Source organism: Pantoea rwandensis, from assembly GCF_002095475.1.
GTDB lineage: Bacteria > Pseudomonadota > Gammaproteobacteria > Enterobacterales > Enterobacteriaceae > Pantoea > Pantoea rwandensis.
Genome location: NZ_MLFR01000012.1, coordinates 1 through 57,671, shown reverse-complemented (window position 1 = coordinate 57,671; position 57,671 = coordinate 1). Strand labels below are relative to the sequence as shown.

Sequence of the window (57,671 nt, the reverse complement as noted above, 5' to 3'; positions counted from 1 at the left end):
CAGACGGCGCTGAGTACTGTATCGTTTGAACAAAGTGCCGTGATTGGCGATTTGCAGAGCATGGTGACCGTCATGCGCGCGCTGACGGAAGAAATCAATCTCGATCGACTTATTCACATCCTGATGATGATGCTGGTGGAAAGGGCCGGCGCGCAACACTGCATGCTGATAAGGCTGATTGACGGCAACATTCCAGAAATTCAGGCGAGGGCGTCAACCACGGCAGAGGGCGTAAAGGTCAAAATTGTCCAGGAACTGCCGGCCGCCACCGATCTTCCACTCTCCGTTCTGTCTGCGGTTATCCGCACCGGCCAGGAAATACGGACCGGTAAACCAGAAGTGTTCAGCCCGTTCAGCCAGGATAACTATCTGGTCGCGTCGGGCGCAGCGGTGATGTGCGTGCCGATGTTCCGGCAGGCACAAATGGTTGGCGTGCTCTACCTGGAAAACAGACTGATGCCGGATGTGTTTACGGCCGATCATTCCAGGATCGTTTCGATGCTGGGAGCCCAGGCTGCCGTGTCGCTGGAAACGGCACGTCTGTATGCTGAATTGCTAGAGGAAAACATCCAGCGTCGAAAAATTGAAAAACAGCTTCGCGCCAGTCAGACATCTTTGATGCTCGGTGAAAAAATCAGCAACACCGGTACGTGGCACTGGCAAATCGGACCCGATATTCAGTACATCTCTGATGAATATAAGCGCATCATGGGGCTGCCCGATCATCAAATGACGACTTCAATGGTCGAGTTTCAGAGCCGGGTGCATCCGGACGATCTTCCTTGCCTGAGTGCGCAAATTGAGTCCTGGGCTCGTAAAGGCGAAGTTATGCAGGCCGAATTTCGTATCGTGCGTGATGACGGAGAGTGCAGATATATCAAAGGAATTGGGGAACCGAATGAAAACTGGCCAGAAGTGGCTGAATATTTTGGCACTCTCACCGATATCACCTCACTGCGACAAACTGAAGATGCCGTCAGGATCGCGCAGGCCGATCTTGCCCGCGTTGCTCGTGCGACTACCGTAGGGCAGCTTACCGCTTCAATCGCGCATGAAATTAACCAGCCGCTAATGTCTATTGTGGCCAATGCGGGCGCAAGCCAGCGCTGGCTGAAGCGGGGCACCGCACATCTGGAGAACGCCTGTAAAAGTCTGGATGAGATCATCCGTGAGGGACAGCGTGCGGGGAATATTATACGCGGCCTACAGTCACTAACACGTAACCAGATTACTGAGTTCGCTCCGGCTAAATTGCACCAAATTGTACGGGATATTATCGTATTGTCCCGCCTGGAACTGGAGCGGCAATATGTGTCTCTTGAACTGAATTTAGCGGCGGTTAACGACGAGATTTTCTGTGAAAACGTCCAGATTCAACAGGTATTACTTAATCTGGTTATCAATGCCATTGATGCAATGTGCGAAAATCCAGGCGTCAGAAACCTGAGAATTGCATCATCGCATCCACACGAAAATATCATCCGTTTAGACGTGACTGACAACGGCACGGGTTTGTCAGATCAGGTGATTGATAAAATCTTCGACTCGTTTTACACCACGAAAGCGGAAGGTATGGGCATGGGATTGACCATCAGTCATGAGATCATTAAGCGTCATGGTGGCGAACTGCACGCTGAAAACCGCCCGGAAGGGGGCAGCCGATTCTGGTTCACCTTGCCTCTGGAACGGTAATGTGAAGCTCTGTCTGAAATAACAAAGCATCTGTAATTTCACTCAACTGGTGGGCTTAGAGTACAGGTGTTTCGCTTTTTTTCATGACCAGCATAAACAGGCCAATGACAATCAGCACAATGCAGGTTTTCAGTGTATTCACGGCTATCTCCTCTCTTAGTAGCCGCAGACATTAAGGTGTCTGCGGCCTGCAAAATCATTTCACCAGCTCTGCTGACATGTAGGCACCGTTAGTAAAACGCGCGCTGGTGATTTTGTATGAAGCTCCCACCTGTTTAGCTTTCAAAGCAATCTGTGCCTCTGCCGCATCCAGTGTGGTGCCGCTGGCCGTCACACTCTGAGAGAATCCTGAGAACGAAAACAGGGTTAGAGCGGCAACAGCAACGATATTTTTGATGGCTTTCATGGTCATTTCCTGAGTTGAGATTTTTGTTTTGAGGCGTGTTACCTCGATGTGATGCATGTTATGCGGGTAGCATGACTAAGAAAATACTTGCTTTATGGTGAATTAAATCAAAAAAACTGAATGTCTTTTATTGGGCTGGTAACAGGCTTGGATTCGAAAGAGGGAGTTCGGTGAAATTTGAGGGGAGTTGCGAATATTTTTATTAATTCAACAGATGATCGTGTATGCCAGCGATCAGCACAAAACTCATGGATATGAAGATTTAGTGGTTTTTTATAAAGAAAAATCGCTTCTGACGTGATGGTTATCATGATCAGCACTTTAGCAATTATCTCTTTGTATAACTATCTGTTGGTATAGCTATCCCTTTGTATAACTTATACTTTTGGAACGTTTAGAGGATAATCTTCCCATAAATGACATTCAGGCACGCCCACTTAACTGATGCGCGCGCGTATCTTGATGAACTGGCTTTAATGGGAAAAGAGATGGCAACCGTTAACCCTGATCAGAAGATTGAAACGGCACGCAGTAAGATAATGGGAGCCGTTATCCAGGATATTCTTCCATGGATTGAAGCAAACCTGTCTGACGAATCGATAAGGGTCAGAAACGTAACTGAACGCAGTGGTTATGGGCACTGGCACTTTCAGCGGGTGTTCCGTAAGCAGACCGGGATTAATCTGGCGACCTATATCCGTATCAGACGCATTGTCAGAGCGGCTTTTTCAGTGGCTTTTACTGAAAAGGAAATCATCGACATTGCTATCGAAAATGGTTTTTCCAGTCAGCAAAACTTTAGCAGAACCTTTAAAGGCTACTTTAAAGTCGCGCCGACAATTTTTCGTAAAACCTGTTCAGGGCGGGAAGGGATGTTCAGTGCGCTGACAAAAGATATTCGAAATGAATATGCCTGGATTTTCTTTGAAAGAGTAAATCATCTGAATTAAAAAATGGCTATCTGGCTATAAAACCACTTCCGCCGAAGAGATCTTGATAAGTATTGGGATCAATTCCAGCGATTCATTTTTATTATTAACAGTAAAGCCTCTCTTTTTTGACAGCTTCTGCTTCTTTCAAAATGAAGGTAAAAGTATTAACTGTATTATATGAATAATTAATAAAAATTTTAAATGCCGCTGGGGTGTTTTTTTCCGGTTTTCCGGTTGATGTTTAAACTATCCTGATGAGGAATAAATGAAAGCGAACTATTTGGCGCTGGTGGCGTCTTGTGTTTTTTTAACCGGGCCAGTATCTGCTGCCGAAATTTATAATAAAGACGGGAACAAGCTGGATCTTTATGGCCTGGTATCAGGGCTGCATTACTTCAGTAAAGATAACAGCCAGGACGGCGATCAGTCTTATATGCGTATCGGTTTCAAAGGGCAGACGCAGATTTCCGATCTCCTGACCGGCTACGGACAGTGGCAGAGTCAGTTCAATGCCAACCAGCCGGAAAGTGACAGCAACTCGATGTTTACCCGTCTGGGCTTCGCCGGGATCAAAGTCGGCGATTACGGTTCGTTTGATTATGGCCGCAACGTGGGCGTGCTGTATGACGCGCTGAGCCAGACAGATATGCAGCCTGAATTCGATGCGCAGACCTATAACACCGATCAGTTTATGTTCCGCCGTGGCAACAGCCTGGCAACCTACCGTAATACCGACTTCTTCGGCCTGGTGAATGGTCTGGATTTCGCGCTGCAGTATCAGGGTAAAAACGATGGAGGAGGGGAACCGGGTGCCCGCGATGTCCTCCGTCAGAACGGCGATGGCTACGGCATGTCGGTGGCCTATGCCTTTGGCGATGGTTTTAAAGCGGTTGGCGCCTTTACCCGCTCCGATCGTACCAACGAACAAAACAACAGCAGCGGCATCATGGGCCGTGGTGACCGTGCGGAAGCGTATTCAGCCTCGCTTAAATATGACGCGAACAACGTCTATCTGGGGGTGATGTATACCCAGGCGTACAACGCATCCCGGTTCGGCAGCAGTTCCGGAGCCGGTGTGTACGGCTACGCCAACCAGTCCGATATTTTTGAAGTGTTTGCACAGTACACGTTTGACTCACGATGGGTGCCCTTTATTGCCTATAACCAGGCCCGTGCTAAAGACCTGGGACAGGCAGGTAACGGCAAGACCTATGGTAATCAGGATCTGGTGAAATTCGTCGATTTCGGCGGATCGTACCTGTTCAACCGGAACATGCTGGCGTACGTGGATTACAAGCTCAACCTGATTGATAAAAGCGACTTTTCGCAAGCGGCTGGCGTCTCAACGGATGACATCATGGCCGTTGGCCTTGTGTATCAGTTCTGATTGCGCAGCTGTTTAACGTACATATCTGAGGATCACCATGAACCAGACTCTAAAATTCGTCACGCTTACCTGCAGCCTGCGTGTGGGCTCATTTAATGCGGCTATTGCCAACGCGCTGCCTGAGCTGGCGCCTGAAGGCGTTATCTTTGAACATCTGGGATCGCCGGGACTTTTCCCACATTACAGCACGGACACTGAAGCCGAGGGTTTTCCAGCTGAAGTACTGGCAATGGCCGACAGCATTCTCAAGGCTGATGGCCTCATCATTATCACACCGGAATACAATCACTCCATTCCGGGCGTACTGAAGAATGCCCTGGACTGGCTCTCACGCGTTTCACCGCAGCCCATCGCTGGGAAGCCGGTACTGATTCAGTCCGCATCGCCGGGCAAGCTGGGCGGCGTTCGCGCGCAAATCCATCTGCGTCAGATCCTCGGTTACTTTGATGCGCGTCTGCTGAACAAACCTGAAGCCATCATTGGGGAGGTGAGTGAGAAGGTGACAGACGGCATCCTGACCGATGAATCAACCCGCCAGTTTCTGTCGCGCCAGCTCGTAGCATTCAGGGACTTTGCTAGCCACTAATCGGTAATTGCAACGCGGGGTGGTTAATGCCCCGCATTTTTATACGCACATTAGGCTGAATTCATTCGCAGAGTTGGGTTTGCGGTTGTGCTGTGTGCGTCATTATCAGGCAGGTAAAATTATGTCACAGACTGAAGCTGTTCCATCAACAGTGAAATCTATGGTCTATCTTCAACGTTTTCTCGCACCAAAACCCGTGGTCAATGTCAGCCTGATTAATAATAAAATCACGCTGAATGTATTGATACCTGCGCTGCGGCCTGACGGAAAAGATATTCTTATTAGCGGTGGTCCCTCTGCCCACCCAGGTCTGCGAGATGGAGTGGTATTTTCGGTTATCCAGCAGATGATCCAATGGATTGAAGAAAATCTCGATCAAAACCTGTCGGTAGAACGCATATCCGAGAAGAGTGGCTATTCCGTCTGGCATTTTCAGCGAAAATTTCTGCAATTAACCGGTCTAAATGTTTATGAATACGTCCGTATTCGGCGCGTCATTAATACGACTTTTTTGCTGATAAGCAGTAATAAACGCATTCTTGAAGTGGCTGTTGAAAATGGATTTAACTGCCAGGCCTCATTTACACGCACCGTTAAAGGCATTACCGGATATACGCCTGCAGTGATTAGAAAAAAATTCAGCAGCGATGAACGGAAATGGGTTGAGATGATTGAAATGCTGATTAACCCGCAGATCAACAATTAGCGTCATCTCAATTGAAAATGAATGAGGTATCACATCATTAACAGACAAGAGCCACGATGGAGTACTGCATTATTTACGGCCAGGATTGAAATAAAACTGATGACCGTAAATGGGGCATTATTTACTCTTAAACAAACAGGGATATTCATGAATTTGAAAATGAAGGCCATTGCAGTGCTTCTGGCCACTCAAGTCGGTGCCGCTTTTGCCGCTGTGCCAGACAATACGCCTGAACCTACAGCGGGCGTCAGTGCCTTCCTGAAGGCACTCAACAGTGGAGGCGGAAAACCTATTGAGCAACTTTCACCATCCGCAGCTCGTGCGGTGCTGATTGGTGCACAAAAAGGTGTGAAACTGCCTCCTGCTAACGTCTCGGAAAAAGTGATCACTGTGCTCGGCAAACCACTGAAGCTGACCGTGGTAAAACCGGAAAATGCTTCAGGAACGCTGCCGGTATTTATGTTCTTTCATGGCGGTGGCTGGGTGCTGGGCGACTACCAGACTCACGAGCGTCTGGTTCGCGACCTGGTCAATGAATCCGGCGCTGCGGCGGTCTTTGTCAACTATACGCCGTCTCCTGAAGCACATTTCCCGGTCGCTGTAACACAGGCTTATGAGGCAACAAAATGGGTTGCCGAACACGGTGATGAGATTGGTGTGGACGGAACGCGCGTGGCGCTGGTTGGGAACAGTGTAGGGGGCAACATGGTAGCTTCAGTGGCATTGCAGGCTTTGCGTAACCATACGCCAGCGATCCGTTATAACGTGATGCTGTGGCCGGTAACCGATGCTGATTTCAGCGACGCATCCTATCAGCAATTTGCTGAAGGGCATTTCCTGACGAAGAACATGATGAAATGGTTCTGGGATAACTACACCACGTCTGAAACTGACCGCAATAACATTCTGGCATCACCACTTCGCGCCACCAACGCAGAGTTGAAAGGGTTATCGCCGACGCTGATTCAGACCGCCGAGTTGGACGTGCTGCGAGATGAAGGCGAAGCCTTTGGACGTAAACTCGATGCGGCGGGCGTGCCGGTAACGGTAACTCGCTATAACGGTATGATCCACGATTACGGCCTGCTTAATGCCATTAGTCAGGAACCCACCGTTCGAACGGCACTGCAACAAGCCTCTTCAGAAATTAAATTGCATCTGAAATAAGGTTATTTTGACTCTGGTTTGAGTCGAAATATACATATAAAGACCCGTTTAGCGGGTCTTTTTTACCATTCAGCTTCTGCTGATTCTCAAACATTTCCTTCGTTCTTACCAACCAAAAAAGGCCGCCTCTCGGCAGCCCCTTCTGGCAAATCCTTTTGCGACCATGATTATTTGGTCAGACGCGCGGTCATGTGTACTTGGTTACCCGCGTAGGCTTCGGTAATGCTATATCCTGAGCCAGCCAGTTTTGCTTTAGCGGCGATTTGCGCTTCTGCACCGTCCAGCGTTGATGCCGTAGCCGTCACGGTCTGCGCAAAGCTTGAAGAAGAGATAAGTGCCAGAGCTGCAACTACAACGAAAGTTTTGATGTTTTTCATGGTCATTTCCTGGAAGTTTAGTTTTCATTGAGAGGCGTTCTGCCTCGATGGGATGAATACTAAACCCATAGACGCATGCTGAAAATCGGTAATAATTGTTATAATAAGTCAAAAAAATTGAATGACAATCAACAAGGCGGTTGATATTTATTGCTGACTGATATTGCTGTATTTAACGGCTTCGACAAAAGCTGAAAAAGCAGGAGATATATTACGTCGGTTTGGATAATACAGGTGAAACCCTTCAAACACTGGACTCCAGTCAGCGAGTACTTCTGTCAACGCACCACTATCAATATGCTGTCGTGCCATCGTTTCAGGCACATAAGCCAGGCCAATGCCATCTAAAGCGCCATTCATCACATGAACAATGCTATTAGATATTAATGGACCGTTGACCCGAACATTGATCTTTTTCTCTTCCTTTTCAAACTCCCAAGCGTAGACGCTGCCTACAGGAGAGTGCCGGATATTAATGCAGCGATGAAGTGCTAAATCCTGAGGAATAACGGGGAGGGGGTGAGATTGAAAGTATTCAGGTGTACCCACGACGGAGAGTCGCCAGTCCGGGCCCATGCGGACTGCAATCATATCTTTGCTGATGGATTCTCCCAATCGTATACCCGCATCAAAGCGTTCTGTCACAATATTGGTAAAACCATAATCGATGCATATTTCAACGCTGATGTCGGGAAACTTTGCCAGAAAAGCCGGTAACATCGGGCGTAACAACCCTTCAGCCGCATCATCCGAACAGGTAATACGAATATTACCGGCCGGTTTATCGCGTAACTCGCTAATCTGATTTACTTCACTGTTAATTTGGTCAAACAAAGGCGCAATTGTTTGCAACAGGCGCTCGCCTGCTTCGGTAGGTGCCACATTGCGCGTGGTGCGTGCCAGCAACCTGACGCCGATACGCGCTTCCAGATTGCGAATAGTATGACTCAAGGCTGAAGGGCTGACACCAAGGGTAATGGCGGCCTTGGTAAAGCTCTGTACACGCGCAACCGCAATAAAAGCCTGTAAGTCGTTCATGACTACACCTCATTACTGATTAAATCTCACAAGTCATGGGAAATTAACCTGCCTGAGGGGGTATTCCAATTCCTTCAAACAATATGTCGGCAAAAAAGCACAGAAGGTTACAGACTCTCAATTACCGCAAACTGCGCTAAGAGGAGTGTTAAAAGCGCCGGATAAGATTATTGAATTTTTCTCATAACCACATTTTGCCAGAGACTATTCATTAATCTTCTATTCTTTGTAAGGATTAAGAAATTTCCTCTCACCTGCCATTTCTGCGTGTAGCGCAAGACGACTAATCGCCAAATAAGGCTCTCAAGTGGTGGGGTGTTTTTCAGAGCAATGCATGACCTGTGGGAGCGCACAACGATGGAACTGAACATCAATAACCAGACCTACCAAATCGATGCGGATGCTGACACCCCATTGTTGTGGGTGATTCGTGATGATCTCGAAATGACGGGCACCAAGTACGGCTGCGGCTTAGCACAATGTGGTGCCTGTTCTGTGATGATTGACGGGCAGATTGTGCGCTCCTGCGTCACGCCAGTCGAAAAAGCCAGCGGCAAGCAGATCACCACCATTGAAGCGATTGAAAGCAATGATCTGGGTAAACGTATGGTGGCAGCGTGGGTGAAACATCAGGTGCCCCAATGTGGTTATTGTCAGTCAGGACAAATCATGGCGGCAATGGCGTTGTTACAGCAATCTGCCCATCCTTCTGATGAACAGATTGCGGCGGCTATGGTCAACCTCTGTCGCTGTGGAACCTACAACGCCATCCGGTCAGCTATCCATGAAGTGGCGGGTGCGGGGGATCAGGCATGATGCACCGTGCACCGGAGGAAATGGAAACGCTGAGTGAACAACCGGCTAATCTTTCACGCCGCCGTTTTCTGGTGGCAACCAGCAGCCTGGCGGGTGCCTTTGTGCTGGGTGTGGGTTTACCGATTGGACAGAGTCGTGCGCAAACAGCGGTAAATGCACTGCCTGCCGGAACGCGTGTGCCCGCTTTTCTGGAGATTCGGCCAGACAGCTCAGTGCGTTTTTTATCCCCGTTTATTGAAGGGGGGCAAGGAATTTTTACGGCAATGGCGCAGATTGTTGGTGAGGAATTAGATGCCGACCCGGCGACCTTTGTGGTCGAGAATGCGCCAGCAGGATCCGATTATAAAGTGATGGACAGTGGGATGCGCATCACTGGAGGAAGCCAGTCTGTCCGGTCTAGCTATACCACCATGCGGCGTCTTGGCGCGCTGGCTCGACAAATGTTACTTCAGGCCGCTTCGGCGGAACTCTCCGTTCCCGTGGATCAACTTCATACCGAGCCGGGTCGCGTGATCCATGCGTCGTCCGGGCGTTCAGTCTCTTATGGCGACCTGGCTGCCCGTGCGCGGGATGTGCCCGTTCCGCCTGTAGACACCATCAAACTTAAGGACCCTGCGCAGTTCCGCTGGATTGGTAAACCGGTACAGCGTCTTGATATGCATGAGAAATCAACCGGGCAGGCCATCTACACCATTGACTGTCGAGTGGAGGGCATGCTGCATGCAGCCGTGCAACATGCGCCGCGCCTTGGACTGAGCGCCGGTGAGATCCGCAACGAAGCGCAGGTCAAGGCGATGAAAGGCGTGCACTCTGTGCATGTGCTGCCTGGCGCTGTCGCCGTGGTGGCTGAACGCTGGTGGCAGGCAAAACGCGCCGCTGAAACCTTGCAGGTAATGTGGAACGAACCGGAAAAGCCAGACGGGAATTACATGCCGGCTGATTTTTCCTCTGACGCCTTCATTTCAGCTTTGGCACAGCAGCCCGGCCAGGGGGAAGATGCGGAAGTGAAAGGGGATATCGCGCAGGGGATGTCTGCGGCGAAAACCACACTGAGCGCCACCTACCACAGCCAGTATCTCAATCATGCGCAACTTGAACCCCCTTCGGCACTGGCGCGCTTTAATGCAGATGGCTCGCTGGATCTCTGGCTCCCGAATCAGGCTCCGGAGATGTTTCAGGCTGATGCTGCCAAACGTACCGGGCTTGATCCCGAGAAAATCAGGATCCATTCGCCCTTGCTGGGCGGTTTTTTTGGCCGCCATTTTGTCTATGACACGGCGATGGTGTATCCCCAGGCGATTGCGCTCGCCAAAGCCGTGGGCCGGCCTGTCAAACTTATCTGGAGCCGTGAAGAAGAGTTTCTGCGCGATACCCACCGACCTGCGGCTTCGGTGCGATTCAAGGCAGGGCTCGACGCCGAAGGCTATCCGATTGCACTGGAGGCGATCAGCATTTGTGAAGGGCCGACGGAAGGCATCAAGGGTAAGCAGGGTGAGAAACTCGATCCCACTGCGGTTGAGGGGCTGGCAGGAAAATCCTATGCCATTCCCAACGTGCGTATTGCGCAAATTTATAAAAAGGGGCCGGTTAAATTGGGCTACTGGCGCTCGGTGGGTAACTCGATGAATGATTTTCTCTACGAGTGTTTCCTCGATGAAATCGCAGAGAAGAGCAAGCTCGATCCCTTTGCGCTTCGTCTGCGCCTGCTGGAGGGCAATCAACGGTTGACCACCTTGCTGCATGCGGTGGCAGAGTTATCCGGCGGCTGGCAGGCAGGTCCTTACACCGCATCTGACGGCAGTCGTCGTGCAAGAGGTGTTGCCATGGCGTCTCCTTTTGGTACGGAAGCCGCGGCGATCGCGGAAGTGTCCATCGAAAACGGCCAGGTGGTTGTGCATCAGGTGTGGGAGGCTATCGATCCCGGCAGCATTGTGAACCCAGCGATTGTTGAAGCGCAGGTCAACAGTGCGGTGGCGCTTGGACTGTCTCAGGTACTGCTTGAAGAGACCGTCTATGAAAAAGGGCAGCCGGTGGCGCGTAACTACGACATGTATCCGATTTTACCTCCCTCACGTATGCCAAAGGTGCAGGTGCGGATCGTGGAGAGCGGCGCAAAAATGGGCGGCATTGGCGAACCGCCACTGCCCGCTGTGCCACCTGCTGTGGCCAATGCGGTTTCGCGACTCACTGGCGAACGCGTTCGCTCTATGCCTCTTTCACGTCTGAAATTTAGCTAAGCCTGCTACGGCTAAAGGGAATGAACCATGAAAATGAAACGGCTTAGCCTGGTGCTGGCAGGTCTGGTGTGCGTGGCGGCAGTGGTCACTATATGGCTAACGCGCCCACCCGCTTCAACGTTTGATCATGACACTGCGGCAACGACACTGCCCTCCGCCGACCTGATTAAGCAGGGGGAGTATGTCGCCCGCTTGGGTGACTGTGTTGCCTGTCACAGTACGCCGGATAGTGCCCCTTTCAGTGGTGGCCTGGCGATGGCAACACCGGTAGGAAAAATCTTCACCACCAATATTACGCCGGATAAAGAGACCGGTATTGGCCGTTATACGCTGGCCGACTTTGATCGCGCCGTCCGCCACGGCGTCGCGCGGGATGGGCATCGCCTCTATCCCGCCATGCCTTTCCCGTCTTATCAGAAGCTTTCGGATGACGATATTGCCGCGCTGTATGCCTTCATGATGCAGGGTGTCAAACCGGTATCACATCAAAACAGGGCGACTGAAATTCCCTGGCCGCTGAATATGCGTTGGCCGCTGGCATTGTGGAGTGCGGCGTTCTCGCGAGGTGGCCCTTATCAGCCGCAAGACAACCAGGATGCACTCTGGAATCGCGGTGCTTACCTGGTTGAAGGCCCTGGCCATTGTGGTAGCTGCCATACGCCACGCGGTCTGGCTTTTAATGAAAAAGCGCTGGATGCCAGCAGTCATGATTACCTGGCCGGTGCATTACTGGACGGCTGGTACGCCCCAAGCTTGCGTAATGATGCCAATACTGGCATCAGCCGCTGGAGTGAACAGGATGTCGTCACATTCCTCAAACAAGGTCGTAACCAGCATGCGGTGGTGTTCGGCTCTATGGCGGATGCGTTTAATAACTCAACCCAATTTATGAGTGATGACGATTTAACGGCAATCGCCCACTACCTGAAAGCACTGCCACCCGGAAGCAACAATGCCGGCAATCAGTGGCAATACGCCGAGGCAGCGATATCCGCGGTGAGTGACCACCCCGGCAGCCAGGTTTATATGGCTCGCTGCAGCAGTTGCCATGGTGCTGATGGCCGTGGGCAGGCACCGTGGATCCCGCCACTGGCGGGCGCAACGTCAATGCAGGTGGATCCAGCATCCTCAATCAACGTGGTGCTAAACGGCTCTGCGAGAATTGTGGCAAATGGCCTACCGGACGCCTATCGCATGCCGCCTTACCGTAAGCAGCTTACCGACCAGCAGGCCGCTGATGTGCTGAATTTCATCCGCTCGTCTTGGGGCAATCAGGGAACGAAAGTGGAAACCAAAGCGGTGACGGATATGCGAGAGAAGACCGATCCGGCGAGCAGTAGCGTCATTATTTTACAAATGCGTTGAAAGAAGCTCTGACTGATTACTGAAATTAACTCACAAGTACATCGGCTTTACCCCACTTAATTGACTTAAAAGGCTGAGATAAGATCGTAACGTGATTAACTTCAGTGAAAAAATAATGACTTCAACAAAAGCTTTAATCGGGAATCCGCCAAGCTCACACCCGGCATGGGGTGCCATATTCTCGATGACATTGGGCGTAGTGGTCCTCATTGCCTCTGAGTTTCTGCCCGTCAGTCTACTCACACCTATCGCAGGTGGGCTGTCGATCAGTCAGGGGCAAGCGGGACAGGCGGTTTCAGTCAGCGGATTTTTTGCTGTACTGACTAGCTTACTCAACGCGCCACTGACCGGTCATATCGACCGCAAAAAAGTGCTGATTGGTTTTACGCTACTTCTTACCGTTTCAGGACTGATGGTGACCTTTGCCATGAATGGCGTGATGTTCATGTCTGGCCGGGCGCTACTGGGAATTGCCATCGGTGGGTTCTGGTCAATGTCTACAGCGACGGTGATGCGTTTGGTACCGCGCCATGCAGTGGCAAAAGGGCTGGCACTTATTAACGGTGGCAATGCATTAGCCGCTACCGTCGCAGCACCGCTTGGCAGCTTTTTAGGGCAATACATTGGCTGGCGTGGGGCGTTCTTTATGGTTGTTCCGCTGGCCGTCATGGCATTTATCTGGCAATGGAGAAGTATCCCAGCCATACCTGCGCAAAAAAGTAGCAGGTCTCTCAATCCGCTTCGACTGCTTAAATTATCGTCTGTCAGACTGGGAATGACGGGGATTATGTTTTTGTTTATGGGTCAGTTCAGCATATTCACCTATCTGCGTCCCTTCTTAGAGAGCGTGACGGGAGCCAGTGTTGATGTGCTCTCATTCATCTTACTGCTGCTGGGTGCTGCTGGCCTGGTAGGCACATGGCTGATAGGTAAACTGCTGGCTCATCGTCTGTATACTTGGCTGATTATGATACCCCTGATGATGTCTCTTATTGGTATCCTACTGATTTTGGAAGGCTATTCAGTATGGGGCACGGGCGCGCTACTGACACTGTGGGGCTTCGTGGCAACACCCGCTCCGGTTGCATGGGGGGTGTGGCTGAGCCGTTCTTTGCCTGAAGATAGTGAGTCAGGAGGAGGGCTGATGGTCGCGGTTATCCAGTTGGCAATCACATTGGGTGCCAGCGTAGGGGGTATCTTGTTTGATCAGGTAGGTTGGTGGAGTCCGTTTATTTTCGGTGCCGTTCTGTTGCTGCTGTCGGCTATTTTTGCTGCACTCAGCGCAAGGTGGCACGTTAACGCCCTAACCGGAGAAATGCATGCACCATCTTGATGTGCAGGTTTTAAACGCAACGCTCGCATGGGTTGAAGAGCAGCCGGTGTGGCTATGTACGGTACTCAGTACTTTTGGATCGTCACCGAGACCGCCTGGCGCGATGATGGTGATCAGAGGTGATGGCCGCTATTGCGGATCATTGTCTGGCGGTTGTGTGGAAGAGAGCTTTATTGCCCGAATTGGTGAGGATCTTTTTTCCTCGTCCAGTCAGATTGTGCGTTATGGCGACGGTGGTTTTGAGCCGGATAGAGCGCTACCCTGCGGAGGCGTGCTGGATATCCTGGTTGAAAAGCTGGTGCCGGGAAAAGAGACGTGCGACTACCTGCGGCAGATGATGTCTGCGCTGACGGGGCCGCATTCCGTTGTAAAGACGCTCAGGTTGCCCGGACCGTGCCGCTCACTTCAATCCGGGGCGTATCTGAGCCGGACGTTTACTCAGGTTCAGGGGGCGGATGTTGTGCTGACGCTGTGCGCCCCTCCCAGAGTGGTTATCGCGGGACTCTCCAGCGTGGCACTCTACTGCGCTAACTTTGCACAGGCGCTCGGTTTTGAAACGCTGGTGTGTGAGCATCGTGAGGATGTATTGCTGAATCTGGCCGATGAACTCGACGCTTCTGTGACGTTAATCAGACAGTTTCCCGCCAACTACCTTGAGCGAGAAGGGTGCCACTCAGGCACCGCGATTCTTTCCCTTACCCATGACCCGCGCATCGACGATCTCACGATGATGGAGGCAGTAAATCTGCCCGCTTTCTACATTGGAGCCATGGGATCGCAGAACAACAGTCGACGACGCAAAGAACGGTTAGTGCGGATTGGTGAACTTCATCCTGAACAAATTAAGCGGATACATGCTCCGATAGGCATGGATATTGGCAGCAAAACACCCGCTGAAATCGCACTATCCATTATGGCTGATATCGTACGTCATAAAAATGGCCTGGTGGACGCTCAGCAGCAGAGGGAGGGCGTAGCGTGAATATTGTCATTCTGGTCATGGCTGCAGGCTACAGCAGTCGCTTCAGGCAGTCCGGCCAAGGGAATAAACTCGCTGCGATAATGCAGGGTAAGCCGGTGCTGCAACATACGCTGGATAACGTGCGGGCCACTGGTTTTGACTTCTATGTGGTGGCTCGACCTGAGGATCTTGAACTGCAAGGTTTCATGGCACAGGAACGCATCGTGACTTGCTCAAGTGAGGGTTTGGGGGAATCTATTGCGGCGGGCGTTTCCGCTACGGCAGGTTATGACGGATGGCTGATTACCCTCGCAGATATGCCTTTTATCACGCCATCCAGCTATCAGGAAGTTGCGCGCGCACTGCGCACCTCGTCCCTGGTTCGGGCCCGAATAAAGGGTATACAAGGCCATCCCGTCGGTTTTCAGCAATCCTTCTACTCGCAGCTTTGTGCATTAAAGGGCGACAGAGGGGCGAGGGAGTTGCTGAACGCTGATGCTCTCACGCAAGTTGACGTAGAAGATCGCGGCTGTATTACGGATATTGATACCGCTGAAGATCTGACGCGGTGTAATCAGGATTTCAGGTTCCTCAGCAGGTAGTTCCAACGGCCAGTAAATTACCGGCAGCATCTGGGGATCAGAACATAACAGTCCAGGAAAACATCCGCATCTCCCAGACGGACATCTGAATTTAGCCATTACAATCAAATGGCGCATAATGTATATTATGTTAAATAAGGTATTCAGATGCGCACCAGAAAGCTGTACATCATTCTCACCTGCTCTCCACTGTCTTGTCTGGTCCCATCGACATCATCTAAACCCCTCGGTGATATCTACCAGCCACACCCCAAAGCGTTTTAGCTTCCTGATGCTCTTCTCCAGAAAAATGGCGTAAGCTGGACGCGCTACCGGTTCAGCGCACTGCACGCCTTTCTCACTCAATACCTTCCAGGCTGCGAGCCTCACCTTATAAACACCATCATGCTTTAGCAGATATTGCAGCGCCTCAATACTTTGGCCATCTGTCCGTTCTTTCAAGGCTGCTATCAACTTGAGTCGCTTATGAAAGTCCGTTTTATCCTTCATCAGAATGTCGATTTCTTCAGACTGCACTCTAACCCCTTAAATTGGATAATAAACCGGCATCGCTACGTGAAAAATCATGGGTAATCCCTCGCGTCATTACGCAGAATTCACGTAGCAGCGCCTGGTTCTTTAAGCACAGCATCACTTTATGCCGAGTTTTTTTGCCAGCCGATGCAGATTGCCGGGATCGATCTCTAGTATGCGCGCGCACAGAGCCCATTTTCTATCGCTGGCATTATAGGCGCGCAATATGTAGTCACGTTGAAACTGCAACTGTGCGTCTTTCAAACTTTGCATGGGAGTGTCATGATTCACCGCCATGATGTGTGCGGGTGCCTCGGATCCGCTCAGTGAGAAATGTTGGGGCTGCAATGAGACGTCATCATTTACCGCTTCGGCCTGCGCCATCATCGCTGCTCGATAAATCGCGTGTTCCAGTTCGCGCGCATTGCCAGGCCAATCATAAGCCAGCAACAGATCGCGTGCCGCTTTACTAACGGACAAATGCTTGATGCCAAACTTCGCTCGGCATCTTTCACAAAAGAAGCCGGCCAACAACACGATATCCGCTCCGCGCTCCTGCAACGTGGGGACATGCAGCGGGAAAACGCTCAAGCGATGATACAAATCGCTACGAAAGGAACCGTTAATAACTGACTGTTTTAAATCAACATTAGTGGCAGCGATGATGCGGACATCGACTTTAAGCTGACGGTCTTCACCCACGCGCTGTAAATCACCATATTGCAATACACGCAGCAACTTAGCCTGCAACGTCAGGGGCAACTCGCCTATTTCATCCAGAAAAAGTGTGCCGCCATCTGCGAGTTCAAACTTCCCTGCCCGGTCCTTTACTGCCCCCGTAAAGGCCCCTTTTACATGGCCGAACAGCTCACTTTCAGCCACACTTTCCGGCAACGCTGCACAGTTTAAATAAATCATCGGCTTGCTGGCACGTTGCGATTGCTGATGCAGCGACTGAGCGACAAGTTCCTTGCCGGTTCCGGTATTGCCGGTAATGAGTACATTGAGATCAGAGGGCGCCACCACTGCGATCTCTTTTCTCAAGATTTGCATCACAGATGATTCCCCAATCATCTCTTCTGCAATATTACTGTCGTGACTTCGCGGCGATGGAATATAGGGTGTCGCTGATTTCTCTAACTGCTCCAGCAATAGCGCATTATTGAGTGCCGTTGCAGCAAGGCTGGCCACAAAACGTAATTCATCATCGCTGTACCCGGAAAATTGATCGGCTGCGATCGCATCCAGCGTCAATGCACCCATCAACGTTTGTCCGTAGAACAACGGTAACCCGATACACGCATGAACGTGCAGCGCGGGGCTCTCTGGTATCAGACCGTCATAGGGATCTGGCAAATCACTCTCGGCGGGAAACCGCACGACATCACCCGCTCGTGCAATCGCTTCAAACCGCGGATGAGCGTCGATTCTGAAGCGGCGACCCATAACATCCGGTGCTAAGCCCGCAATCGCTAATGGGCGGAAACTTTGGAGCTCATAACGCAGCAATGCGGTCGCATCACACAGGAATAACCGATGAATAATGCCAATCATACGATTGAAACGGTCATGGCTCGCCAGACCATGCTGCATCTCAAGCGCCAGCGCAGCGATATTCTCAAAAGAAAGTGGCATATGTCATTCCGAAGAGGGATTGTAAAAATCACACTACTCTCCACGTGTCTTAATGACAAATCAAAAAAGGTTAATGCATGATGGTGTAATAACTCTATAGAGTTAATTTTAAAAGTGAGATCAAATAAGCGTGAAATTTATTATTCATTGGCACGATTATTATTCATCTGCAGTTGTTCTTATTCAATTTTAATCCCGCGCTCAGGTTGCCATTCATGCCATATTGCCCAAAAAGCATCTGCAACTTCCTCACTCAATAAATGATAGTCAAACTGTTTGTCGACCCTGATTTGCCCTAACTCTGCCGTCAAACTGGCAAGCATAGTGCCAGGTAGGATGTTTAAACTAAATACATCACACACTTCTATGAGCCAAATAATCCTGCGGCAGGTGCATCCTGGTGGATTATGGACCACGATTTCATTTTCATCAAAATCTGTCTGCATTAGCGCTTTCCTTAGGGTTGTCAAACAAGTAATTAGTTATAAATGCATAGGCAAGGTTTGCGCCAAAAGTTAATGCATTGATTTATAGGTTATTTTCTCGATCGGCAAGGTGGGTTTTGTTTAATGTAATTGTCATTATGACAATGTTAATTGTCTTATTTTCCTTCTAAATGCCGTTATATATTAATTTATACATCCAAAAAGTGAGTGCATGCTTTTTCAACGTCAGAGAGTCAGTGGCTTTCCTTTATTATCAACGGATAGGAATCGCTTGAAACTAATCATTACAATTTGCATGGTTTTTAATCATTGAAAATACCCTTTTCACCTTCTATTAAATTATATGCCATCTGTTTTGATATATATCATGCTCGCCACATACCTATAATGATAAAAGATCTGTTCATATTCTAAAGGCAAAAACACCAGTTGCTTATTTAGAATGCCAAGTCTTATTCAATGTCATACAAAAACCTTATCAGACTAACCAATAAGGGGGGGTTGTGAGCCATTCTTTTCAATCTGAAAAGTCATTATTGCGCCAGTGGTCACCGGAAGATCCACAATTTTGGCAGCAGACTGGGCAGAAAATAGCCCGCAGAAATTTATGGATCTCGGTGAGTGCACTGCTCTTAGCATTCTGCGTGTGGATGCTATTTAGCGCTGTCGCGGTGAATCTCAATCGGGTTGGATTTAATTTTACCGTTGACCAACTGTTCTTGTTGACCGCGTTGCCCTCGCTATCGGGCGCTTTGTTCCGCGTACCCTACTCCTTCATTGTCCCTGTGCTGGGCGGAAGATTGTGGACGGTGATCAGCACAGCCATATTGGTCGTTCCCTGTTTGTGGCTTGGCTTTGCCGTACAGGATCCCTCCACGCCTTACTCCGTTTTCATCATCATCGCGCTGTTATGTGGCTTAGCCGGCGCAAACTTCGCCTCTAGCATGGGTAACATCAGCCTGTTCTTCCCTAAAAACCGTCAAGGTTCGGCGCTGGGCATTAACGGCGGATTGGGCAATCTGGGCGTAAGCGTCATGCAACTGTTTGCGCCTTTGGTGATCGTCGTGCCCTTTATCGGCGGCGGAGTCACCCTCGCCGATGGCAGCAGTTTATGGCTGGCGAATGCCGCCTGGATTTGGGTGCCGTTCCTGATTATCGCTTCTGTGGCCGCTTGGTTTGGCATGAATGATATTGCGGGATTCCGCGCATCACTGCGTGAGCAGTTACCGGTATTGAAAAGCGCGCATTTGTGGATTCTGGGAATGCTCTATCTGGCCACCTTTGGCTCCTTTATCGGCTTTTCTGCTGGCTTCGCCATGTTAGCGAAAACCCAATATCCGCAGGTAGACATTATCCATCTCGCCTTTTTCGGCCCGCTATTAGGGGCGTTAGCGCGTTCTGCGGGCGGCATGATGTCGGACAAATTTGGCGGCGTGCGCGTTACCACCATTAACTTTATGTTGATGACGCTTTTTTCCGCCCTGCTGTTTCTCACCTTACCCGGCTCGCGTGGTGCTTCGTTCTTTAGTTTCTATGTCGTCTTTATGGGGCTGTTTCTCACGGCCGGTCTTGGCAGCGGCTCAACCTATCAGATGATTGCGGTGATCTTCCGCCAACGTACCCAACAACGCATGCTCGCCTTAGGCCACAGTGCGCAAGAAGCACAGCATGTTGCCATTACCGATACCGCTGCCGCACTTGGCTTTATCTCAGCGCTGGGCGCCATTGGTGGATTCTTCATTCCGAAAGCCTTCGGAACCTCACTCGCCATGACCGGATCTCCGATCGGCGCGATGAAAATTTTCCTTATTTTTTATTTGATTTGCCTTGTCGTGACTTGGCTGCTTTACGGTCGCCGCAAAGCGACAAACTCATAATTACGCGCCTGTAAAGGCATAGAGCAATGTAACAATCGGAGAAGCGTCATGAGCAAACTGCTTGATCGCTTTCGCTATTTCAAACAGAAAGGTGAAAGTTTTGCTGACGGTCATGGTCAGGTGTACCACACCAATCGTGACTGGGAAGACAGCTATCGCCAGCGCTGGCAATACGACAAAATTGTGCGTTCAACACATGGAGTGAACTGCACCGGCTCCTGTAGCTGGAAGATCTACGTCAAGAATGGCTTAGTGACGTGGGAAACACAGCAAACGGATTACCCGCGCACTCGCCCTGACTTGCCCAACCATGAACCGCGTGGCTGCCCGCGAGGTGCCAGCTATTCCTGGTATCTTTACAGCGCCAACCGCCTGAAATATCCGCTGATTCGTAAAGCGCTGCTGGAGCTATGGCGCGATGCCCAGGCACAGCACAGCGATCCGGTTGAGGCCTGGCATTCCATCATGGCCGATGGCGAAAAAAGTCAGCAGTTTAAAACCCAGCGCGGTCGGGGTGGATTTGTGCGCGCCAGCTGGCAGGAACTGAACCCGCTGATTGCCGCAGCAAACATTTGGACGATCAAAAACTACGGCCCCGACCGTGTCGCCGGTTTCTCACCGATCCCGGCGATGTCGATGGTCTCCTACGCTGCAGGTACGCGCTATCTGTCGTTGATTGGTGGCACCTGTCTCAGTTTCTATGACTGGTATTGCGATTTGCCGCCCGCCTCACCGATGACGTGGGGTGAGCAAACCGACGTGCCAGAATCTGCTGACTGGTACAACTCCAGCTATATCATTGCCTGGGGTTCCAATGTGCCGCAAACCCGTACCCCGGATGCACACTTCTTCACCGAGGTGCGTTACAAAGGCACCAAAACAGTGGCCGTCACGCCAGATTATTCAGAAGTGGCTAAGCTCAGCGATCAATGGCTGGCGCCAAAACAAGGCACTGACAGCGCGTTAGCCATGGCAATGGGCCATGTATTGCTCACTGAGTTCCACCTGAAAAATCCTAGCGACTACTTCCTCAATTATGTTCGCCACTACACGGACATGCCGATGTTGGTGGTGCTGGAACCGCGTGAAGATGGCAGCTATGTACCCGGACGACAGTTACGAGCGGCCGACCTGCTGGACAATCTTGGCGAAACCAATAATCCCGATTGGAAAACGGTGGCGTACACCAGTACGGGTGAGTTGGTTGTGCCAAATGGCTCGGTCGGTTTCCGCTGGGGTGAGAAAGGTAAATGGAACCTGGAACCAAAAGCGGCGGGTCAAGCGATTCAGTTGCAGCTCAGTCTGCTTGAACAACATGATGCCGTTCTCGACGTCGCTTTCCCTTACTTTGGTGGGCTGGAAAACCCTCACTTCCGCCATGTGAAACAGGACGAGATTCTGTTGCACAAACTGCCCGTCAGAGCGATCACGCTCGCTGACGGTGCGAAGATTAATGTGGCCTCCGTTTACGACCTCACGCTGGCGAATTATGGCGTGGACCGTGGGCTGGATGACAGCAACTGTGCACGGGATTACAACGACATCCGTGCTTATTCACCCGCTTGGGCAGAACAGATTTGCGGTGTGCCGCGCAGCCAGATAGAAAAAATTGCCCGTGAGTTTGGCGAAACAGCGCATAAAACCCACGGTCGTTCGATGATCATCCTCGGTGCCGGGATCAACCACTGGTATCACATGGACATGAGCTACCGTGCGCTGATCAACATGCTGGTGTTCTGTGGTTGTGTAGGGCAAACCGGCGGCGGCTGGGCGCACTATGTTGGACAGGAGAAACTGCGTCCGCAGACTGGCTGGACACCGCTGGCCTTTGCGCTGGACTGGAACCGTCCACCACGCCACATGAACAGCACCTCTTACTTCTACAACCACGCCAGTCAGTGGCGTTACGAGAAGCTACAGGCGCAGGAGTTATTGTCGCCATTGGCCGACGCCAGCCAATACCGAGGTCATTTACTCGACTTCAACGTGCGTGCCGAACGCATGGGTTGGTTACCCTCCTCTCCACAGCTCAACGTTAACCCACTTGATATTGCCGCCAAGGCTGAACAGGCCGGTCAATCTCCCGCGGACTGGACCGCAGCCGCCTTGCAATCCGGCGCTATCCGCATGGCGTGCGAACAGCCGGATAACGGCAGCAATCACCCGCGCAATATGTTTATCTGGCGCTCGAACCTGTTGGGTTCATCCGGTAAAGGCCATGAATACATGCTGCGTTACCTGCTCGGCACCGAAAGCGGCGTGCAGGGTCAACCGATTGATGATGAACAGGTGATGCCCGAAGAAGTCGAATGGCGCACCGCCGCACTGGAGGGTAAGCTCGATTTGCTGGTGACGCTCGATTTTCGTATGTCGAGTACCTGTCTGTTTTCCGACATCGTCTTGCCGACTGCCACCTGGTATGAAAAAGACGATATGAATACCTCGGATATGCATCCGTTTATTCATCCACTTTCGGCCGCCGTGGACCCCGCATGGGAATCGAAAAGCGACTGGGATATTTACAAAGGTCTCGCCAAAACCTTCTCCGAACTTTGCGTCGGCCACCTGGGTGAAGAAACCGATGTGGTACTGCAACCCATTCAACACGACTCTCCTGCCGAACTGGCGCAAGGCGGTGAGATTCGCGACTGGAAAAAAGGCGAGTGCGACCTGATCCCTGGTAAAACCGCTCCACACATCATCAGCGTTCAGCGCGATTACCCAGCCACCTATGAGCGCTTTACCTCTGTTGGGCCGCTATTGGAAAAACTTGGCAACGGCGGCAAAGGCATCAGCTGGAATACCGATAAAGAAGTCGATCTGTTGCGTCGCCTCAATTACACCAAAAAGGACGGTCCCGCCAAAGGGCAACCACAAATCAACAGCGCTATTGATGCTGCGGAGGTGATCCTCACACTGGCGCCGGAAACCAATGGCCAGGTGGCGGTGAAAGCCTGGAATGCGCTTAGCGAGTTTACTGGACGTGAGCATGCGCATCTGGCGCTGCCCAAAGAAGAGGAAAAAATTCGCTTCCGTGATATCCAGGCGCAACCGCGCAAAATCATCTCCAGCCCAACCTGGTCAGGCCTGGAAGACGAGCACGTCTCCTACAACGCTGGCTATACCAACGTCCATGAACTGATCCCATGGCGCACGCTGAGCGGTCGTCAACAGTTGTATCAGGATCACCCGTGGATGCGTGCGTTTGGCGAAAGCCTTGTCGCCTATCGGCCGCCGGTGGATACCCGCAGTGTCGCTGACCTGCAACATATCCCCTCTAACGGCTTCCCGGAGAAAGCGTTGAACTTCCTGACGCCGCACCAGAAATGGGGCATTCACTCAACCTACAGTGAAAACCTGCTGATGCTGACGTTGTCACGCGGTGGTCCGATTGTGTGGATGAGCGAAGCCGATGCGCAGGAGCTGGGGATCAAAGACAACGACTGGATTGAAGTGTTTAACGCCAATGGTGCGTTGACCGCACGTGCGGTGGTCAGCCAGCGCGTCCCCGCCGGTATGACCATGATGTATCACGCTCAGGAGCGCCTGATGAATATTCCAGGATCAGAAGTGACCGGGATGCGCGGCGGGATTCATAACTCAGTGACACGTGTCTGCCCGAAACCCACGCATATGATTGGTGGCTACGCGCAGTTGGCTTACGGCTTCAACTACTACGGCACCGTGGGTTCCAACCGCGATGAGTTCATCATGGTACGCAAAATGCGACAGGTTAACTGGCTCGACGATGAGGGCCGCGATCAGGTTCAGGAGGCTGGGAAATGAAAATACGTTCACAAGTCGGCATGGTTCTGAACCTCGATAAATGCATTGGCTGCCACACCTGCTCCGTGACCTGTAAAAATGTCTGGAGCAGTCGCGAAGGCATGGAGTACGCCTGGTTCAATAACGTGGAAACCAAGCCCGGCGTCGGCTATCCCCATGCCTGGGAAGATCAGGATAAGTGGCACGGCGGCTGGATCCGCACCATCAAAGGTCGCCTGGTGCCGCGTTTGGGTAATCGCTCCTCAGTGCTGTCGAAAATCTTCGCTAACCCCCTGGTGCCGGGCATTGACGATTATTACGAACCCTTCACCTACGACTACCAGCATCTGCATACGGCAAAAGCGGGTAAGAGCCAGCCAACTGCCCGTCCGCGTTCGCTGATCAGCGGCGAGCGCATGGATAAAATCGTCGGCGGCCCTAACTGGGAGGAACTGTTAGGGGGTGAGTTCAGTAAGCGTTCAGCAGACAAAAACTTCGATGCCATGCAGAAGGAGATGTACGGCGCGTTCGAAAATACTTTCATGATGTATCTGCCACGCTTGTGCGAACACTGCCTCAATCCGAGCTGTGTCGCCACCTGTCCGAGTGGTGCCATCTATAAGCGTGAGGAAGATGGCATTGTGCTGATCGATCAGGATAAATGCCGTGGCTGGCGTCTGTGCATCAGCGGCTGCCCCTACAAAAAAATCTACTTCAACTGGAAAAGCGGCAAGTCAGAAAAATGCATCTTCTGCTATCCACGCATTGAGTCTGGCATGCCAACCGTCTGCTCAGAAACTTGTGTCGGCCGTATTCGCTATCTCGGCGTGCTGCTGTATGACGCCGATAAAATTGCCGAAGCGGCCAGCACCGAAGATGAACAACAGTTGTATGAGCGCCAGTGTGACGTTTTTCTTGACCCCAACGATCCACAGGTGATCGAAGAAGCGTTGAAACAAGGCATCACACAAAACGTCATCGATGCTGCGCAGGCCTCTCCGGTATGGAAGTTGGCAATGGACTGGAAACTGGCATTGCCGCTGCACCCGGAATACCGCACCTTGCCGATGGTGTGGTACGTGCCGCCGTTGTCGCCCATTCAGTCGGTGGCCGATAACGGCGGATTGCAGCTGCATGACAGCGTATTACCCGACGTTGAAAGCCTGCGCATTCCGGTACAGTACCTGGCCAATATGCTGACGGCCGGTGATACCGCGCCAGTGCTGCGGGCGCTGAAACGCATGATGGCCATGCGTCACTACAAACGTTCACAAACGGTGGAAGGCGTCACTGATACCCGCGCACTGGAAGAAACCGGCCTCAGTGAAGCGCAGGTGGAAGAGATGTATCGCTATCTCGCGATTGCCAACTACGAAGATCGCTTTGTGATCCCAACCAGTCACCGTGAATTGGCACGCGAGGCCTTCCCGGAACGCAACGGTTGCGGTTTCAGCTTTGGTGATGGCTGCCACGGCAGTGACACCAAATTCAACCTGTTCAACAGCCGCCGTATCGATGCGATTAACGTCGGCGATAAAGCAGGAGGTGAATAATGGAGATCCTGAAACTGATCGGCATGCTGATCGAATATCCCGATGACGCGCTTTGGCAGCATCAGGATGAGATCCGCTCGCTGGCGGAACAACAGCAGCCTGCGCTGCTGCCGTTTATCAACCATTACCTGGCAACGCCACCCCTCGATATGCAAGCTGACTGGTGCGCGTTGTTCGAGCGCGGACGGGCAACCTCCCTGCTGCTGTTTGAACACGTGCATGCCGAATCACGCGATCGCGGCCAGGCCATGGTGGATCTGCTCGCGAAATATGAACAAGCGGGTTTGCAACTGAACTGTCGTGAGTTGCCGGATTACTTGCCGCTTTACCTTGAGTATCTGAGCCTGCGGGAACCCAGCGAGGCACGTCAGGGGTTGCTGGATATCGCGCCGATTCTGGCGCTACTCGGCGGACGCCTAAAAGAACGCGAGAGTGCGTTTAGCGAACTTTTCGACGCGCTGCTGACTATCGCCAATAGCCCATTACGCAGCCAAAGCGTGGCGCAGCAGGTCGCGACTGAAGCGCGCGATGATACACGTGAAGCCCTGGATGCCGTGTGGGAAGAGGAACAGGTGAAGTTTATCGACGATAAAGCCTGTGATAACAGCGCACAGCAGCAACATCAGCGACGGTTTCGTGATGAAGCGGCGCCGCAATATCTCGACCTCTCAGCAGGAGGATCACGCTAATGCACTATCTCGATTTGTTGTTTTTCGACATTTATCCCTACCTGTGTGGCACGGTGTTTTTGGTCGGCAGTTGGTTACGGTACGACTATGGTCAATACACCTGGCGTGCCTCATCGAGTCAGATGCTGGATAAAAAAGGCATGCGCCTTGCGTCGAATCTGTTCCACATCGGTATCCTCGGTATCTTCTTTGGCCATCTGTTTGGTTTGCTGACGCCGCACTGGATGTATGAACCCTTCCTGTCAATTGCCGCCAAGCAGAAGCTGGCGATGGCTGCGGGTGGCGTGTTCGGCATTATGACGCTGGTAGGCGGTTTGTTGCTGCTGAAGCGACGCCTCTATAACCCGCGCATCCGCGCCACGTCAACGCATGCGGATATGCTGATCCTTGGCATTCTCGTGGTGCAGTGCATGCTAGGGCTGACCACCATTTTCTTCTCAGCGCAGCACATGGACGGCACTGAAATGATGAAACTGGTGGGTTGGGCGCAGGCGGTCGTTACCTTCCATGCGGGCGCTTCTGAGCATTTAGACGGGGTAGCGTGGATTTATCGTGTTCATTTGGTGCTGGGCATGACCCTCTTCCTGTTGTTCCCCTTCACACGTTTGGTACACGTCTGGAGTGCGCCGGTGGAGTATTTCACCCGCCGTTATCAGGTGGTGAGATCACGCCGTTAGCCCACTCATCTCAGGCGGTCTGGTGGCGGCCTGATCCCTTTTTCCCGGCCATCGTCTACAGTTAACGTATTCAATCGCTGGGAAAATTCCGCCTATCATGCCCTTTTCTTTTACTTCCCATCTTTTCGCTCGACTGCGTTTGCTGATCTCGATTGCGGCAGGCATCCTGTGCTATCTCTTACTGCCCGCGAAGTTAGGCGAAATGCAGCGATTATTGATAGGCTGGAATGTGCTGGCTTGGCTCTATTTGTGGTTTGTTTGGTTCCGCATGCTGCGGACGGATGTGGGGGAAATAAAACGAATTGCGCAAATGCAGGACCAAAGCGCGACGCTGGTATTGGTTATGGTGATCGTGGCCTGTATGGTCAGCATTGTGGCGATTATGAGCGAACTGCCAGCGCTAAAACATCTCAATGGCACACCACGAGCACTGCATCTGCTGCTCACGGCAATGACGCTGATAGTGTCTTGGGCATTGCTGCCCAGTTCGTTTGCGATGCATTACGCCCATCAACACTACTTGCAAAGAAGTGACAGCGTCACTCCGATGATCTTCCCAGAAAAGCCTGAAAACCCTGAGTATTGGGACTTTCTCTACTTCTCGTTCACTATTGCCGTTGCTTCCCAGACTGCCGATGTTGCCACCGGCACCACAGAAATGCGCAAGCTGGCGCTGTTGCAATCCGTTATCTCGTTTATCTTTAATCTGGCGATTTTAGGACTGTCAGTGAATGTGGGAGCAGGATTGCTCAGTTAGCGCCGCCCTTTGATCACTGACGCCGACCAGTTGAAGTCGTTAACTTCACTGGCAGATTGTGCCTCAGGCTTTTTACGGCGTACCGGCGTTTTCTTCGCCTTGTCTGCTTTCGCTTTCTCTTTCGCCAGCTTCAAGGTCATGACCTGTTGGCGCGCTTCTGCCGTGAATTCCTTCTCTTTCTTGGCATCTGGCTCTTTACCGCTACGCTGACGATGTTTCTGCATCAACCCCTTAAATATCTCATCGACCTCGACACGTTCCGCTTCGTTGAACTGATCGATGGAAATCATTTTCTTATCGCTCATTACGTCTCATCCTGTGGTAAATGGCCCGACTAGAGTTTACATCATTGCTGCTGGCTCGGCTTTCTTGTAACCTTGCCCGCCAATCTTACACCTGCACGCAAGGATTTATCATGACTACTCACTCTTCTAGCGATCCGATGCACGGTGTCACACTGGAAATGATAGTGAATGCGCTGGTGGCCCGTTATGGCTGGGTTGAACTGAGCAAACTGATTAATATCAACTGCTTTAAAAACGATCCCAGTGTTAAATCGAGCCTCAAATTCTTACGACGCACACCTTGGGCGCGTGCAGAAGTCGAAGCGCTTTATCTTGATTCACTGGATGAACCTACCGCTGATGATAAAGAAGATTCAGGATTTAACCCTTGGACGCAGGGCCACTAACCCTCTTTTGCGCTGACATTTTCCAACTCATCCCAACCTTGCCAGCGTCATCACATTTTCCAATGACAGCCTGCCTTGTAACTTCCTATCGCGCGTGACAGTATCGATACATGTATATACATGTATCACCAATTGCATTCACAACAGACCAACAATAAAAATTCACGCACCGCGTTTACTGTTCCAGCGAGGAAACTATGTCAGCCGAATCACCTGCAGCAGATTATTCAGGCGCAGAGAAACAGCGCCTGTCAGAAACCCGTTCCATTGATTACATTCCATTGCGCGAGCGTCATGGACACCCTTTCAGCCAGTTCACCCTGTGGTTTGGCGGCAATCTGCAAATCACCGCGATTGTCACGGGCGCCTTAGCCGTGGTGCTGGGCGGCGATGTGGTGTGGTCGCTGATTGGGTTGTTAGTGGGGCAAATCGTCGGCGCGGGGATTATGTCTCTGCATGCGATTCAGGGACCGCGTCTGGGATTACCGCAAATGATCACCAGCCGCATGCAGTTCGGGGTGTTTGGTGCGGTAATCCCCTTGGTGCTGGTGTGCATTATGTATATCGGTTTCTCCGCCAGTGGCACGGTGTTGGCGGGACAGGCCCTGGCCAAGCTGATTAACGTCAGTAACGCTGCGGGAATGATTCTGTTTAGCGCCATCATCGTGGTGATAGCGGTGCTGGGCTATCGCGTGATTCACAAATTGGGCAAAGTGGCGAGTGTGATTGGCGTATTGGCTTTCGCCTACCTGTTTATTACCCTGCTCTCCACCCATGACTTGTCAGCCGTGTGGGGGAATCAACACTTTACCATCGCCAACTTCTTGCTGGCGGTGTCACTCTCTTCCTCGTGGCAGATCGCATTTTGTCCTTATGTTTCTGACTATTCCCGTTATCTCCCGGCAAATGTCTCCGCGAAAAAGCTATTTTGTTCAGTGTTTTTTGGCACCGTGTTAGGCACTCAGGCATCGATGACCTTGGGCGTGATTGTTGCCGCAATTGCCGGCAAAGCGTTCTCAGGTAACGAGGTGGGTTACATTGTCGGTTTAGGCAGCACCGCCACCATGGCGATGGTCATCTACTTTGCTATCTGCTTTGGGAAAATCACCTTCACCACGCTGAATGCTTACGGCAGTTTCATGTCATTGACCACCATCGTCTCTGGCTTCCGTCAGCAAACCTCACTCAGCCGCGGCGGCCGTATCCTGTTTGTGGTGCTGATGGTCACGGTGGCATGCATCATTGCACTGATCAGTGAACCCGCGTTCCTGAAATCCTTCACCCACTTCCTGCTGTTCCTGCTGGCCTTCTTTGTGCCTTGGAGCGCTATCAGCTTGACCGATTTCTACCTGATCACCAAAGGCAAAGTCGATGTGCCTGCGTTGTCTCAACCCAATGGGCGTTACGGACGCTGGAACCTGGCGGGCATCGTGGTTTACTTCCTGGGGGTGTTGGTACAACTGCCCTTTATCGACAACCCGCTGCATCACGGTTCATTAACCTGGATTTTTGCCGGTAATGACGTGTCATGGATTATTGGTTGGTTTGTTACGGCACTGCTGTGGTTGGCAGCCAGCCGCTGGGATGGTCGTGGCAAACTGGAACGCTCTGTCTACCCGATTGAGTGACGTTGTCACTAAACCTTTGTGTGTACCCTTCAGCAAAATAGCAGGTCGTCGCTCAGGACGGCCTGCTCGTCACATCACTTATCGTTGGTAAAGCGCCCAACCACCGTTGCGCCACCCAATGCGTGCCCTTTGAGTTTCGCGATGAGCTCATCATGTGTGAGCCCGGCCGGTAACTGATTCACCGGCAAATCAGTGGCGACCAGCACGAAGTTGTAATGGTGGATGCCACTTCCAACAGGTGGACAAGGCCCATAGTAACTCGTGGTGCCAGGAGAGTTTTTGCCCCCGGTATACCCTACGCCCTTACTGAGCTCACCTTGTGCAAATTGGGTGCGGTCGGCGGCGATGTTGTAGGCCACCATATGGGTGACGCCTAGCCCTTTACCCCCCACCGGATCGGTCAACATCAAGGCAAAACTGCGTGTTCCTGTTGGCACATTTGACCAACTCAACGCCGGAGACACATTTTCCCCCGTACATGATGGATTGCTTTTGTTATTACCGGCAAATGTTTTATCCAGCATCGCACTGTCTTTAAAGTCTGGCGATTGCAGGGTAAAAACCGGAGCCGCCATCACACTTCCCGGAAGCAGCGCCAAGAGTAGCACGTGTTTCAACTTAACCATCTTCAACTCCTGTTGATGAAAAAATCAGCGAAACAACAAGTATATATGCTGTTGATGTGGTTAACGAAGTTTATGCCGGGCGAGTTAGTAGGCGCGTTGGCGATAATCCTGCAATTGCATCATCTCCATCTGACGCGGCGTGGCCACCGGCCATGGTTGCTGCGGAAACAGGTAAAGTCGGATGCTATGTAAATGGAATAAAGGCGTCAGCAAGCTGTCATCGTTTTTTGCCTGTCGCTCCAGCAACAGCATCAGCAGATCGAGTTCATCGAGCAGATCCTGATGCGGCGGCGCTTGCAGTGATTTCAAACGTCGTTTGAGAAACAGCGAAAGCTCATGAAACATTTGGCCACTGTCCAGTTGGTATTTAGCCAGCAACGCTTTGTGTCGGGCATAGTAGTCAAAGCTGTTCACCCCTATCCATACTTCAGCTAATAACATGCCGGCCATATCGGGCTGCGGATCGAGTCTCAGTCGCGGTAGGACCACATTGACTTTATCTAACATCAAACTGATAAATCGCTGCCGTCCCAGTAACGAAGAACCATTACGTTCAAGCTCTTTAATAAAGCGCAATAGCTCGCGCAATCCCTGACGTACCGCGCGGCGTGCAGTCCATGAGGGGCGTTTGTTACGCATCAGCACCGTAGCGACCACCGCAAATAGCACGCCGGTTAACGACGCGATCGCATTATTGATCAGCAACACCAGGTCTGGTTTAAGGTGATGGCCCAAACCAATAAACCCCGGAATCTGAATCGCCACGCTGATACCAATCATGTTGGTGGATGGGCGCGCAATCATCAGCCCCAACAGCATCAAACCCGGTGCGAGACAAATCATCAGCGCTTCAAATGAGGTCGCCTGCGGAATCAACAACGCCACATAGATGACGCTGATAACAATCGCGACAATTACACCGCGCACAAACAGCTTCATTGAGGTGAGCGGCGTATCCATACTGACAAATAGCGAACTGAGAATCGCGGCCATCACTGGTGCCGAGGCACCATCGTGCCAACCTGTGCCGATCCACAGCAGGCATGAACCGAACACAGCGCAGAAGGCCGTCAGAGCGGAAAGGCGAATCATCCCCTTGTCGTAAAAGCGGTGTGTGCGTTTGCCACGCGCGGGTGTGGTATCCCCTGACAGATCGCTGACCAACCCTCCGACGCTTTGATAGGCGCCCGCGATGCGCACAAAATCTGCCATGCGCTCCAGCAAACCGGTAAACAATAAGCAGTGTTCAATCGGCAACTCACCGTTGCGCCAGGCAGCGTTGATATCACTCTGGCAGCGGCTGAGTTCAAGTTGAATGCCACTGGTTTCGCCAACGGCTTCTCCATCGTTCAGCCAGTGCAAAAACAGCCGAAACACAACGGCAACATTGTCGGGAAAAGGAATTTGCTGAGCCGATAACCGCTGCAGGCGCATTTCTATGGCTGTCAGCGTAGGGATGAGATACGAAAGATGTTGATACTGCACGCTGACGAGGCGGATGAGTCTGCGTGCGGCATCCCCCTCATAAACACAGTGGGTGATGAGGATTTCCACCTGCTGTGGATTGGTCGCCATACGCGTCAGGATCTCATCGCGCTCTGGGGATTTATCGCTGGGTATGCCTGACAGCAAGTCATGGCAAAGCTTACGCGCGTTGAGATACCACTGGCTGATACTCTGTTCCAGTAAGCTGCGCATCGATACCGGAAACAGCAAAGCATGCACCAGGCTGCTGCACAGGGTGCCAACAGCAATCTCTTCAATACGAGATAACACGGTATTGGTGATCGACATCGGCGTCATCACTTCGGGAAATCCCATGATCGCGGCGCTGTAGCCTGCCAGCATAAAGACATAGCTTTTGGGGGTGCGGTCGTGCAGGGAAAGATAGAGACAAACGCTCACCCACAGTGAAATACACAGGCTAAACAGCAGCGGGTGCTCCACAGTGAGCGGGAAAACAAAGAAGATAAACACCCCACCCAACAAAGTACCGAGCATGCGGAACAAGGATTTAGAGATGGTGGAAGCCGAGTAGAGCTGGGAGGCAATAAAGACCGTCGTCACCGCCCAAGCGGGTTTATCCAGATTGAGTTCCAGAGAAATGTACAGTGCCAGGAATGCAGCCAGACAGGTTTTTACAGCAAAATAAACGGCGTTTTTTGAAAACCACTGCATGACAATTTTGAGACCAAGCCAGTCCAAGTGCGGCGTATCCTGACAGAATAATGAATCTGCTCACTGCGATAAATACGTCAAATTGTTACAGCATCAAAAATGATGTTTTAACCCAGCAATCAATAACAGGATAATTATTAAGGCTTACTAATGGTATTAATATTAAAAAACGCAGCCATTTCATCACCACATTGATTTAAAAGCAGATTCTCAAGGGGCGGTTATCAGTGGGGTAATGTGTTCTGGATCACACTTTAAAAAATAACCTGAACAATAACAACGCCTCCATAAAAACATTTCGCGCAATCTGGCGCGATTTACTGCGCCAGATCAGCGAAAACTTAGTCACTCACGATGCTCACCCAGTTTGCATCTCCCCCTGCCGGCGCTTCACTGACTTTTTTCAACGCCCCGCTTTGGCTATCAATCGCATAGCTGCCTGTGACCTTGCTTTTTTCACCACTGGCGATAAGCCAACGGCCATCACCGGTTATCGCAAAACTGCGGGGCTGCTGCTCGACCGGCCAACTGCCAATCAGCGTCAGCTTGCCACTGTTTTTATCCACGTGGTAACCCGTCAAGGTACTGCTGGTGCGCTCGCTGACGTAGAGAAAACGTCCATCGGGGGTGATGTGAATATCTGCTGCCCAAATGCGCGGCGTGGTGTCACTGTAGCCCGGCGGGCGCTCAAGACCGTGTTGCAGCTTATACTCCGCCGCCACCGCATTCGGTGTCTCGGCAATTTTCGACAGCTCGCCCTGAGCATTACGACTGTACTGCGTGATGATGCCGCCCATTTCCCCCACGTTGTAGAGATAGCGTTGGTCTGGAGACAGCACAGAGTGGCGCGGCCCATTTTCCGCTGCGGTCTTCACGTAGCCATTTGCCAGTGCGCTAAGTTCCCCCGTTTTGCTGAGTTCTAATTGCAGCACACGATCGGTGCCGAGGTTGCCAACATAGGCGGTTTGCCCGGCATCATCCACAATCACCGAGTGTGCTGCATGGCCGGTTTTGTAGCTGCCAACGGGAGGTGCGATCACACCGCCCTCTTGAGCCAGACGATACACGTGGACAACATCGCCGTCGTAAGAAGCGCCAAGCAGGAATCGTCCCTGTTTATCGGTGCTGATATAGGGATAACTGGCTGCGGCAGAGACTTCGCCGGTTTTACTCAGATCGCCCGTGGCACGGTCTATCTTCCAACTCTGTAGCCGCAGAGGTTTACTGCGGATAGCCGCATACAGATGCTGGTGGTCAGCGCTTAGCGCCAGCGGCATCACTTTACCTCCCGCGGGCGTGCGCCCAAGCAACTGCAAAGCACCGGTTTGCTCATTCAATGCATAACGCGCGATGGTGCCATCATCCGCTTCGGAAACATAAACAAAGGTTTTCGCCAACAGCGGCGTACTTAATGCCATGGCTGCCAGTAAAGTGGCGACCTGAAAAGTCTTCTTCATTTCCTTTCTCCCCGAACCAGCGCAGGCCGTTTCGCATCATAACGCCAGTTATCTATCAAGAATTGCATCCCTAATGCATCGTTGCGGTTCTTATCAGGGAGCGCGTTATACAACGCATGCGCCTGTTCAACGCGTTGCATATCCATTTCAATGCCCAACCCTGGTCCTGACGGGAGTTCCAGATACCCGTCACGGATCTGTGGAGGTTGATGGCTTAATTGCTGGCCATCCTGCCAAATCCAGTGTGTATCGAAGGCCGTTTGGCGGTCGCCAGGGGCAGCAGCCCCCAGATGGGCCACCATGGCGAGAGAGACATCAAAGTGATTGTTGGAGTGGCAACCCGTGGTGAGCCCCCATTCGTTGCACAGTTGAGCCACCACGTTAGCGTTACGCAGGGTCCAAAAATGCGGATCGGCAAGGGGAATATCGATGGCATTGAGCTGCAATGCATGATGCAACTGCCGCCAGTCATTGGCGATCATGTTAGTCGCGACGGACACACCGGTGGCTCGTCGAAATTCGGCCAGGGTTTCACGCCCAGAATACCCCTGCTCAGCACCACAGGGGTCCTCCAGGTAAGGCACTTTGCCCGCCAGTTGCTTGCCAAAACGGATCGCGTCTTCCAATGACCAACTGGCATTGGGATCGACCGTGACACGAGCCTGCGGGAAACGCGACAACAACGCCTCAACGGTTTCAACTTCCACTTCACCGTGCTGAACACCGCCTTTGAGCTTAAAATCGCGGAAGCCGTATTTATCGACCGCGGCTTCAGCCAGTTCGACAACGGCTGCACTGTCCATCGCAGGTTGATGGCGCCTGCGCAACCAACCTTCAGGCTCATCCTCACCGGTTCGGTAATGCATATTGGTGCGCTTACGATCTGCGATGTAGAACAGATAGCCCAGCACGGGAATGCGATCCCGCTGCTTCCCGCTGGCAAGAAGATCGGCAACAGGCAGGTTGAGAAATTTACCTTGCAGGTCTAACAGTGCCGCTTCAATGGCCGCCGCAGCGTTATAAAACTTCTCCGGGTTCATTTGCGGGATATGAATGTCGTTGGTATGAGAGGTCTGTTGGCTGCGTGCGTCGCTGGCAAAAAGCTGGCTCAAGGTCGCATTCGCTCGCATCAGTGAACTCCCCACAATCAGCGGGCGGAACCCTTCCAGCAACTGTAAGGTGGATGCGTGGCAAGGTGTCTCACCGACACCAACGTTCCCTGACGAGTCCGTCAGGAACACCAGAATACGTGTGAAATAGCAGTTATGCGCGCCGCCAATATTCAGCAACATACTGTCGTACCCCGCGACAGGTACAACGCGCATGGTGTTAATGACTGGTGTGTCGGACATGGTTTCTCTCCTTGTGACCGAATGCTGGTGGAACAGGTTTACGACGCAACAGCAGCCCTACACCAGTGATGACCGAAACACTGGTCAAGGCGTAGAGTCCGCCGGTGGTGCTGCCCGTATGAAGTTCGAGGTAGCCAAACACCGTGGGCGCAAAGAAGCCGCCGAGGTTGCCAATCGAGTTAATCAATGCGATGCCGGGCGCGGCAATGGATGCGGGTAATTCGCTTTGCGGCATCGGCCAGAAAAAGGCGGCGCTCACTTTGGAGCCGATACAAGCAACGATCATCGCGAAAAAACCAAACCAAGGGGAACCCAGGGTCGCCATAAACGTGCCGCAAGCGGCAATCAGCATGGCGATACCCAGCCCTTTATCCAGCTTGTCGCGATAGCGGTCAGTGGTTTTGCCCAACAGAAACAGGGCAACTATCGCGCATAGCCAGGGAATTGCCGTCAGCAGCCCAATTTCAAAACTGTTATAGCCCTGAATACGCTGGATAATTTGCGGAAGCCAGAACACTAGGGTGTATCCGGTCATGGTCATAGTGAAGAAGATGAGACAGTAGAACAGTAGGCTACGATCGCGCAGCAGGCCCCAGCGGCCATACTCTTTGGCATTCACATCACGCGCCGCGTCTTCCAGTGCCAGTTGCTGTTTTAATGCCTGCTGCTCTGCGGCATTGAGCCACTTAGCATCCTGGGGTTTGGAGACCAACACCAAGGCGGCCAAGAGTCCGATGACGATGGAACCGCCTCCTTCCAGGAACATGACCCACTTCCAACCGGCCAGGCCGTTCACGTCATGCAGCATCAGAATGGCGCCCGTAAGAGGACCTGAAAACAGAAAGGCGCTGGCCGTGGCACTTAATACCATGGCTGTTGCCCGCCCGCGCCAGGCATTGGGGACCCATTGACGAAAGTAGAACAGCACGCCGGGAAAGAATCCCGCTTCGGCCACGCCGAGCAAGAAGCGTAGAACATAAAAATGCAGCGGCGTACTCACAAACCCGGTCATCACCACCACGATACCCCAAGTGATCATGATGCGAGTGAGCCAGATCCGCGCCCCGAGTTTCTTCAGCATCAAGTTGCTGGGCACTTCAAACAGCGCATAACCAATAAAAAATAGCCCCGCGCCAAAACCAAAAGCGGCGGCACTGATTCCGGCATCGGCTTGTAGCTCCGCTTTAACGAAGCCGATATTGGCGCGATCAATCTGGTTAACGATGAGCATCACCGCCAGCATCGGAATGATACGGCGGAAAAACTTCGCGATGGCTGAAGCAATGTGTGCGTTGTGATCTGCTGCTAAATCAGAAGATTGTTGAAGCGTCATGCGTCACCTATTGGGTTATTAGCACCGCTATAGGTATACGCAGCTGATTTGAGAGCCGTTATGTGAAAGTGCCCGAGACCGTCTGTGCAGTTGCACATCACGTCAGTTTATTCAGTAGGTTAGCTTATTTCGCAGCAAAAACTTTTGCGTGGGATTGTGCGCTGGCTCACTGCGAAGTTAAAGCCTGTCTGCCTTTCACAGCAGGGAATCCGTCTTACGTTTTTTAGGGCGTTTTACATCGGTTGTCAGGAACAGATTATTGGTTGCCATACTGCGAGTCAGTGAACGGCCTATGGACTCCTTTAACTCTGGAAAATCTGCAAATAGTGTCCCCTTGACTAACTGCTCGTTAATCACATCCGCAAACTGTTCCATCACAGATGCAGGTTTAATGATTTTTAGCTCACGTGCAAACTTCAATAAATCATCTCTGTTGGGAAATTTTTTGCTTTTGTTTAACTTGAGCGCTAATTCTTTATCTGTGGTGGGATAAATGTCGGTATTAACGACATCATAGAGAGGAGATAGCTTAGGTGAGGTATTATCCTGAGCCGAATACAGCAATGAATAATTCTTTAGATGCGCATCGCCATTACCTACCATGCAGCTGAAGATTACATAGCGCCAATACTGTTCAACCTGCGACTGGTCGCGAGTAAATAAGCTCACAATCTTGCCACCGGTTTCATAGGATCCACTGTACTTATGGTCCGAAGTTTTTCCCGATAGCACGCAAAAATCTTCCATGGCCAGACGCTTATCTTGTTGAATATCAAAGCGCTCCATAATGAAGAGTTCTTTATTGTCTGATAACCAGAAATCTGCCACTTTAAGCCCGCAGAGCTTGGCAAGTGACATGCATATGAACTCATTTTCAGCGAGTCGCGGATACTCTTCATCCCCTGTTTTGGCGATCAAGTTGGGATACAGCACCGTACCGCGACTCTCAGTACTGATCATCACTTTGGGTTGCACACCAGAGATTGACGTTTGCAGTAAATATTTATTTAGCAAATATTGAAACGCACTCTCTTTATGATCCCAATGCAACAAGTCATCAAGCTTTTCAGGTGAAGGGCGAGGGAAGTTTATGTCACTCTTGTAAGATAATGCACCAATACCTGTATCCTGCTGTAAGGCCAGAAAGAGCATGTCGTTGACATTACCCACATATCGGCGAAGCCGCTCTGCAATATGATAGCGTACATATCCTTCAGGAATATTCATTTCAAAGATGTTGAATAAGCGACTGCCGTTGTAACCAAGACGATTATCAGCAAGCATTGTTAGTGAAACAGCCCTGGCGCTTTCGGAATCATAGCTAAAATTATAGCTTCCCTTCTCATGCAATAATCTTCCGCTGTATTCACCACCGCTATAAACTTCAATATGCCGTATGGGTTTGGCAAGCTGCGTTAAATCAGTCATCGTTAAACAACGCCTCCAATTCATCTAACTGTGGCATACCGGCTGACTGCACCGAAAGCTTCATCTCCAGCGCGTTCAGATAGAGGGTCAATGCTTTAAGGGAGCCGGAATAAAGGCCATTTTCTATTTGTGAAATGACCGTTCGGTGGATTCCCGCATGCGTGGCCGCGGTGCTTTGTGTCCACCCTTTCGCCTTTCGTTTCTCTTGGCACTTTTGACCAATATCAAGCATACCCGGCAGCATAGACCCTCAAATGTTGTTATATAGCAACAAAACACCAATAATGAACCAAATGTTATTATATAGCAACATTCTGGCGAGGTTTAACTATCAGCTACACTTGCTAGATCGATCACAACAATGAGGTTTCCATGGCACAACATTCAAACGTCAATCATGCTTGGCTGCTCGCCTCTCGCCCCAATGGCGAACCCACCAAAGACAACTTTCGTTTGGTTGAACAACCGATTCCCGCATTGAATAACGGTGAAATGTTGTTGCGCACCGTTTACCTGTCACTTGATCCCTACATGCGCGGTCGTATGGATGACAGCAAATCTTATGCGGCCCCGGCTCAGCTCGATCAACCCATGGTGGGTGGGACGGTCTCTCAAGTCGCCGAGTCACTGCATCCTGATTTTAAAGCCGGTGACTGGGTGCTGGCAGGCAGTGGCTGGCAGAGCTATGCCGTTTCGGATGGCAGCGGCGTCAGTAAAATCGGCAAACTGCCCCATCCTTCCTGGGCGTTGGGTATTCTCGGCATGCCAGGGTTCACCGCCTATATGGGGCTGCTGGATATTGGACAGCCAAAGGCTGGTGAGACGTTGGTGGTCGCCGCCGCAACCGGCCCAGTGGGCGCAACCGTTGGGCAGCTTGGTAAGCTAAAAGGTTGCCATGTTGTGGGCGTCGCCGGTGGCGAAGAGAAATGTCGCTATGCCGTTGAGAAACTGGGTTTCTCAGCCTGTCTGGACCATCACAGTGAAGATTTCGCTCAGCAGCTGGCAAACGCCTGCCCTGATGGCATTGATATCTATTTTGAAAACGTCGGTGGCAAAGTGTTTGATGCGGTATTCCCGCTGCTGAACACGGCTGCGCGCGTGCCGGTTTGTGGTTTAGTCTCCAGCTACAGTAGTGGCAATCGCCTCCCGCAAGGCCCGGATCGTACCCCGCAGATCCTCAGCGGCATTCTGAAACGCCGCATTCGACTGCAGGGTTTCATTATTTTTCAGGATTATGGTGATCGTTATCCTGAATTTTTACAGGCGATGGCACCCTTGGTTGAGCAGGAAAAAATTCACTACCGCGAGCATATGATCGAGGGTTTGGAGAATGCGCCACAGGCATTTTTCGATATGCTAAAAGGCAAGAACTTCGGTAAGACCGTGGTGAAAGTGGCTGAGGAGCAATGATTAAGGCCGGTTATGCAACTTAAAAATAACCGGCATCATGATCCTTCACACTCGTTTGGTTTGCGGTAAAAGCAGCTCTGTCAAAATCTGGGTACGCTGCTGCGTGGTGAGCCAAAAAATGCGTGGAATCCATGCTGGCCGAGGCTGCGTTGCATAGAGGTGCTGCATCTCATCTAACCATTTTGCATTGTTCATCGTATCCTCCTGTGTTGAAGAAAAGTATGGATAAATAAATCCGGAACAAATAGTGAGATGATTAATAAAATTGTTCCGGTTTTTTCGGGCTCTTGTATTTAAATGCTTATTACTTATCAAAAATAATCAGTTAGCCACGGCAATAACGGTTAAGTTTATTCCTGTCACCTTCTGATAGGCTCCTGCCATCTAACCAGGAGGCACCATGAGTTCTTTGATCGATATCTTTACTAGCCATAAAAGTGACCGTAGCTTTACCGACCAACCCGTTGACGATGCAGTATTAGATCGCATCATTTCTGCTGCGTATCGCGCACCGACTTCGGTGAACTCACAGCAGGTGTCATTAGTCGTGTCTCGCGATGCTGCTAAACGCGCGCAAATCTCGCAGATTGCCGGTGGTCAGCCTTGGATTGCGAAAGCCCCGGTATTTATTACCTTGGTGCTGGACATGCACAAGTCTCAGGTAGCCATGGCCGCTATCGATCGCCAGCAACTGGCACATCAAAGTATCGAGAGTATTGTGTCGGGTTCGACGGACGTCGGTATTGCTCTGGGTACACTCATGGCGGCCGCGCGTGCTGAAGGGCTCGGTATCGTGCCAATCGGCGGTATTCGTCGTGTGCCGCAGGAGCTGATTGCCTTACTGAACCTGCCAGAGCACACCTTCCCGGTTGCGGGCGTAGTGATGGGGCATGTTGATCAACCTGCGGCGCAGAAGCCACGTCTGCCACTGGCGACCTTCCGCCATGATGAACGTTATCAACGTGCAGGTTTGGAGCAGCATATTGCCGACTATAACAAAGAAATTTTGCAGCACTGGAAGGACACCGGGCGTCATGACGGTGAAAGCTGGAGTGAAAGCGTGAGCGGTTATTACAGCAAAGTATACTTCCCGGATGTGTTGCCCGCGCTGAAGAAGCAGGGATTCGGCAACGACAAGTAAGTCTTTTCGGTCGCCTGGAATGGCGACCGAACAACGGAATTATGCAGCGTTTGTCTGGTGCGTACTCGCGTGCAACAGGTTTACCGCCCTTTCTTTTTACGCCCAGGCTGTGTAAAACGCTGGCGGCCAGCCGGTTTTCCCGCTGTTTTCTCGCTCTGTTTCGGCCCATTCATGACGGGCTTCTTCGCCGGAGTGGCAGGTTTCTTTTTCGCCTGCGTTTGCTGAGTTTTTTGATCTTCAGAGGAAGAGTCTTCGATCAAGTTAAACAACTCGATCAGTTCGTCGTCGGTGAAATCGCGCCACTCGCCCAATGGGATACCCTTAAGGCTCACATTCATAATGCGTGTACGCTCAAGTTTGGTTACTTCAAAACCAAAATGCTTGGTCATACGACGAATCTGGCGATTCAGACCCTGAACTAAAATAATACGGAATACAAAGGTCGACTCTTTCTTCACTTTGCATTTTTTGGTTACGGTCCCCAGCATCGGCACGCCGCCTGCCATTCCGGCGATAAACTCGTCGGTAATGGGTTTGTCTACCGTGACCACGTACTCTTTTTCGTGATTATTGCCAGCACGTAAAATCTTATTCACCAGGTCGCCGTGGTTAGTCAGGAAAATAAGCCCTTGCGAATCCTTATCCAGACGACCAATTGGGAACACGCGCTTACTGTGGTTAACAAAGTCCCCGATATTGTCGCGCTCACCCTCTTCCATGGTAGTAATGATGCCCACGGGTTTATTCAGTGCGATCAGCACCAGATCTTCTTCATTGCGCGGTTCAATCAACTGCCCATTAACTTTAACTTCATCACCGGCAAACACCTGAGCACCCACGGTGGCGCGCTTTCCATTAATAAAAACGTTGCCTTGTTCGATGTAGCGGTCGGCATCACGGCGCGAGCAGATTCCGCTCTCGCTGATGTATTTGTTCAGGCGGGTGGATGAGTTGGGCAGCATGGTTCCTCCAAAAAAAAACGGACTATACATCAACCTTAGACGTAGTGTAAGCCGCTGTTAATCATCACCGCATTGATGCGTATTTTAATCACCTGAGCGCAACAGCACACTAACATTGTGGTTGTTCTCAACAAATCGATCGGCGACAATCTGCATCCATCGTTTTTTCTTATGACAGAGCCCTTCCGCCATGACCGAATCTCGCCGCATCAACAGGCTGGCATCATTGCGTATTTTTCTCGCGCGCTTTTGGCCGCATCCACTACCTGGAGCTAAAAAGCAGATGGCGATGGCCAGTCTGGGTGCGGGTATTGGATTGATGATCACCAGCCTGACCAGCCATTGGCTGCTGGGTGAGGTGAACCTGTGGTTTGTGGCACCGATGGGGGCATCGGCGGTATTGCTTTTCGGTTTACCCAGTAGTCCATTAGCACAGCCGTGGTCAATTATCGGCGGCAATCTGGTCGCAGGTTTAATTGGTGTCACCACTGCAATGTATGTCTCCAACCCGGCGTTGGCCTGCGGTATTGCGGCTGGTCTGGCGATTTTGCTGATGTTCCAGTTACGCTGTTTGCACCCACCTAGCGGTGCGGTGGCGTTAACGGCAGTACTCGGCGGCAATGGCGTGCAGCAATTGGGTTATCACTTTGTTCTGACGCCGGTACTGCTTAATTCGCTGTGCTTAGCCCTGCTGGCCTTGATTTTCAATAATTTGGCCGGGCGTCGCTACCCTCATGCGCTGGCGTCGAATGAGCCTAAACCGCAGCCGGTCGCACTGGAAGTTCCCATCACGCGTGACGACCTTCATAAAGCGTTGGAAAATGGACAACTGTTGGATATCGATGAGGATGACCTACAACAGCTGCTACAACGCGCAGAAGAGATTGCGATTCGCCGACAACAGCAGAATGTGCAACCGTTAAAACGCGCCAGTTAAACCACAGAGTAGCCGCTCGAATTTCAGGTGCGGCTCACCTCTCCACCGAACCCATTTACTTTTACGCTATCTTCGGTAACCTCAACCACTGCAAATGGGGCATCGGCTGGCCCATCCAGCATGCCTTTCATGGTATAAAAGCCGGCCTGACCGATGCGTGCAAAGTTGCCGCGATGGTCATGACCAGAAAAGCAAAACCGTATGTTGTAACTAGTTAGAAGGTCCACCAGCACATGGGCGTTCATGAGAATATGTGTGGTAGGCGGTGCCAGCGGATAATGACCAAACACGCCCACATTCTCACCCTGCTGACGCGCTTCAATCAACTGTTGCTCAATCCACGCTAACTGTTGCTGCCCCACCGCCCCATTCCACGGCTGCGCCTGCGGTTGCTGCTGGGCACGCAAATCAGCCAGCAATGTCTCCGCTTGATAATAATCATCACCGTTCAAAGCATTGCAGTAGTGGCTGACGTCATTGCCGTCGTACACAATAAAGCGCCAACCTGCTAAGCGAAAGGCGTAATAACTTTTGGGCAGCGCCGCGCGGTTATTCAGATGCTGTGCAATCGTCTGTACATCGTGATTCCCCAATACCACCGCATGCGGATGTTCGAGGCGGTCGTACAACGGTAAAACTGTCGCATAGCTTTCCCAGTGGCGATCCACTAAATCACCTAAGGTCACGACAAAGTCGAGCGGCTGTTGATTCAACGCTGATATCGCCTGCGGAAGTTTATGCAGCGCGTGACGGTAGTAAAGATTGTTAGCGATGTCAGGTGCCACATCGGCGTATTGTGGATCAGCAATCAGGCCAAAGCGCAGCGTACGATCTAAGGCGGTAGGACGTAAATCAGGCAACGCATAAAGTTCAGCCACATCGCCTAATAACTCGCGCTGTGATGAGGTCAATGGATGCGGATGGGTCACGGGAAGCACTCCTTAGCGGATACCGGCACGCATGAATGACTGAATAAACTGACGCTGAAAAATCAGGAACAACACCAATAACGGCAAGGTGGTCATCAACGTGGCGGCGCCAATCAATGCCCACTGCACGCCCTGCTCCGGTGCAGAAAACAGCTGTAAACCTACGGTCAGCGGTCGTACGTTGACCGAGTCGGTAATGACCAGTGGCCACAAGAAATCGTTCCAATGGAAGCTGATCGACACCAGCGCAAAAGCAATATAAATCGGCTTTGCCAGAGGAATATAGATTTTGCGCAGAATGTAAAAGCGGCTGGCACCTTCGACGACCGCCGCCTCTTCCAGCACCAAGGGAATACTTTTAAACGTCTGGCGCAGAAGGAAAATAGCAAACGCGGAAGCAAAATAAGGCAACGCAATACCGGTCAACGTATCGCGCAGGCCAAGTGCACCAATGGTTTTATAGTTATTCAGAATCAGCACATCGGGGCTGATCATCAATTGCAGTAATATCAGCGCAAAGATACCCCCGGAGAATTTCATTTTGAAGCGCACCAGCGCGTAAGCCGCCATCGTTGCCAGAATCAGCTGTACCACCACAATCATCAGCACCAGCAATGTAGTGTTAAGGAAGTAGCGCGCAAACGGAGCGGCATGCCAGGCTTTGATAAAGTTATCAAAAGTCAGCGGTGAGAATAAGACAAAGCTGGCTTGATCGGATGCCGGGTGGATAGCAACCCACAGCGCGACCAGAATCGGCAGAAACCATAATAAAGCGCCCAGCCACAGGGTGAAATTGAGACACACCTTGCCCAACGAGAGAGATGTCTTCATTGATAATGGGCTCGCTTGTCCAGCAGGTTGAATTTAATCAGTGCAATCGCCGCCAGAATCACCAACAGCACCACCGTCATAGCGGCCGCCGCGGGCATGTCCCAGAAGCTAAAAGCAGTGCGATAGATATAGAACAGCAACAGGCTACTACTGTTATTCGGCCCGCCATTGGTCATGGCAATCACCTGATCCACAATACGGAACGCATTCATCGACGCATTGATTAACACAAACAACGTAGTGGGCATTAAGAGTGGCCACTGGACGCGACGGAAGAAATATCCGCGCGACGCCCCCTCAATCTGCGCGGCTTCACTCAGTCGTGGGTCGATCTGCTGCAATGCCGCGAGATAAAAGATCATAAAGAAGCCCGCTTCTCGCCACACCGAGACCGCCATTAAACAGTAGAGTGACGTACTCGGTTCCCCTAGCCAGTTAACCGCCGGCAGTGAGAACAGTGCCAGAAGCTTATTCAGCAATCCCAACTGCGGCGTGTAGAAAAACAGCCATAAATTGGCGATCGCGATCATCGGCAGCAGCGAAGGGATAAAGAAAGCGGCACGTACCATAGCGTTACCCGCCATGCGCCGATTCACCGCCAGCGCCATCAGCAAAGCGAGGATCACCGCCAGCGGAATGGTGATCAGTGCATACAACAAGTTATTCCACAGCGACTGAATGAAGATGTCGTCATCCAGCAACGCCATGTAATTATCCAGCCCAACAAAATGGGCCGGATGATTGTTACGTGAAGCGCTAAACAGACTCTCCCAGATGGTCGCCACCGCCGGATAGTGCGTGAACAGCAACAAAAAACACAGCGCGGGTAATACCAACAAATATCCATAAAGCTGCATCTTCCACAATGCTGGACGACGTAGCGGCATACTCGAGAGAATCGTGCTCATAGCGCTTCCGTTACTGGTATGACTTTAACAGGCGATCGGCTTGCTTTTGCGCACCTTCCAGGGCTTCTGCAGGCGTTTTGGCTTGCGTTACCGCTGCTTCAACCGCGTGGTTCAGCGCATCCTGAATCTGCACGCTGTTATAGGTCGAGAGTTCTGGCTGCGCATACTTCAACTGCTCACGTGCGACCAGCGCCTGAGGCACCTCTTTGACGTAATCCTTCATCACTGTGGTATCCCATGCCGCTGGCGAGGTTGCCACATAACCGGTAGCAATACTCCAGCGCGCCGCTTGTTCCGGCGATGTCACCCAACGAATAAATTCCATGGCGGCTTTTTGCTGTTCAGGCGTGGCATTCTTGAACACATACAGGTTACCGCCGCCGGTTGGGCTACCGCGTTGGGTTTTCTCTGGCAACATCGCGACACCAAACGGGAATTTGGCATTGTCTCGCACGTTGGTCAGGTTACCCGTCGTGGTGACCATCATGGCCGTTTTGCCGCTGATGAAATCCTGTGGCGTGGTGCCCCAGGCAATCGCCCCTTTCGGTGACACTTCTTCTTTCTGGCCGAGATCGGTCAACCACTGTAGCGTTTCGATGTTGCCCGGCGTATTAAAGTTAACGGCTGTGCCTTTGCCGTTATCCAGACGACCGCCGTTGGTGGCAGAAAGCCCCTGGAAGTTCCAATAACCGTTTGGCGTTGACGGGATCTCAATACCCCACTGGCTGACACCGTTGGCATCTTTGATGGTCAGTTTCTTGCTAAACTCGACCACTTGCTGCCAGTTAGCCGGCGGCGTATCGCCATTCAGCCCTGCTTTTTCGAAGGCTTGTTTGTTCCAGTACATCACCACGGTAGAACGCTGGAACGGCACACCCCACACTTTGCCGTCGATGTGGCGCAGGAAGGCGGGATAGAAACCGTCGATCCACTTTTTACCTTCATCACCGGTGGCCAGATCGCTGGCGGCAACGATCGCGCCCGCGTCGATCAAGGAATAGGCTTCAATATCGCCGATTACGGCCAATTGCGGGGCATTACCGCCGCGAAATGCCGTCAGGGCCTTGGTGACCGTAGTCGCGTAATCACCGGTATAAACCGGCTGAATGCTCACTTCTGGATGCTCTTTTTCAAAATCAGCCACCAGCGAGTCAACGGTATGGCTGACTTTGCCACCGACCGCGATCGGATAGTACATCTGCAGTTTGACAGGGTCCGCCGCAAAGGCGGATGCAGTTGCACAGAGTAATACAGCAGAGGCCAGACGTGAGTAACGAATCGCAGACATGATTATCCCTTGGGCGAAAAACAACGGTTAAACAGCGTATTTTTTCTGTGAGAAAAACATTTGTTGTTCGGCAGACGCACAGCGTTTGCCACTGGTGCTTGAAAACAGGTATTGACGGGCGGCGGACCATTGCAAGCCAACCAGACTGCCCTCGTCATAGCGCTGCATACCCGGCACTTTGACGGTCACAAGTTCGGACAATCCTGCAAGCTGACAGGCCAGTAAGGTGTCAGACCCCATATATTCGTAACTGATAACACGCGCGGTGAGCGCCGCATTATCGGCGGAGATAAGCTGTATATCCTCGGCACGAAGCCCCAGGCTGAGTGCGACCTCATCGCAACGCTCCACCACGGGAGTCTGCAGATGACTGAGATAGTGCTGCTCACCTTTCGCATGCAGCGGCAAGATGTTCATCGGTGGCGCACCAATAAACTGTGCAGCGAAAATAGTGGCAGGATTGTTGTAAAGGTCGTTGGGCGTACCGTGCTGCTCAATATGGCCGTCATTGAGCAGGATAATGCTATCCGCCATGCTCATTGCTTCTGTCTGGTCATGCGTGACATACAGCATGGTCAGTGCCAGTTTCTTTTGTAACGCGCGAATTTCACGACGCATGCTTTGACGTAGTTTGGCATCGAGGTTGGACAGCGGTTCATCCATCAAACACAGATTGTTATTAGCAATCACCGCCCTACCCAGCGCTACGCGTTGCTGCTGCCCACCCGAGAGTTGCGAAGGTAGCCGATCGAGCAGTTTATCCAGCTCCATGAGTTTACTGACGTCATCCAGGCGTGTGGTAAACGTCTGCTTGTCTTCTCCACGCGCTTTCAGGCCAAACAGCAGGTTCTCACGCACATTGAGATGCGGAAACAGCGCATAGGATTGAAACACCATGGAGAGTTTACGCTGCGACGGCGGTAAATGTGTGATATCGCTGTGTTTGAAATGGATCTCGCCGCTGTCGGCGGTTTCAAGCCCGGCAATAGTGCGTAGCAGCGTGGATTTACCACAGCCTGAAGGGCCGAGCAGCGCGACGAAGCTGCCTTCAGCGGCGTCAAAACTGATGTCGTTCAGGGCGATTTTTTCGCCCCAGGCTTTAGTGATGTGATGAAGCGAAAGGTGGCTCATGCATCCGCAGTCCTGAAAACAGAATGGCGGTAAGCTAGCCTAGTGAAATGAAGGATTTATGGTGATGAGATGACGGTTGGGTGACTACAGAAAAATGCTCATTTGAATTTACAGTGGGAGTTTATAAAAATCGATATTAACGGCGATCACCGCCGTTAAATTAATGTCTTATAAACTCTCTTAGGCAGTCTTAGACATTTTCCACTACTGCGACATACTCAAAATCGTACGAATATTTTGTGCCGTGGTAGCGACAATATCGATTGCACCCGTTCGTAATGCACCAAGAATGGCCATGGCTTTGGTATTCTCTGAGGCAATCGCAATCACGCAGGGGATCTTGCGCAATTCTTCGATGCTGAGGCCAATGACACGGTCATTCATCACCGTATCGACATGCTGCCCTTGGGAATTGAAGAAGTCGTAACCCGCCACGTCACCGGTCACGCCCTGATTTACATGCGCATCAATAATTTCATGCGGGGTAAACCAGCCGAGTTTCACCATATAGCTGTTTTCATTCATATCACCGATTCCCACCAACGCGACATCGGCTTTACGCGCGCGATCCAACGTTTCTTTGATGGTGCCGTTCTGCATAAAAGCATCACGCAGTTCACGATGCTCCACATACGCTGGGGCATAGAGGGTTTCACTGATACCGCCAAACTTCTTTGCCAGACGACGGCTAATGTGGTCGGCGTTGATGGCGTCACCGGGGCGATGCGTCCCGCCAATGCCACTGATAAACAGACAATTGCGCGTCGGTACTTGGCCGGGATAATCAGCCACTGCAGCGACATTACGGCCCTGCCCGACAGCAACAATGGCATTGTCTTTTAGTGACTGTGCGAGATGTGATGACACCAATGCGGCTACCTGACGGCGTTGATCTTCATCGTCCGGTGAATCCAGTGCGATAAGCGCACGTTGCAGTTGGGGAAAACGGTTTTGCAGCTGTTGTTCAAGGCGTGTACTGAACACCGGATGGTAGCGCACATTAATCTCGACGATACCCTCTTCACGCGCGCGCTTGAGCAGTCGGCCAACTTTAATGCGGGAAATCCCAAACTTACGCGCAATCTCCTCCTGGGTGATTTCGTCCTGATAATAGGCTACAGCAATTTCTGTCAGCAGCTCGGAGTCCTGAGAAAGCGTGTTTTTTTCCATCCGTTACCTGTCTTGTATCGTGACACTTGATTTGAGGAAGGAGTTATATCATTGATACGACTCGCTTCGCCAGACAGCGGCGTCGCGAGTCGTAAGACGCATCACGCTTAGCGTTTGATTGCGTCGATTTTCAACATACGGGCGATCACGATATCCAGCTCTTTCTGATCGAAGATCTGTTTCCAGTCTGGCTTAACAATTTTCTCGCGGCCGTACTCCATCGCAATCATACAGGCATCTGAGAACGGGTTGGTGGCGCGGAAAGCCACGGCCAGCGCGATCTGAATATGACCATACAGCATCGCTTTCGCGGCTTCTTCTGGCACGCCGCTGTGCTTTACGGTTTCATCCAGCGCTTCTTTCATAAATGCGCCGACCATGCAGGCCACAGTTTCCACCAGCGTTGGCTCAAGATATGCCAGCTGCGTCACGGTAACCCAATGCACGGCTTCTACCGGCCCGTACATCACGCTGATCACTTTGCTCAGCGCTTCTTTCTGCGCATCTGAGCCGGTTTCATAAGATGCCGCAACGTGCTGAACAGCGGCGATACCACCGAAGGCATCCGCATGCTCTTCTTTGGTATAACGCTCCAGGAACACCGACGGGTGGCAAGGATGGGCTACCGCGTATTCAATGCCATCACGATGCGCGATCAGGTTAGCGTAGGCTGCAGCGGGGTCCAGCGTCAGCAAAATGGCCCCCGCTTTCATCTGCGGCACCACGCCTTCTGACACTTTGCCCAACACGATATCCGGCACAGCCAGGATCACCACATCACTGACCGGCACCACGGAAGCCGCATCAGACAACTCACGGCCTTGTGCAGTGACTTGTTCCTGCGCCTTCGGGGAGTTTTCAACGTAAAACACCTGATATTCGCTTTTCTGGAAGTTGGCAGAAATACGCATACCCATTTTGCCGCCGGCGCCAATCACGGTGATGGTTTTTAATGTATTGCTCATCGGTATTACTCCTGATCTTGTTTACTACGTAAGAATTCAACGGTGCGGCGAGTCCACTCGGCTTCTCGCTCGCAGGTCAGCGCGGCATCGTCTTGCCACGGCAACCAGTGTTCGACTATTTGGTTAATCTCTCTTTCTACCGGGCGCACGCTGGCGATCATCCGGTCATAATCCAGCAGGCCTTCGCCCATCAGGCAACCCGCATAGGTAAAGCCGACCCAGCCATCACGACGCGTAAAGGCGAAATCTTTGATGTGCAGATTGCCGACCCGCGCAGCAGTATTGGCGATGACCTGCTCAGGCAATTCTAGCCCTGCCACGCAGTTAGCCGGATCCAGACAGACACACAGCCACGGCGACAAGAACTTATTAATCACAGACATCATTGCGCCGCTGTTGACCTGCTCGTAGGTCTCCAGACACAAACGCACCTGCTGACGCGCAAAATCTGGCAATACAGCGGCAATCAGTTCAGCCGCTTCGTCCAGTGACGGGCGGTGATCGGCGGTGTAAAACATCGAGCGCACCACACGCGCATCGAGAATGTTTGCCATATGCAGATAGCGACGCAGATGGGCGGTGCCCAAGCCGCGTGTACCCAGTTCCAGCGTGATGCCAAGCTTGTCGGCCAGTTGGCGAAGGTCCTGTAACTGCTCGTCTGACCAACTTTCAATCACCGGGTAATCACAAATCTGAAACACCGACACATCCATCTCAGCGGTCTGTTGCAGCATCTGCTCCAGTGTCAGCGGATTCGGCACTTTGCTGGACATGCGCCAGAAAAAGGCATAGGTACTGAGTCCGATACGGCTCATTAACGGATCTCCTTGGCCAGCACGCTGGCTTCTTCAATGATTTGCGCCAGCGCGTTAGGATCGTGGGCAAAGCGGCCGAGGAACAGGCCATTGACGTCTGCACCAAGACGCTGAATCAGTCCCGGACCCGCGCTGCCGCCATAAATAATTTTCAATGTGATACCGTTTGGCGTTTTCAATTGCTGCAGGCCTGCACAGACCGCACGGATGTAGCTGTCGGGTGCAGGCTGCGGTGCACCAATCGCCCATTGCGGTTCATAGGCGAAGAACACTTCACCACTCAGCCCTTGTTGTGCGGCATCCGCTAAGGCTTCAGCGAGCTGCTGCTCACACAAGGCAATCGCCTGCGCCGGCTCAGCCTGTTGCTCTTCGCCGATACATAACACCGGCGTTAAACCATGGCGCAACGACATGGCGACTTTGGCCGCAATTTGCACTTTATCTTCATGGAAATGACGACGACGTTCTGCATGACCAATTTCGGCCAGTGAACAACCCAGCTCCTGCAACATGCTGGCGCTCACTTCACCGGTCCAGGCACCGTTCTCGGCCTGACATACATCCTGCCCACCAAAGCGAACCGGCGTTTTAGCAAAGATGTCGGCAACGGCTGGGATGGCAGGATAGGCAGGCAGTACGAACAGCCCCACTTCTCCGTTTTTCACCGCCGGAAGCTGCGCCAGTCCGGCTACTTTGCGGCACCAGTCCAATGTTTGCTGATAACCGAAATACATTTTCAGGCTGACGCCGAGCCAGATCTTGGGCTGAGACATAGTGATGTTCCTTACTGAGAGACTTTCTGTTCTTTTAGCCAGTCGCCAACCGTGTTGACGATCATCGCCAGTGAAATCGCACCGGCATCCGGCGTGCCAACACTTTTCTCTGCTAACGGGCGAGCACGCCCCATTTTTGGAACAAGATGTGCCGTATCTTGCGCGGCCTTATCGGCCACTTTTGCCGCCGCCAGCCAGGCATCGGTCAGCGAAGCGCCCTCTGCGACTGCTGCGTTAAGACTGTCGCTAAACGGCACCAACACATCAACCATGGTTTTGTCGCCAACTTTGGCTTTACCAAAGTGCATGATGCCGTCTTTAGCGTCTTTTACCCCAGCTGCAACACGTTGCGCATCCGGCGATTGATTATCGCCAATTGAGGTTCCCAGCGCGGTTAAGGCGACACCCCACAATGCCCCGGAAGTGCCCCCGGCTTTGTCTGCCCAGGCATCCGCTGCACGGCACAGCAAGCTCCCCGCTCCCGCACCACGCGCAGCCACTTCACGCGCTTTTTCAACCGCGCCAAGCACGCCGCGTTCCATACCAATGCCGTGGTCACCGTCACCGGCCACCGCATCAATATCACCCAGTTTTTTAACGTTACGCTGTAACAAGTCAGCGACAGATTCCAGAATGGTTAAGACCCGTTGTGCACTTTGCTGAGATTCGGCAGAAGCCTGTGGCAGCGCTTCTTCAGCGCTCTCTTCGCACTCGGCTACGCTTAAGGGCTCAGCGATCAAGACGCTTCCTTTACGATAAGCCGGCGCATTGGCGGGGGCGCGCCACAGTGTTTCCAGTTCCTCATCCAGCCACATTAACGTCAGTGAAACACCGGCCATATTGAAACTGGTGACAAACTCGCCCACGTCTGGCTCAACCACGTCTAATCCTGCTGCATCAAGCAACTGGGCTACGCGGCGATACACCACAAACAGTTCTTCATACTTCACGGAACCTAAGCCATTCAGGATCACCGCTACACGCTGGCCTGCAATCTGTTTGATATCAACAGGCAGTTCACTCAGCAGACGCTCAACAAAAATTTCTGCCAGCTCATCGGCACGGGGTACGTCGGTTTCGCTGATACCTGGCTCTCCGTGAATCCCCAATCCGAGCGCCATACGGCCTTTTTCCACTTCAAACAGTGGATGCGTCGCGCCAGGTAAGGTGCAACCCGCGAAGGCCACGCCAAAAGTACGGGTGCGATCGTTCGCGTGATGCGATTTCTTCAGCACGGTAGCCAGATCGTCGCCCGCCTCTGCTGCAGCACAGGCCGCTTTAAAGACACACAAGTCACCCGCCACACCGCGACGTTTCGTCAGCTCATCTTTGCTGGCGCTGGAGATGTCATCGGTTACCGCCAGAATTTCGCAGGCGATGCCTTCAGCACGCAGGCGTTCGCAAGCCTGGCCAAAGTGCAGTACGTCACCCGCGTAGTTGCCGAACATCAGCAACACGCCAGCACCATTATGGGCTGCTCGTGCCACATTGTAGATTTGCTGGGCAGACGGCGAAGCAAACAGGTTACCCATTGCCGCACCGTGTGCCAGACCTTGTCCAACCAACCCGGCGAAGGCCGGATAATGACCGGAACCGCCGCCCACAATCACTGCAACCGTATTGGGCTGGCTGCGCGTACTGCGCACCACACCCCCGGCAACCTGACGAACTTTATCGGCGTTGGCGGCGACAAAGCCTTCAATGAGTTCAGCAGCAAAGGCTGAAGGTTGATTAAACAGGTATGTCATTTTAGTGCTCCTGTGCGATAGAGGTCGGCTGAGACTGCGGACGTTGGCGATTAAGTAACAGCATGAGAACGGCAGACAGCAGCATGAATCCGCCGACCACAAACATCGGTAAGACGTAGCTGTTGGTGGCGTCGTGCAGTGCGCCAGTGATATAGCCCGCGGAGAAGCCCGCCACGTTTCCTAAGGTATTAATCAGTGCAATGGCAGCCGCAGCTGATGCACCTGTCAGGAACTGCGTTGGCAGTGTCCAGAAGTTCGGCAACGCAGCGAAGATAGAGCTGGCGGTAATCGCAATCACCATGATGGTGGTAAACGGTGAATCCATATACAGCGCCAAGGGAACGCTGATACCGCCCGCCAGTGCTGGAATCGCAATATGCCAGGTTTTGCAGCCGCGACGTGTGGCATCTTTTGACCAGAAGTACATCACCACAGCGGCAATCAGGTATGGCACACCGGTAATTAAGCCTTTCTGCATCACGTTAAAGGTGGTGCCGAACTGCTGCTGGAAGCCGCCGATAATGGTCGGCAGGAAGAAGGCCAGCGCATACAGGCCATAGATAAAGCCGAAGTAGATCAGGCACAGCGTCCATACACGACCGTTGCCCATCACTGAACGTAGGCTGTGCTTCTGATGGCCCTGCTTCTGCTGATGCTCAGCTTCCAGCTCATTGGTCAGCCAGGTTTTCTCTTCAGCCGTCAGCCATTTCGCCTGACGCGGTGAATCCACCAACCAGAACAGCGCCACGAAGCCGATGAGGATCGCTGGGATAGAGACACCCAGGAACATCACGCGCCAGCCGTCCAGCCCAAACAGGCCATGCTGCTGAATCAGACCCGCAGCCAACGGTGCACCGAACACCACGGTCAGTGGTTGAGCCAGATAGAACAGCGACAAAATCTTGCTACGATGACGGCCCGGGACCCACATGCTCAGATACAGAATCGCGCCAGGGAAAAAGCCGGCTTCAGCGATACCCAACAGCAGGCGTAACGTATACAGCCCTTCGACACTGCTCACCCACGTGAACAGCAATGACACGATACCCCAGCTGATCATGATGCGTGCCAGCCAGCGACGCGCGCCGAATTTATGCAGCGCCAGGTTGCTTGGTACTTCCAGCAGGATATAACCGATAAAGAAGATGCCCGATGCCAGACCAAACTGTACGCCGGTCAGACCGAGGTCTTGCGTCATACCGTTAGGCCCAGCAAATGAGATGGCTGTGCGATCAAGGAAGTTAATAAAGAACATCAGCGCCACGAAAGGCACCAGACGCCAGGAGATTTTACTGATAGCGGACTTCTCGACCGCTGTCATGGTTTGCTGACTCATAACGCACCTCCGTGACGTGCGTGGTTAAAGCTTTTGATTGGTGTTGACCAGACGCCAAAGGAGCGCTGGTTGCAGGTGTACTGAGAGGTACGGTGTAAATGACACATGTTCGAGTCCTCGATGGGTCTTCTTGTACATTGGTATCGCTATGCGAACAAATGAACACTACACGTATAATTGTGCACCTCTCAACTGCAAAGCGTGAAAATGTGACCCTGCTCATGAGATTTAAATTTGGCAATAATTCGGAGAATTACGGGAATTCCCTGCGCAAACAGCGCGACACAAGCCCTCGCAGCAGGTGCTGGCAGGAAATGCGCACTCAAAACATATGAACAACCATTGAACATATGATGGTTTTTATGGCAGGCTGTCACTGAACATCTTCTCGCCTACGTAACAAACGTTCAGGCGTAAGAACAAACCCTGCTGGAGAATGACGATGAAAACAATCGCAATTGGCGCCGATGATGCGGCTATCGAATTGAAAAACATCATTAAAAAACTGCTTGAAGAAAAAGACTATCAAGTGACGGACTACACCAATGACGCGCAAAATGACCGTCCTATGTACCCGGATGTCGCTTTTGCACTGGCAACCGCCATTCAAAAAAATGAATTTGAGCGCGGCATTCTGTTATGCGGCACCGGCATTGGTGTAGCAATCGTCGCCAACAAAGTGGAAGGTGTGCGCGCGGCGCAATGTCACGATACTTTCTCCGCGGAGCGTGCTCGTAAAAGCAATAACGCTCAGGTCATGACCATGGGCGCACGCGTTATCGGTCCAGAATTGGCGAAAAATATCGTCAATGCCTGGCTGGCCTCGGAGTTTGAAGGTGGCGGCTCAACCGCCAAAGTTGAGAAGATCGGTTACTACGAACAAGTTTCACATACTAAATAATTACCGACTTCTCACCTCTGGAGCTTCTTATGTCAACACGCCGGGAAAGAGCGAACGCCATCCGTGCTTTGAGCATGGATGGTGTTCAGCAAGCGAATTCAGGACATCCGGGTGCCCCGATGGGCATGGCGGATATCGCTGAAGTTTTGTGGCTCGATTTTTTGCAACACAATCCAATCAACCCTCAGTGGGCTAACCGCGATCGCTTCGTGCTGTCGAATGGCCACGGCTCTATGCTGATTTATAGTCTGCTACACCTCAGCGGCTACGATCTGCCCCTTAGTGAACTAAAGAATTTCCGTCAGTTACACTCGAAAACGCCGGGACATCCCGAGTATGGTTATACGCCTGGCGTCGAAACCACCACCGGCCCACTAGGTCAGGGTATTGCTAACGCCGTAGGCTTTGCCATTGCTGAGCGCACGCTGGGGGCACAATTTAACCGTCCTGGCCATGATATTGTCGATCACCACACCTATGTATTCATGGGTGATGGCTGCATGATGGAAGGGATCTCGCACGAGGTATGCTCCATCGCCGGTACCCTCAAACTGGGTAAACTGGTGGCCTTCTATGATGACAACGGCATCTCTATCGACGGTCACATTGATGGCTGGTTTACCGACGACACCGCCTCACGCTTTGAAGCCTACGGCTGGCACGTGGTGCGTGATGTAGACGGTCATGACGGCGAAGCCATTAAGAAAGCGGTTGAAGAAGCCAAAGCGGTTTCGGATAAGCCTTCTCTTCTGATGTGTAAAACTGTGATCGGTTTCGGTTCACCCAACAAAGCCGGAACCCATGATTCACACGGTGCACCACTGGGCGGCGATGAAATTACACTGACCCGCAAACAGCTGGGCTGGAACCACGCGCCGTTTGAAATTCCTTCAGACCTCTACGCGCAGTGGGATGCGAAAGAAGCCGGTCAGGCGAAAGAATCCGCGTGGAATGAAAAACTGGCAGCTTACGCCGTCGCCTTCCCGGAGCTGGCAGCCGAGTTCAAACGCCGCGTGAACAATACTTTACCGGCTAACTGGGCATCTGAGTCGCAGAAATTCATCGAGCAACTGCAGGCGAATCCGGCAAAAATCGCCAGCCGTAAAGCCTCGCAAAATGCGATTGAAGCCTTCGGTAAAATCCTGCCGGAATACCTCGGCGGCTCCGCTGACCTGGCACCCAGTAACTTGACTATGTGGTCGGGCTCTAAGCCCATCAACGAAGATCCTGCCGGCAACTATATCCACTACGGCGTCCGTGAATTCGGCATGACCGCGATCGCTAACGGTATTGCGCTGCACGGTGGTTTCCTGCCCTACACTGCCACCTTCCTGATGTTTGTGGAATATGCGCGCAATGCGGCACGTATGGCGGCGTTGATGAAAGTGCGTCAGATCATGGTCTACACCCATGACTCTATCGGCTTAGGTGAAGATGGCCCAACCCACCAGCCCGTCGAGCAGATGGCGAGCCTGCGCGTGACACCTAATATGAGTCTGTGGCGTCCCTGTGACCAAGTGGAGTCGGCTGTGGCATGGAAATACGCCATCGAGCGCGTCAACGGCCCTACCGCCTTGATCTTCTCTCGTCAAAATCTGGCGCAGCAGGATCGTAGTGCTGAACAGGTGGCGAACGTGGTGCGCGGCGGTTATGTGCTGAAAGACTGCCAGGGTACGCCGGAGCTGATCCTGATTGCGACAGGTTCTGAAATTGAACTGGCGGTCGCGGCGTATGAGCAGTTGACGGGCGAAGGTCGTAAAGTGCGCGTGGTGTCGATGCCCTCTACCGATGCTTTCGACAAGCAGGATGCAGCCTACCGTGAATCTGTGCTGCCGAAAGCGGTCTCGGCGCGTTTGGCAATCGAAGCAGGCATCGCGGATTACTGGTTCAAATACACCGGTTTGCATGGCGCGATTGTTGGCATGACCACCTTCGGTGAATCAGCGCCGGCAGAGCTGCTGTTTAAAGAGTTTGGTTTCACCGTTGAGAACGTGGTGAGCACCGCGAAATCAATTCTGTAATCTGCGGTCGCCAGCCATGGCATGACGCTTGCCACTTAAGTGCGTTTCGGTCGCCATTAATGGCGACCCTACACTGTCCGGTGCGGCTTTCGTGGAGTGCGTATTTATGCGCACCGGGTTAAATACGTACTGTTCGGTGCGGCTTTCGTCGGGTGCGCATTTATGCGTACCGGATTAAATACGTACTGTTCGGTG

At 52.0% G+C, this 57,671-nt stretch carries 52 protein-coding genes (1 of these 52 running past the window's edge); 25 read left to right on the top strand and 27 right to left on the bottom strand.

Translation table 11 applies throughout. The features are described from left to right. Positions 1 to 1,692, top strand: partial view of an ATP-binding protein gene (locus HA51_RS13160; protein ID WP_245840210.1) — the final stretch only. Its footprint begins 3,813 nt before the window's first position; only the last 1,692 of its 5,505 coding nucleotides appear in the window; its start codon lies beyond the left edge, outside the window; the stop codon is at positions 1,690 to 1,692. A gap of 196 nt (positions 1,693 to 1,888) precedes the next feature. Here HA51_RS13160 and HA51_RS13155 read toward each other — a convergent pair whose 3' ends face one another. Next, the gene (locus HA51_RS13155; RefSeq protein ID WP_084934936.1) at positions 1,889 to 2,098 is read right to left on the bottom strand and encodes a YdgH/BhsA/McbA family protein; all 210 of its coding nucleotides are present in this window, start codon (positions 2,096 to 2,098) and stop codon (positions 1,889 to 1,891) included. A gap of 416 nt (positions 2,099 to 2,514) precedes the next feature. Between HA51_RS13155 and HA51_RS13150 the strand changes: the two genes are divergently transcribed. From HA51_RS13150 to HA51_RS13130, 5 genes are all read left to right on the top strand, one after another. Beyond that, positions 2,515 to 3,048, top strand: a complete 534-nt coding sequence (locus HA51_RS13150) for a helix-turn-helix domain-containing protein (protein WP_084934935.1) — start codon at positions 2,515 to 2,517, stop codon at positions 3,046 to 3,048. A 247-nt stretch (positions 3,049 to 3,295) separates the two neighbouring features. After that, positions 3,296 to 4,417, top strand: a complete 1,122-nt coding sequence (gene ompC / locus HA51_RS13145; RefSeq protein ID WP_084934934.1) for a porin OmpC — start codon at positions 3,296 to 3,298, stop codon at positions 4,415 to 4,417. 37 nt (positions 4,418 to 4,454) lie between these two features. Next, entirely contained in the window at positions 4,455 to 5,003 is a 549-nt protein-coding gene (locus HA51_RS13140) for an NADPH-dependent FMN reductase (protein WP_139810681.1), read from the top strand. A gap of 121 nt (positions 5,004 to 5,124) precedes the next feature. Beyond that, complete coding sequence (locus HA51_RS13135) at positions 5,125 to 5,709, top strand: helix-turn-helix domain-containing protein (RefSeq protein ID WP_084934932.1); 585 nt, start codon at positions 5,125 to 5,127, stop codon at positions 5,707 to 5,709. Between the two features lie 147 nt (positions 5,710 to 5,856). Then, positions 5,857 to 6,876: an alpha/beta hydrolase gene (locus HA51_RS13130; protein ID WP_084934931.1), complete on the top strand. Its 1,020-nt coding sequence runs from the start codon at positions 5,857 to 5,859 to the stop codon at positions 6,874 to 6,876. A 167-nt stretch (positions 6,877 to 7,043) separates the two neighbouring features. On the opposite strand, the gene HA51_RS13125 is transcribed toward HA51_RS13130, so the two are convergent. Both HA51_RS13125 and HA51_RS13120 read right to left on the bottom strand, forming a co-directional pair. Continuing rightward, the gene (locus HA51_RS13125) at positions 7,044 to 7,253 is read right to left on the bottom strand and encodes a YdgH/BhsA/McbA family protein (protein WP_084934930.1); all 210 of its coding nucleotides are present in this window, start codon (positions 7,251 to 7,253) and stop codon (positions 7,044 to 7,046) included. A gap of 147 nt (positions 7,254 to 7,400) precedes the next feature. After that, entirely contained in the window at positions 7,401 to 8,291 is an 891-nt protein-coding gene (locus HA51_RS13120; RefSeq protein ID WP_084934929.1) for a LysR family transcriptional regulator, read from the bottom strand. Between the two features lie 357 nt (positions 8,292 to 8,648). Here HA51_RS13120 and HA51_RS13115 point away from each other — a divergent pair, with 357 nt between their 5' ends. From HA51_RS13115 to HA51_RS13090, 6 genes are all read left to right on the top strand, one after another. Continuing rightward, entirely contained in the window at positions 8,649 to 9,107 is a 459-nt protein-coding gene (locus HA51_RS13115; RefSeq protein WP_084935013.1) for a (2Fe-2S)-binding protein, read from the top strand. After that, positions 9,104 to 11,344, top strand: a complete 2,241-nt coding sequence (locus tag HA51_RS13110) for a xanthine dehydrogenase family protein molybdopterin-binding subunit (RefSeq protein WP_245840209.1) — start codon at positions 9,104 to 9,106, stop codon at positions 11,342 to 11,344. The genes HA51_RS13115 and HA51_RS13110 overlap by 4 nt, the downstream gene beginning before the upstream one ends. Before the next feature lie 27 nt (positions 11,345 to 11,371). After that, positions 11,372 to 12,709 carry a c-type cytochrome gene (locus HA51_RS13105; protein WP_084934928.1) on the top strand — a complete coding sequence of 446 codons (1,338 nt, stop codon included), beginning with the start codon at positions 11,372 to 11,374 and terminating at the stop codon, positions 12,707 to 12,709. Between the two features lie 115 nt (positions 12,710 to 12,824). Continuing rightward, entirely contained in the window at positions 12,825 to 14,042 is a 1,218-nt protein-coding gene (locus HA51_RS13100) for an MFS transporter (RefSeq protein WP_084934927.1), read from the top strand. Continuing rightward, positions 14,029 to 15,024, top strand: coding sequence for an XdhC family protein (locus tag HA51_RS13095; protein WP_084934926.1), 996 nt, complete (start codon positions 14,029 to 14,031; stop codon positions 15,022 to 15,024). The genes HA51_RS13100 and HA51_RS13095 overlap by 14 nt, the downstream gene beginning before the upstream one ends. Then, positions 15,021 to 15,605: a nucleotidyltransferase family protein gene (locus tag HA51_RS13090; protein ID WP_245840208.1), complete on the top strand. Its 585-nt coding sequence runs from the start codon at positions 15,021 to 15,023 to the stop codon at positions 15,603 to 15,605. The genes HA51_RS13095 and HA51_RS13090 overlap by 4 nt, the downstream gene beginning before the upstream one ends. 213 nt (positions 15,606 to 15,818) lie before the next feature. Here HA51_RS13090 and HA51_RS13085 read toward each other — a convergent pair whose 3' ends face one another. The 3 genes from HA51_RS13085 to HA51_RS13075 all read right to left on the bottom strand — a co-directional run bounded on the left by HA51_RS13085 (position 15,819) and on the right by HA51_RS13075 (position 18,199). Further along, positions 15,819 to 16,121: a hypothetical protein gene (locus tag HA51_RS13085; RefSeq protein ID WP_084934925.1), complete on the bottom strand. Its 303-nt coding sequence runs from the start codon at positions 16,119 to 16,121 to the stop codon at positions 15,819 to 15,821. Between the two features lie 114 nt (positions 16,122 to 16,235). Beyond that, the gene (norR, locus tag HA51_RS13080) at positions 16,236 to 17,753 is read right to left on the bottom strand and encodes a nitric oxide reductase transcriptional regulator NorR (RefSeq protein WP_084934924.1); all 1,518 of its coding nucleotides are present in this window, start codon (positions 17,751 to 17,753) and stop codon (positions 16,236 to 16,238) included. 179 nt (positions 17,754 to 17,932) lie between these two features. Next, positions 17,933 to 18,199 (bottom strand): hypothetical protein, encoded by a 267-nt coding sequence (locus HA51_RS13075; RefSeq protein WP_084934923.1) that lies wholly within the window; start codon positions 18,197 to 18,199, stop codon positions 17,933 to 17,935. Between the two features lie 503 nt (positions 18,200 to 18,702). On the opposite strand from HA51_RS13075, the gene HA51_RS13070 reads away from it, so the two are divergent. The 6 genes from HA51_RS13070 (at position 18,703) to HA51_RS13045 (ending at position 27,517) form a co-directional block, all read left to right on the top strand. After that, complete coding sequence (locus HA51_RS13070) at positions 18,703 to 20,076, top strand: NarK family nitrate/nitrite MFS transporter (RefSeq protein WP_084934922.1); 1,374 nt, start codon at positions 18,703 to 18,705, stop codon at positions 20,074 to 20,076. A gap of 48 nt (positions 20,077 to 20,124) precedes the next feature. Then, a complete protein-coding gene (locus tag HA51_RS13065; protein ID WP_084934921.1) occupies positions 20,125 to 23,862 on the top strand; it encodes a nitrate reductase subunit alpha in 3,738 nt (1,245 codons plus the stop codon). Continuing rightward, entirely contained in the window at positions 23,859 to 25,394 is a 1,536-nt protein-coding gene (gene narH / locus HA51_RS13060) for a nitrate reductase subunit beta (protein WP_084934920.1), read from the top strand. Before HA51_RS13065 ends, narH begins: the two co-directional genes overlap by 4 nt. Next, the gene (gene narJ / locus HA51_RS13055) at positions 25,394 to 26,083 is read left to right on the top strand and encodes a nitrate reductase molybdenum cofactor assembly chaperone (protein WP_084934919.1); all 690 of its coding nucleotides are present in this window, start codon (positions 25,394 to 25,396) and stop codon (positions 26,081 to 26,083) included. Before narH ends, narJ begins: the two co-directional genes overlap by 1 nt. Then, positions 26,083 to 26,760 (top strand): respiratory nitrate reductase subunit gamma, encoded by a 678-nt coding sequence (gene narI, locus HA51_RS13050; RefSeq protein ID WP_084934918.1) that lies wholly within the window; start codon positions 26,083 to 26,085, stop codon positions 26,758 to 26,760. Before narJ ends, narI begins: the two co-directional genes overlap by 1 nt. Before the next feature lie 97 nt (positions 26,761 to 26,857). Beyond that, positions 26,858 to 27,517: a DUF1345 domain-containing protein gene (locus HA51_RS13045; protein ID WP_084934917.1), complete on the top strand. Its 660-nt coding sequence runs from the start codon at positions 26,858 to 26,860 to the stop codon at positions 27,515 to 27,517. Here the strand turns inward: HA51_RS13045 and HA51_RS13040 are convergent. Continuing rightward, complete coding sequence (locus HA51_RS13040) at positions 27,514 to 27,822, bottom strand: hypothetical protein (RefSeq protein WP_084934916.1); 309 nt, start codon at positions 27,820 to 27,822, stop codon at positions 27,514 to 27,516. The genes HA51_RS13045 and HA51_RS13040 overlap by 4 nt on opposite strands. Before the next feature lie 110 nt (positions 27,823 to 27,932). On the opposite strand from HA51_RS13040, the gene HA51_RS13035 reads away from it, so the two are divergent. Together HA51_RS13035 and HA51_RS13030 are read left to right on the top strand one after the other, a co-directional pair. Next, positions 27,933 to 28,208 carry a VF530 family protein gene (locus HA51_RS13035; RefSeq protein WP_084934915.1) on the top strand — a complete coding sequence of 92 codons (276 nt, stop codon included), beginning with the start codon at positions 27,933 to 27,935 and terminating at the stop codon, positions 28,206 to 28,208. A gap of 197 nt (positions 28,209 to 28,405) precedes the next feature. Next, positions 28,406 to 29,836 (top strand): purine-cytosine permease family protein, encoded by a 1,431-nt coding sequence (locus HA51_RS13030; protein ID WP_084934914.1) that lies wholly within the window; start codon positions 28,406 to 28,408, stop codon positions 29,834 to 29,836. A 74-nt stretch (positions 29,837 to 29,910) separates the two neighbouring features. Here HA51_RS13030 and HA51_RS13025 read toward each other — a convergent pair whose 3' ends face one another. The 7 genes from HA51_RS13025 to HA51_RS12995 all read right to left on the bottom strand — a co-directional run bounded on the left by HA51_RS13025 (position 29,911) and on the right by HA51_RS12995 (position 38,454). Further along, a complete protein-coding gene (locus HA51_RS13025; protein WP_084934913.1) occupies positions 29,911 to 30,462 on the bottom strand; it encodes a YbhB/YbcL family Raf kinase inhibitor-like protein in 552 nt (183 codons plus the stop codon). An 84-nt stretch (positions 30,463 to 30,546) separates the two neighbouring features. Then, positions 30,547 to 32,640, bottom strand: coding sequence for an FUSC family protein (locus tag HA51_RS13020; protein ID WP_084935010.1), 2,094 nt, complete (start codon positions 32,638 to 32,640; stop codon positions 30,547 to 30,549). A 341-nt stretch (positions 32,641 to 32,981) separates the two neighbouring features. Beyond that, a complete protein-coding gene (locus HA51_RS13015) occupies positions 32,982 to 34,097 on the bottom strand; it encodes a lactonase family protein (protein ID WP_084934912.1) in 1,116 nt (371 codons plus the stop codon). Beyond that, on the bottom strand, positions 34,094 to 35,449 hold the full coding sequence (locus HA51_RS13010; protein WP_084934911.1) for an enolase C-terminal domain-like protein: 1,356 nt from the start codon (positions 35,447 to 35,449) through the stop codon (positions 34,094 to 34,096). Before HA51_RS13010 ends, HA51_RS13015 begins: the two co-directional genes overlap by 4 nt. Next, positions 35,427 to 36,782 (bottom strand): MFS transporter, encoded by a 1,356-nt coding sequence (locus tag HA51_RS13005; RefSeq protein ID WP_084934910.1) that lies wholly within the window; start codon positions 36,780 to 36,782, stop codon positions 35,427 to 35,429. The genes HA51_RS13010 and HA51_RS13005 overlap by 23 nt, the downstream gene beginning before the upstream one ends. 195 nt (positions 36,783 to 36,977) lie before the next feature. Then, a complete protein-coding gene (locus HA51_RS13000) occupies positions 36,978 to 38,210 on the bottom strand; it encodes a type II toxin-antitoxin system HipA family toxin (protein ID WP_084934909.1) in 1,233 nt (410 codons plus the stop codon). Further along, on the bottom strand, positions 38,203 to 38,454 hold the full coding sequence (locus HA51_RS12995) for a helix-turn-helix domain-containing protein (RefSeq protein WP_084934908.1): 252 nt from the start codon (positions 38,452 to 38,454) through the stop codon (positions 38,203 to 38,205). The genes HA51_RS13000 and HA51_RS12995 overlap by 8 nt, the downstream gene beginning before the upstream one ends. A gap of 128 nt (positions 38,455 to 38,582) precedes the next feature. Here HA51_RS12995 and HA51_RS12990 point away from each other — a divergent pair, with 128 nt between their 5' ends. Then, complete coding sequence (locus HA51_RS12990; protein ID WP_084934907.1) at positions 38,583 to 39,620, top strand: NADP-dependent oxidoreductase; 1,038 nt, start codon at positions 38,583 to 38,585, stop codon at positions 39,618 to 39,620. Between the two features lie 45 nt (positions 39,621 to 39,665). Here the strand turns inward: HA51_RS12990 and HA51_RS27110 are convergent, their stop codons facing one another. Continuing rightward, on the bottom strand, positions 39,666 to 39,815 hold the full coding sequence (locus HA51_RS27110; protein ID WP_158087369.1) for a hypothetical protein: 150 nt from the start codon (positions 39,813 to 39,815) through the stop codon (positions 39,666 to 39,668). Between the two features lie 205 nt (positions 39,816 to 40,020). On the opposite strand from HA51_RS27110, the gene HA51_RS12985 reads away from it, so the two are divergent. Beyond that, a complete protein-coding gene (locus HA51_RS12985) occupies positions 40,021 to 40,761 on the top strand; it encodes a nitroreductase family protein (protein ID WP_084934906.1) in 741 nt (246 codons plus the stop codon). A gap of 80 nt (positions 40,762 to 40,841) precedes the next feature. Here the strand turns inward: HA51_RS12985 and rluF are convergent, their stop codons facing one another. Next, on the bottom strand, positions 40,842 to 41,723 hold the full coding sequence (gene rluF / locus HA51_RS12980; RefSeq protein WP_084934905.1) for a 23S rRNA pseudouridine(2604) synthase RluF: 882 nt from the start codon (positions 41,721 to 41,723) through the stop codon (positions 40,842 to 40,844). Positions 41,724 to 41,913: 190 nt separating this feature from the next. On the opposite strand from rluF, the gene HA51_RS12975 reads away from it, so the two are divergent. Continuing rightward, positions 41,914 to 42,660 carry an HPP family protein gene (locus HA51_RS12975; RefSeq protein ID WP_084934904.1) on the top strand — a complete coding sequence of 249 codons (747 nt, stop codon included), beginning with the start codon at positions 41,914 to 41,916 and terminating at the stop codon, positions 42,658 to 42,660. A gap of 23 nt (positions 42,661 to 42,683) precedes the next feature. Here the strand turns inward: HA51_RS12975 and HA51_RS12970 are convergent, their stop codons facing one another. From HA51_RS12970 to HA51_RS12920, 11 genes are all read right to left on the bottom strand, one after another. Then, positions 42,684 to 43,589, bottom strand: coding sequence for a metallophosphoesterase (locus tag HA51_RS12970; protein WP_084934903.1), 906 nt, complete (start codon positions 43,587 to 43,589; stop codon positions 42,684 to 42,686). Between the two features lie 12 nt (positions 43,590 to 43,601). Continuing rightward, the gene (locus tag HA51_RS12965; protein WP_084934902.1) at positions 43,602 to 44,420 is read right to left on the bottom strand and encodes a carbohydrate ABC transporter permease; all 819 of its coding nucleotides are present in this window, start codon (positions 44,418 to 44,420) and stop codon (positions 43,602 to 43,604) included. Further along, complete coding sequence (locus HA51_RS12960) at positions 44,417 to 45,328, bottom strand: carbohydrate ABC transporter permease (RefSeq protein ID WP_084934901.1); 912 nt, start codon at positions 45,326 to 45,328, stop codon at positions 44,417 to 44,419. Before HA51_RS12960 ends, HA51_RS12965 begins: the two co-directional genes overlap by 4 nt. Positions 45,329 to 45,338: 10 nt before the next feature. Next, on the bottom strand, positions 45,339 to 46,616 hold the full coding sequence (locus HA51_RS12955; RefSeq protein WP_084934900.1) for an ABC transporter substrate-binding protein: 1,278 nt from the start codon (positions 46,614 to 46,616) through the stop codon (positions 45,339 to 45,341). Positions 46,617 to 46,643: 27 nt separating this feature from the next. After that, positions 46,644 to 47,747: an ABC transporter ATP-binding protein gene (locus HA51_RS12950; protein ID WP_084934899.1), complete on the bottom strand. Its 1,104-nt coding sequence runs from the start codon at positions 47,745 to 47,747 to the stop codon at positions 46,644 to 46,646. Positions 47,748 to 47,951: 204 nt separating this feature from the next. After that, entirely contained in the window at positions 47,952 to 48,917 is a 966-nt protein-coding gene (locus tag HA51_RS12945; protein WP_084934898.1) for a sugar-binding transcriptional regulator, read from the bottom strand. A 107-nt stretch (positions 48,918 to 49,024) separates the two neighbouring features. Continuing rightward, positions 49,025 to 49,882, bottom strand: coding sequence for a phosphogluconate dehydrogenase C-terminal domain-containing protein (locus HA51_RS12940; protein WP_084934897.1), 858 nt, complete (start codon positions 49,880 to 49,882; stop codon positions 49,025 to 49,027). Positions 49,883 to 49,887: 5 nt separating this feature from the next. After that, complete coding sequence (locus tag HA51_RS12935) at positions 49,888 to 50,697, bottom strand: sugar phosphate isomerase/epimerase family protein (RefSeq protein WP_084934896.1); 810 nt, start codon at positions 50,695 to 50,697, stop codon at positions 49,888 to 49,890. Next, positions 50,697 to 51,470 (bottom strand): triose-phosphate isomerase family protein, encoded by a 774-nt coding sequence (locus HA51_RS12930; protein WP_084934895.1) that lies wholly within the window; start codon positions 51,468 to 51,470, stop codon positions 50,697 to 50,699. The genes HA51_RS12935 and HA51_RS12930 overlap by 1 nt, the downstream gene beginning before the upstream one ends. A gap of 11 nt (positions 51,471 to 51,481) precedes the next feature. Beyond that, positions 51,482 to 53,218, bottom strand: coding sequence for a dihydroxyacetone kinase family protein (locus HA51_RS12925; RefSeq protein WP_084934894.1), 1,737 nt, complete (start codon positions 53,216 to 53,218; stop codon positions 51,482 to 51,484). Position 53,219: 1 nt separating this feature from the next. Further along, positions 53,220 to 54,554, bottom strand: coding sequence for an MFS transporter (locus HA51_RS12920; protein ID WP_084934893.1), 1,335 nt, complete (start codon positions 54,552 to 54,554; stop codon positions 53,220 to 53,222). A gap of 442 nt (positions 54,555 to 54,996) precedes the next feature. Here HA51_RS12920 and rpiB point away from each other — a divergent pair, with 442 nt between their 5' ends. Beyond that, positions 54,997 to 55,455 carry a ribose 5-phosphate isomerase B gene (rpiB, locus tag HA51_RS12915; RefSeq protein ID WP_084934892.1) on the top strand — a complete coding sequence of 153 codons (459 nt, stop codon included), beginning with the start codon at positions 54,997 to 54,999 and terminating at the stop codon, positions 55,453 to 55,455. A gap of 29 nt (positions 55,456 to 55,484) precedes the next feature. Continuing rightward, on the top strand, positions 55,485 to 57,476 hold the full coding sequence (gene tkt / locus HA51_RS12910) for a transketolase (protein WP_084934891.1): 1,992 nt from the start codon (positions 55,485 to 55,487) through the stop codon (positions 57,474 to 57,476). The last annotated feature ends 195 nt before the right edge of the window (positions 57,477 to 57,671 follow it).

Coding starts and splice junctions, on each gene's coding strand:
- HA51_RS13155 (WP_084934936.1), bottom strand. CDS start 2,098: ATGAAAGCCATCAAAAATATCGTTGCTGTTGCCGCTCTAACCCTGTTT.
- HA51_RS13150 (WP_084934935.1), top strand. CDS start 2,515: ATGACATTCAGGCACGCCCACTTAACTGATGCGCGCGCGTATCTTGAT.
- ompC (WP_084934934.1), top strand. CDS start 3,296: ATGAAAGCGAACTATTTGGCGCTGGTGGCGTCTTGTGTTTTTTTAACC.
- HA51_RS13140 (WP_139810681.1), top strand. CDS start 4,455: ATGAACCAGACTCTAAAATTCGTCACGCTTACCTGCAGCCTGCGTGTG.
- HA51_RS13135 (WP_084934932.1), top strand. CDS start 5,125: ATGTCACAGACTGAAGCTGTTCCATCAACAGTGAAATCTATGGTCTAT.
- HA51_RS13130 (WP_084934931.1), top strand. CDS start 5,857: ATGAATTTGAAAATGAAGGCCATTGCAGTGCTTCTGGCCACTCAAGTC.
- HA51_RS13125 (WP_084934930.1), bottom strand. CDS start 7,253: ATGAAAAACATCAAAACTTTCGTTGTAGTTGCAGCTCTGGCACTTATC.
- HA51_RS13120 (WP_084934929.1), bottom strand. CDS start 8,291: ATGAACGACTTACAGGCTTTTATTGCGGTTGCGCGTGTACAGAGCTTT.
- HA51_RS13115 (WP_084935013.1), top strand. CDS start 8,649: ATGGAACTGAACATCAATAACCAGACCTACCAAATCGATGCGGATGCT.
- HA51_RS13110 (WP_245840209.1), top strand. CDS start 9,104: ATGATGCACCGTGCACCGGAGGAAATGGAAACGCTGAGTGAACAACCG.
- HA51_RS13105 (WP_084934928.1), top strand. CDS start 11,372: ATGAAAATGAAACGGCTTAGCCTGGTGCTGGCAGGTCTGGTGTGCGTG.
- HA51_RS13100 (WP_084934927.1), top strand. CDS start 12,825: ATGACTTCAACAAAAGCTTTAATCGGGAATCCGCCAAGCTCACACCCG.
- HA51_RS13095 (WP_084934926.1), top strand. CDS start 14,029: ATGCACCATCTTGATGTGCAGGTTTTAAACGCAACGCTCGCATGGGTT.
- norR (WP_084934924.1), bottom strand. CDS start 17,753: ATGCCACTTTCTTTTGAGAATATCGCTGCGCTGGCGCTTGAGATGCAG.
- HA51_RS13075 (WP_084934923.1), bottom strand. CDS start 18,199: ATGCAGACAGATTTTGATGAAAATGAAATCGTGGTCCATAATCCACCA.
- HA51_RS13065 (WP_084934921.1), top strand. CDS start 20,125: ATGAGCAAACTGCTTGATCGCTTTCGCTATTTCAAACAGAAAGGTGAA.
- narH (WP_084934920.1), top strand. CDS start 23,859: ATGAAAATACGTTCACAAGTCGGCATGGTTCTGAACCTCGATAAATGC.
- narJ (WP_084934919.1), top strand. CDS start 25,394: ATGGAGATCCTGAAACTGATCGGCATGCTGATCGAATATCCCGATGAC.
- narI (WP_084934918.1), top strand. CDS start 26,083: ATGCACTATCTCGATTTGTTGTTTTTCGACATTTATCCCTACCTGTGT.
- HA51_RS13045 (WP_084934917.1), top strand. CDS start 26,858: ATGCCCTTTTCTTTTACTTCCCATCTTTTCGCTCGACTGCGTTTGCTG.
- HA51_RS13040 (WP_084934916.1), bottom strand. CDS start 27,822: ATGAGCGATAAGAAAATGATTTCCATCGATCAGTTCAACGAAGCGGAA.
- HA51_RS13035 (WP_084934915.1), top strand. CDS start 27,933: ATGACTACTCACTCTTCTAGCGATCCGATGCACGGTGTCACACTGGAA.
- HA51_RS13030 (WP_084934914.1), top strand. CDS start 28,406: ATGTCAGCCGAATCACCTGCAGCAGATTATTCAGGCGCAGAGAAACAG.
- HA51_RS13025 (WP_084934913.1), bottom strand. CDS start 30,462: ATGGTTAAGTTGAAACACGTGCTACTCTTGGCGCTGCTTCCGGGAAGT.
- HA51_RS13020 (WP_084935010.1), bottom strand. CDS start 32,640: ATGCAGTGGTTTTCAAAAAACGCCGTTTATTTTGCTGTAAAAACCTGT.
- HA51_RS13015 (WP_084934912.1), bottom strand. CDS start 34,097: ATGAAGAAGACTTTTCAGGTCGCCACTTTACTGGCAGCCATGGCATTA.
- HA51_RS13010 (WP_084934911.1), bottom strand. CDS start 35,449: ATGTCCGACACACCAGTCATTAACACCATGCGCGTTGTACCTGTCGCG.
- HA51_RS13005 (WP_084934910.1), bottom strand. CDS start 36,782: ATGACGCTTCAACAATCTTCTGATTTAGCAGCAGATCACAACGCACAC.
- HA51_RS13000 (WP_084934909.1), bottom strand. CDS start 38,210: ATGACTGATTTAACGCAGCTTGCCAAACCCATACGGCATATTGAAGTT.
- HA51_RS12995 (WP_084934908.1), bottom strand. CDS start 38,454: ATGCTGCCGGGTATGCTTGATATTGGTCAAAAGTGCCAAGAGAAACGA.
- HA51_RS12990 (WP_084934907.1), top strand. CDS start 38,583: ATGGCACAACATTCAAACGTCAATCATGCTTGGCTGCTCGCCTCTCGC.
- HA51_RS27110 (WP_158087369.1), bottom strand. CDS start 39,815: ATGAACAATGCAAAATGGTTAGATGAGATGCAGCACCTCTATGCAACG.
- HA51_RS12985 (WP_084934906.1), top strand. CDS start 40,021: ATGAGTTCTTTGATCGATATCTTTACTAGCCATAAAAGTGACCGTAGC.
- rluF (WP_084934905.1), bottom strand. CDS start 41,723: ATGCTGCCCAACTCATCCACCCGCCTGAACAAATACATCAGCGAGAGC.
- HA51_RS12975 (WP_084934904.1), top strand. CDS start 41,914: ATGACCGAATCTCGCCGCATCAACAGGCTGGCATCATTGCGTATTTTT.
- HA51_RS12965 (WP_084934902.1), bottom strand. CDS start 44,420: ATGAAGACATCTCTCTCGTTGGGCAAGGTGTGTCTCAATTTCACCCTG.
- HA51_RS12960 (WP_084934901.1), bottom strand. CDS start 45,328: ATGAGCACGATTCTCTCGAGTATGCCGCTACGTCGTCCAGCATTGTGG.
- HA51_RS12955 (WP_084934900.1), bottom strand. CDS start 46,616: ATGTCTGCGATTCGTTACTCACGTCTGGCCTCTGCTGTATTACTCTGT.
- HA51_RS12950 (WP_084934899.1), bottom strand. CDS start 47,747: ATGAGCCACCTTTCGCTTCATCACATCACTAAAGCCTGGGGCGAAAAA.
- HA51_RS12945 (WP_084934898.1), bottom strand. CDS start 48,917: ATGGAAAAAAACACGCTTTCTCAGGACTCCGAGCTGCTGACAGAAATT.
- HA51_RS12940 (WP_084934897.1), bottom strand. CDS start 49,882: ATGAGCAATACATTAAAAACCATCACCGTGATTGGCGCCGGCGGCAAA.
- HA51_RS12935 (WP_084934896.1), bottom strand. CDS start 50,697: ATGAGCCGTATCGGACTCAGTACCTATGCCTTTTTCTGGCGCATGTCC.
- HA51_RS12930 (WP_084934895.1), bottom strand. CDS start 51,470: ATGTCTCAGCCCAAGATCTGGCTCGGCGTCAGCCTGAAAATGTATTTC.
- HA51_RS12925 (WP_084934894.1), bottom strand. CDS start 53,218: ATGACATACCTGTTTAATCAACCTTCAGCCTTTGCTGCTGAACTCATT.
- HA51_RS12920 (WP_084934893.1), bottom strand. CDS start 54,554: ATGAGTCAGCAAACCATGACAGCGGTCGAGAAGTCCGCTATCAGTAAA.
- rpiB (WP_084934892.1), top strand. CDS start 54,997: ATGAAAACAATCGCAATTGGCGCCGATGATGCGGCTATCGAATTGAAA.
- tkt (WP_084934891.1), top strand. CDS start 55,485: ATGTCAACACGCCGGGAAAGAGCGAACGCCATCCGTGCTTTGAGCATG.